Annotated in this window: 42 protein-coding genes, 4 tRNA genes and 1 other RNA gene (2 of these 47 cut by a window edge); 30 read left to right on the top strand and 17 right to left on the bottom strand. The window is 63.6% G+C overall.

From position 1 onward, the window contains the following. Positions 1 to 1296: the 3' portion of an acyltransferase family protein gene (locus tag AC5RVD_RS15360; RefSeq protein ID WP_494127397.1), read on the top strand. It extends 753 nt beyond the left edge of the window; the window shows 1296 of its 2049 coding nt (coding positions 754-2049); its start codon lies beyond the left edge, outside the window; it ends in the stop codon at positions 1294 to 1296. A gap of 38 nt (positions 1297 to 1334) precedes the next feature. Here the strand turns inward: AC5RVD_RS15360 and AC5RVD_RS15365 are convergent, their stop codons facing one another. Beyond that, the gene (locus tag AC5RVD_RS15365) at positions 1335 to 2102 is read right to left on the bottom strand and encodes a YaaA family protein (RefSeq protein WP_494127398.1); all 768 of its coding nucleotides are present in this window, start codon (positions 2100 to 2102) and stop codon (positions 1335 to 1337) included. A 127-nt stretch (positions 2103 to 2229) separates the two neighbouring features. Here AC5RVD_RS15365 and rnpB point away from each other — a divergent pair. The 4 genes from rnpB to AC5RVD_RS15385 all read left to right on the top strand — a co-directional run bounded on the left by rnpB (position 2230) and on the right by AC5RVD_RS15385 (position 6975). Further along, positions 2230 to 2622: RNase P RNA component class A (gene rnpB / locus AC5RVD_RS15370), an RNA gene on the top strand. A gap of 249 nt (positions 2623 to 2871) precedes the next feature. After that, a complete protein-coding gene (locus AC5RVD_RS15375; RefSeq protein ID WP_494127399.1) occupies positions 2872 to 4761 on the top strand; it encodes a L,D-transpeptidase family protein in 1890 nt (629 codons plus the stop codon). Between the two features lie 351 nt (positions 4762 to 5112). Then, the gene (locus AC5RVD_RS15380; RefSeq protein WP_494127437.1) at positions 5113 to 6573 is read left to right on the top strand and encodes a glyceraldehyde-3-phosphate dehydrogenase; all 1461 of its coding nucleotides are present in this window, start codon (positions 5113 to 5115) and stop codon (positions 6571 to 6573) included. Between the two features lie 201 nt (positions 6574 to 6774). Beyond that, the gene (locus AC5RVD_RS15385; RefSeq protein WP_494127400.1) at positions 6775 to 6975 is read left to right on the top strand and encodes a hypothetical protein; all 201 of its coding nucleotides are present in this window, start codon (positions 6775 to 6777) and stop codon (positions 6973 to 6975) included. A gap of 54 nt (positions 6976 to 7029) precedes the next feature. Here AC5RVD_RS15385 and def read toward each other — a convergent pair whose 3' ends face one another. The 3 genes from def to orn all read right to left on the bottom strand — a co-directional run bounded on the left by def (position 7030) and on the right by orn (position 8580). Beyond that, positions 7030 to 7602, bottom strand: a complete 573-nt coding sequence (gene def / locus AC5RVD_RS15390; RefSeq protein WP_494127401.1) for a peptide deformylase — start codon at positions 7600 to 7602, stop codon at positions 7030 to 7032. Positions 7603 to 7741: 139 nt separating this feature from the next. After that, positions 7742 to 7814 (bottom strand) — tRNA-His (locus AC5RVD_RS15395). Positions 7815 to 7965: 151 nt separating this feature from the next. Continuing rightward, positions 7966 to 8580 carry an oligoribonuclease gene (gene orn / locus AC5RVD_RS15400; RefSeq protein WP_494112046.1) on the bottom strand — a complete coding sequence of 205 codons (615 nt, stop codon included), beginning with the start codon at positions 8578 to 8580 and terminating at the stop codon, positions 7966 to 7968. A 211-nt stretch (positions 8581 to 8791) separates the two neighbouring features. Here orn and mptB point away from each other — a divergent pair, with 211 nt between their 5' ends. The 10 genes from mptB to AC5RVD_RS15450 all read left to right on the top strand — a co-directional run bounded on the left by mptB (position 8792) and on the right by AC5RVD_RS15450 (position 21416). Then, positions 8792 to 10324, top strand: coding sequence for a polyprenol phosphomannose-dependent alpha 1,6 mannosyltransferase MptB (mptB, locus tag AC5RVD_RS15405; RefSeq protein ID WP_494127402.1), 1533 nt, complete (start codon positions 8792 to 8794; stop codon positions 10322 to 10324). Between the two features lie 36 nt (positions 10325 to 10360). Continuing rightward, on the top strand, positions 10361 to 10789 hold the full coding sequence (locus AC5RVD_RS15410) for a DUF3224 domain-containing protein (protein ID WP_494127403.1): 429 nt from the start codon (positions 10361 to 10363) through the stop codon (positions 10787 to 10789). Positions 10790 to 10874: 85 nt separating this feature from the next. Further along, positions 10875 to 11723 carry an ABC transporter permease gene (locus tag AC5RVD_RS15415; protein ID WP_494127404.1) on the top strand — a complete coding sequence of 283 codons (849 nt, stop codon included), beginning with the start codon at positions 10875 to 10877 and terminating at the stop codon, positions 11721 to 11723. Continuing rightward, on the top strand, positions 11707 to 12498 hold the full coding sequence (locus AC5RVD_RS15420; protein WP_494127405.1) for an ABC transporter ATP-binding protein: 792 nt from the start codon (positions 11707 to 11709) through the stop codon (positions 12496 to 12498). Before AC5RVD_RS15415 ends, AC5RVD_RS15420 begins: the two co-directional genes overlap by 17 nt. Beyond that, positions 12498 to 13571 carry a glycosyltransferase family 2 protein gene (locus AC5RVD_RS15425; protein ID WP_494127406.1) on the top strand — a complete coding sequence of 358 codons (1074 nt, stop codon included), beginning with the start codon at positions 12498 to 12500 and terminating at the stop codon, positions 13569 to 13571. The genes AC5RVD_RS15420 and AC5RVD_RS15425 overlap by 1 nt, the downstream gene beginning before the upstream one ends. A gap of 125 nt (positions 13572 to 13696) precedes the next feature. Further along, positions 13697 to 14392 (top strand): CDP-alcohol phosphatidyltransferase family protein, encoded by a 696-nt coding sequence (locus AC5RVD_RS15430; protein ID WP_494127438.1) that lies wholly within the window; start codon positions 13697 to 13699, stop codon positions 14390 to 14392. Between the two features lie 17 nt (positions 14393 to 14409). After that, a complete protein-coding gene (locus AC5RVD_RS15435; protein ID WP_494127439.1) occupies positions 14410 to 15297 on the top strand; it encodes a glycosyltransferase family 2 protein in 888 nt (295 codons plus the stop codon). An 86-nt stretch (positions 15298 to 15383) separates the two neighbouring features. After that, the gene (locus AC5RVD_RS15440) at positions 15384 to 15845 is read left to right on the top strand and encodes an FAD synthase family protein (protein WP_494127407.1); all 462 of its coding nucleotides are present in this window, start codon (positions 15384 to 15386) and stop codon (positions 15843 to 15845) included. 46 nt (positions 15846 to 15891) lie between these two features. Further along, the gene (locus tag AC5RVD_RS15445) at positions 15892 to 18525 is read left to right on the top strand and encodes a CDP-glycerol glycerophosphotransferase family protein (RefSeq protein WP_494127408.1); all 2634 of its coding nucleotides are present in this window, start codon (positions 15892 to 15894) and stop codon (positions 18523 to 18525) included. Positions 18526 to 18701: 176 nt separating this feature from the next. After that, complete coding sequence (locus AC5RVD_RS15450) at positions 18702 to 21416, top strand: glycosyltransferase (RefSeq protein WP_494127409.1); 2715 nt, start codon at positions 18702 to 18704, stop codon at positions 21414 to 21416. A 182-nt stretch (positions 21417 to 21598) separates the two neighbouring features. Here AC5RVD_RS15450 and AC5RVD_RS15455 read toward each other — a convergent pair whose 3' ends face one another. Continuing rightward, positions 21599 to 23692 carry an acyltransferase family protein gene (locus AC5RVD_RS15455; protein ID WP_494127440.1) on the bottom strand — a complete coding sequence of 698 codons (2094 nt, stop codon included), beginning with the start codon at positions 23690 to 23692 and terminating at the stop codon, positions 21599 to 21601. A gap of 220 nt (positions 23693 to 23912) precedes the next feature. On the opposite strand from AC5RVD_RS15455, the gene AC5RVD_RS15460 reads away from it, so the two are divergent. Both AC5RVD_RS15460 and AC5RVD_RS15465 read left to right on the top strand, forming a co-directional pair. Continuing rightward, entirely contained in the window at positions 23913 to 25385 is a 1473-nt protein-coding gene (locus tag AC5RVD_RS15460) for a stealth family protein (RefSeq protein WP_494127410.1), read from the top strand. Then, complete coding sequence (locus AC5RVD_RS15465; RefSeq protein WP_494127411.1) at positions 25385 to 28828, top strand: CDP-glycerol glycerophosphotransferase family protein; 3444 nt, start codon at positions 25385 to 25387, stop codon at positions 28826 to 28828. The genes AC5RVD_RS15460 and AC5RVD_RS15465 overlap by 1 nt, the downstream gene beginning before the upstream one ends. On the opposite strand, the gene AC5RVD_RS15470 is transcribed toward AC5RVD_RS15465, so the two are convergent. The 4 genes from AC5RVD_RS15470 to AC5RVD_RS15485 all read right to left on the bottom strand — a co-directional run bounded on the left by AC5RVD_RS15470 (position 28825) and on the right by AC5RVD_RS15485 (position 34923). Beyond that, a complete protein-coding gene (locus AC5RVD_RS15470) occupies positions 28825 to 30030 on the bottom strand; it encodes a CDP-glycerol glycerophosphotransferase family protein (RefSeq protein WP_494127412.1) in 1206 nt (401 codons plus the stop codon). The genes AC5RVD_RS15465 and AC5RVD_RS15470 overlap by 4 nt on opposite strands. Before the next feature lie 42 nt (positions 30031 to 30072). Beyond that, positions 30073 to 32880 carry a GH25 family lysozyme gene (locus AC5RVD_RS15475; RefSeq protein ID WP_494127413.1) on the bottom strand — a complete coding sequence of 936 codons (2808 nt, stop codon included), beginning with the start codon at positions 32878 to 32880 and terminating at the stop codon, positions 30073 to 30075. Between the two features lie 803 nt (positions 32881 to 33683). Continuing rightward, a tRNA-Arg gene (locus AC5RVD_RS15480) sits at positions 33684 to 33756 on the bottom strand. Between the two features lie 312 nt (positions 33757 to 34068). Beyond that, the gene (locus tag AC5RVD_RS15485; RefSeq protein WP_494127414.1) at positions 34069 to 34923 is read right to left on the bottom strand and encodes a hypothetical protein; all 855 of its coding nucleotides are present in this window, start codon (positions 34921 to 34923) and stop codon (positions 34069 to 34071) included. A gap of 305 nt (positions 34924 to 35228) precedes the next feature. On the opposite strand from AC5RVD_RS15485, the gene AC5RVD_RS15490 reads away from it, so the two are divergent. Together AC5RVD_RS15490 and ettA are read left to right on the top strand one after the other, a co-directional pair. Then, positions 35229 to 35783, top strand: a complete 555-nt coding sequence (locus tag AC5RVD_RS15490) for a single-stranded DNA-binding protein (protein WP_494127415.1) — start codon at positions 35229 to 35231, stop codon at positions 35781 to 35783. Positions 35784 to 35874: 91 nt separating this feature from the next. Further along, positions 35875 to 37557: an energy-dependent translational throttle protein EttA gene (gene ettA / locus AC5RVD_RS15495; RefSeq protein ID WP_493999891.1), complete on the top strand. Its 1683-nt coding sequence runs from the start codon at positions 35875 to 35877 to the stop codon at positions 37555 to 37557. A gap of 90 nt (positions 37558 to 37647) precedes the next feature. Here ettA and AC5RVD_RS15500 read toward each other — a convergent pair whose 3' ends face one another. Beyond that, positions 37648 to 38532 (bottom strand): acyl-CoA thioesterase, encoded by an 885-nt coding sequence (locus AC5RVD_RS15500; protein WP_494127416.1) that lies wholly within the window; start codon positions 38530 to 38532, stop codon positions 37648 to 37650. Between the two features lie 155 nt (positions 38533 to 38687). Between AC5RVD_RS15500 and AC5RVD_RS15505 the strand changes: the two genes are divergently transcribed. Further along, positions 38688 to 39218, top strand: a complete 531-nt coding sequence (locus tag AC5RVD_RS15505) for an acyl-CoA thioesterase (protein ID WP_494127417.1) — start codon at positions 38688 to 38690, stop codon at positions 39216 to 39218. Next, complete coding sequence (locus AC5RVD_RS15510; protein ID WP_494127418.1) at positions 39218 to 39892, top strand: DUF8185 domain-containing protein; 675 nt, start codon at positions 39218 to 39220, stop codon at positions 39890 to 39892. Before AC5RVD_RS15505 ends, AC5RVD_RS15510 begins: the two co-directional genes overlap by 1 nt. A 27-nt stretch (positions 39893 to 39919) precedes the next feature. On the opposite strand, the gene AC5RVD_RS15515 is transcribed toward AC5RVD_RS15510, so the two are convergent. The 7 genes from AC5RVD_RS15515 to glsA form a co-directional block, all read right to left on the bottom strand. After that, positions 39920 to 40447, bottom strand: a complete 528-nt coding sequence (locus AC5RVD_RS15515; protein WP_494127419.1) for a globin — start codon at positions 40445 to 40447, stop codon at positions 39920 to 39922. Positions 40448 to 40487: 40 nt separating this feature from the next. Then, entirely contained in the window at positions 40488 to 40961 is a 474-nt protein-coding gene (locus tag AC5RVD_RS15520) for an OsmC family protein (RefSeq protein WP_494127420.1), read from the bottom strand. Positions 40962 to 41046: 85 nt separating this feature from the next. Then, positions 41047 to 43161 carry a DUF6541 family protein gene (locus AC5RVD_RS15525; RefSeq protein WP_494127421.1) on the bottom strand — a complete coding sequence of 705 codons (2115 nt, stop codon included), beginning with the start codon at positions 43159 to 43161 and terminating at the stop codon, positions 41047 to 41049. 225 nt (positions 43162 to 43386) lie between these two features. Continuing rightward, complete coding sequence (pepN, locus tag AC5RVD_RS15530; RefSeq protein WP_494127441.1) at positions 43387 to 45939, bottom strand: aminopeptidase N; 2553 nt, start codon at positions 45937 to 45939, stop codon at positions 43387 to 43389. 267 nt (positions 45940 to 46206) lie between these two features. Beyond that, on the bottom strand, positions 46207 to 47829 hold the full coding sequence (locus AC5RVD_RS15535) for a glycosyltransferase (protein ID WP_494127422.1): 1623 nt from the start codon (positions 47827 to 47829) through the stop codon (positions 46207 to 46209). A gap of 183 nt (positions 47830 to 48012) precedes the next feature. Continuing rightward, entirely contained in the window at positions 48013 to 48408 is a 396-nt protein-coding gene (locus AC5RVD_RS15540; RefSeq protein WP_494127423.1) for a cyclic nucleotide-binding domain-containing protein, read from the bottom strand. 7 nt (positions 48409 to 48415) lie between these two features. After that, positions 48416 to 49798: a glutaminase A gene (gene glsA / locus AC5RVD_RS15545; protein WP_494127424.1), complete on the bottom strand. Its 1383-nt coding sequence runs from the start codon at positions 49796 to 49798 to the stop codon at positions 48416 to 48418. A gap of 152 nt (positions 49799 to 49950) precedes the next feature. Here glsA and AC5RVD_RS15550 point away from each other — a divergent pair, with 152 nt between their 5' ends. The 9 genes from AC5RVD_RS15550 to clpX (AC5RVD_RS15590) form a co-directional block, all read left to right on the top strand. Then, positions 49951 to 50424, top strand: a complete 474-nt coding sequence (locus tag AC5RVD_RS15550; RefSeq protein WP_494113655.1) for a ribose-5-phosphate isomerase — start codon at positions 49951 to 49953, stop codon at positions 50422 to 50424. Between the two features lie 14 nt (positions 50425 to 50438). After that, entirely contained in the window at positions 50439 to 51338 is a 900-nt protein-coding gene (locus tag AC5RVD_RS15555; protein ID WP_494113656.1) for an Fpg/Nei family DNA glycosylase, read from the top strand. Positions 51339 to 51653: 315 nt separating this feature from the next. Next, positions 51654 to 51724 (top strand) — tRNA-Gly (locus AC5RVD_RS15560). 138 nt (positions 51725 to 51862) lie between these two features. Beyond that, a tRNA-Pro gene (locus tag AC5RVD_RS15565) sits at positions 51863 to 51935 on the top strand. Positions 51936 to 51989: 54 nt separating this feature from the next. Further along, a complete protein-coding gene (tig, locus tag AC5RVD_RS15570; protein WP_494127425.1) occupies positions 51990 to 53444 on the top strand; it encodes a trigger factor in 1455 nt (484 codons plus the stop codon). A gap of 494 nt (positions 53445 to 53938) precedes the next feature. Next, on the top strand, positions 53939 to 54553 hold the full coding sequence (locus AC5RVD_RS15575) for an ATP-dependent Clp protease proteolytic subunit (RefSeq protein WP_493987525.1): 615 nt from the start codon (positions 53939 to 53941) through the stop codon (positions 54551 to 54553). 40 nt (positions 54554 to 54593) lie between these two features. Continuing rightward, a complete protein-coding gene (locus AC5RVD_RS15580) occupies positions 54594 to 55265 on the top strand; it encodes an ATP-dependent Clp protease proteolytic subunit (protein WP_493977440.1) in 672 nt (223 codons plus the stop codon). 200 nt (positions 55266 to 55465) lie between these two features. Further along, positions 55466 to 56758, top strand: coding sequence for an ATP-dependent Clp protease ATP-binding subunit ClpX (clpX, locus tag AC5RVD_RS15585; RefSeq protein WP_493977441.1), 1293 nt, complete (start codon positions 55466 to 55468; stop codon positions 56756 to 56758). A gap of 58 nt (positions 56759 to 56816) precedes the next feature. Continuing rightward, positions 56817 to 57671, top strand: partial view of an ATP-dependent Clp protease ATP-binding subunit ClpX gene (gene clpX, locus AC5RVD_RS15590; RefSeq protein WP_494127426.1) — the 5' portion only. Its footprint extends 438 nt past the window's final position; the window shows 855 of its 1293 coding nt (coding positions 1-855); the start codon lies at positions 56817 to 56819; its stop codon lies beyond the right edge, outside the window.

A 57671-nucleotide genomic window follows, 5' to 3' on the forward strand; every position in this document is an offset into this window, starting at 1 on the left:
ATCGCCGCCTTCGGTTACAGTTCTGCGACAGCCTTTCCGGGCATGGCTGCAGCCCTCCCCGTGCTCGGCTCCGCCCTGGTGATCCTTGCTAACGCTACTTCGGCGTCATCTCCGCTGATCGTTCTTCGGCACAAGCCGGTCCAGTGGCTGGGCGACGTCTCGTACTCAGTCTATTTGTGGCACTGGCCGCTGCTTGTCCTGCTGCCATATCTCAGCGGCGGGACGTTGGGGTGGATTGATTACATTCTCCTCTGCATGGCTGTCCTGCTGCTGGCGCACCTGACTAAGGTCCTGATCGAAGACCGATTTAGGAGGAGAAACAATAACTGGGATTTGAAGCGCACCTATCGGTTTGCCGTGGCGGGGATGCTGCTTTGTGCCGTGCTTGGAGCGGCCCAAGTCGGGGAGAGCCGATACAGAGAAGCACAAGCCCAGGAAAATTTCGCCCAACTGGCCAACGATTCGAAGTGCCTCGGTGCGGCACAACTCCTCAAGGAAGAGTGTTCAGCTGGCATCGAACTCATCATGGATCCGTCCGTGGCCAAAGCCGACAAACCAGCCGCCTACGAAGATGGATGCTGGAATTCCCCGCCGTTTGATACCCGGAAGTCCTGTACTTATGGTGACGGTTCGGTTCACGTGGCCTTGGTAGGTAACTCACATGCGGGGCATTGGTTGCCAGCTCTCCAGATCTTGGCTGAGGAACACGACTGGACTATAACGACGTACTTGACTAGTGCCTGCAACCAGACTGACGCGCTGGTCGTTTTTGATACCGACGAGAAGACACAAGGGTGTAAACAGTTCGGTAAGTGGGCGCAAGAGCAGACAATCGGGGACGCCTATGACTTAGTCATCAAGTCCGAGTTGTCCGTGCCCGTGCAAGCAGACGGAAAGAGCGAGTTTGAAGCGGCCGTGCACGGTTATTCGAGTTACCTGCAGCGTTGGGCGGCGACGGGTACCAATGTAGTTGTAATCCGTGACACTCCGTATCCTAAGCCTCACATCCCCTCGATTCCGGACTGTGTGGCGGAGAACGAGGACGCCTTATCGGCATGCATGGGGACGAAGGAAGAATGGCTCAAGCCCGATCCGCTGTTCGAAGCGGCAGATCGAGTGAATCGACCGACTATCAGTTCCGTGGACTATACGAATGGGTTATGTGGTCCCGAGTTCTGCAGTGGCGTGAATGGTGGCCTGATCACCTACTTCGACGGATCCCATTTGACGACCACCTTCAGCAAGACTCTTGCCCCCTACCTTGAAAAGGACCTACTGGCTGCCATCGAGGGGTGACCGGAGTTCGGCCGAGGTAGTGGCTAGGGATCAGATCGCTATGAGGCGGCCAGGACGATATTCAGCGCGTGGGCTTTACGTATCGTGCCTTCGACAAGTTCCGCCTGCCAAAGTTCCTGCGCAGCCTTCAACAATGCGTCCGGTGTCTCGGGCGCTATGCCGCGCCTCGTCACCAAGTGGCGGGCGAGTTCGCCACGTGTGTGCTTGGCGAAGTGCGAGACCACGGTGCGCTTTCCGTTCCGCTCCTGGAAAACGTTGACCACTACGGTCCGGGCAGGGTCAGGAGTCCAAGCGGCAGCGTAGGTGCTCGAGCGGCAGTCCACCAGCAGGTGGCCCTCCGCACGGGTGTCCAGCGCCTGGGGGAGCCGCTGCTTCCAATAGGAGGCAAGCTTCCCTATTTCCGGCAGGCCCACGGACATGGACAGCCGGTAGGCCGGAATGCTGTCTGCAAACCCGATCGCGCCCCACAGCGCTGAGATGACGACGACGGCGGCGTCCGCCCTCCGTTTCTGTGCCGCGGTCATGGATTGGTAGCCGAGGGCGTCGTAGAGCACACCGGAGTAGACGGTGTGCGCCGGAGCGGAGGGTTCGTCGTGCAGCCGTGTGTTGCGTTCCACCTCCGCAGCCAGCGAGGCTCCGACGCCCAGATGGGTGACAGCTTCCGGGCTCCGGCTGACGTGGGCCAGGGCCGCCAGCACCTCCTCGCGGGCCGGGTTCAGCTCCGGAAACTGCAGTTCCTGCAGCTCGAATGGGTGTCCCTTGGCGGCAGCAGTCTTCCCTTCGGAAGGCGGAAGAAGAATCAGCACCGTAAGAGCCTACCGTTGCACGGCTCTGCCGAACGAAAGGCGGTCCGCCGCCGTCGTCAGTGAAGGAAAGCGGCAGAAGTGGGAGATTACGGGTGACGGGGGAGCAGGCCGTATCCTGAAGGCGGGACGGGTTGGCTGGGCGATCGCGTCGGGCTGGTTCGCGAGGACGAGTCTGCCGAGGAAAGTCCGGGCTCCACAGGGCAGGGTGGTGGGTAACGCCCACTCGGGGAAACCCGCAGGCAAGTGCCACAGAAAACAGACCGCCAGGACTGCTTCGGCAGGACCTGGTAAGGGTGAAACGGCGGTGTAAGAGACCACCAGCGCCCCGGGCGACCGGGACGGCTAGGTAAACCCCACCCGGAGCAAGGCCAGACAGGGCACGGTCGAGGGCTGCTCGCCCGAGTGTCCGGGTAGGCCGCTTGAGGGTACCGGCAACGGTGCTCCTAGATGGATGATCGCCACCCGGCGGCGGGCAACTGCCGCAGGGTGACAGAACCCGGCTTACAAGCCAACCCGTCCCACCCCTGGTAGGCGCTGGGGCGAAGTGCTTCAAGCTCGTTCTCAGCCCGCTCTCCCCAGCTGTTGGCCGGCTTCCAGAGGCGAGTGGCTCTCGCAGCCCGGAATATCACTTCGCCGGCGTTTTCCTTACATATAGCGGGCCGAAGACGACAGTGGTCGATACAGTCTCAGCTGGTTCCATCGCCAGCCTGCATCTCTCGCCGGGGGAACTATGAACCGCCCTTCGTTGTCGTTTACTTCGCTCCGCTCCATGTTGCGCGTTGGCCTGACAACAGCAGTCCTCACGACGCTGCTCGCCTCGACCCTGCCCGCCTTCGCTACCAGCGAGGCGGCACCGGTCAGTCCTTCTTCCCATGCGCCCGCACCCGCTGATCCAACACGGGACGGCATGCCGAACAATGGCGAAAGCCCCGTCCCGACCGAGGCCCCGGGCGGCGAAACGGGTCCAAAACCCCAGCCGACACCAACCAACGTTGTTTCTTCACCTTCGACTCCGGCGGACCCATCCGGCGGCGCGTCGGAAGAGCCAGCCGTTCCCGCAACCCCGACGCCTTCGGTGCCCACAGAACGGGAGAAAGCACCAGGGGAGCGTTCAAAAGCACTCGTGCAGCAGAGCGCCCCCGAGGAAGCTCCCGAGACAGATAAGCCGCTGGGAGAGCCACCGCATGTAGCAGCAGGGCAGAAGGCAATCGCCGCGAAGGCCACTGCCTTGAAGCTCAGCCCGGTCAATGACTTCCGCTGCACGCTCAAGGACAACGGCTGCGTCCGTACGTACACGGACGGCGGCGGGAAGGCGCGGATTGGTATCTACTGGTCTTCAGCAACGGGCGCTCAGGCCGTGGACCTTAGGCACGCCATCTACGAGACTTACCGGGCTGCCCAGTACCAAAACGGCAAGTTCGGCTATCCCACCACAGACATGAAGGTCCTCTCCGATAAGAGCGCCTCGCAGCAATTCCAGGGCGGCATCATCAGCTATACGCCCCCGCACATTATCGCCGGCAAGAAGGCCATTGAAGCCAAGGCAAAACTACTCAAGCTGGTTGCGGTCAATAATCCCAACTGCCGACTGGTGGGCAACGGGTGCGTCCGTACCTACAAGCCGTCCTCCAAAAGCACCAAGCGCATCGGCATCGTTTGGACGGCGAAAACCGGTGCACGCACCATGAACCTTCAGCACCCGATCTACAACAAGTTCCGGATCGCAGGCTACCAAAACGGAACCATGGGCTACCCGACGTCCGACCTGAAGTGCGGCCTCAAGTCAAAGGGATGTATCCAGGTCTTCCAAAAGGGAACGATCGCGTACTCGCCCTCAACGGGCGCCAGGATCCTGACCGCACAGATGAATTACAGCTGGAAGGCCCGCGGCAGCCAGAATGGCACGTTGGGCTACCCCTTGCAGGACGCCGTGAAACGTAGCGGCAAGACCACGCAGGTTTTCCAGGGTGGCTCCCTGGTGGCGGCTCGGGTGGGCGCCGTCATGTACCCGAAGAATGAGTGCTGGGCGATCGGCGCGAACAAGACCCGCTACGCGCATAGCTGGGCCAACCGCATCTCCTTCACCATCGCGGAGAAGTACGGAACCTCTAAGGCCAGTTTCATCAACTGCGTGCGTGTTGGCTCCGTCTACAAGCAGGAATGGAAAACGGGCAACGCGACTGTAGGACTCAAGGGCTTCAAGCGGCCGGGAGTGGCATCCGGCCACACCCAGTACCGTTGGTCCCCGCAGGGCAGTTTCACTGTCCACGAAGCGTTCGGTGAGGGTAACCCCGGCACGGACCTTAAGTACAAGAAGCTGAACAAACGGTCCAGGTGGTCCGGGACGCTCGGCTCCTCCTACAACAAGTACTACGAAGCCGGTTCTGTGGGTTACGAACGGTGGCCGGACGAGAACATGTGGTTTTACATGCGTCTTCCCACCGGTGACTACCGCCAAGGTGCGGTGATCGACTACAACCGCGGGCCAGGGCAAACAATTAAGCAGGGCGCGGGGTTCGCCATTTTCCTGCACGCCAATCCCGTTCCGACGGCGGGTTGCATCGCACTGGACCTCAAGAACGTGGTCCGCTACCTCAAGACTGCGGACCCTGGGGACAGGATCATCATGGGGGTCCGGAAGGACATCTTCAAAGCCTGATCCTTTGACTGCCGACGGCGGTGCGTACCTGGGGAGCACCGCCGTCGGTGCGAGGCAGGGGTATCCGTCCGGCCAGCATCTCTTCTGTGAGGCAGTTCACCCGTAACGGTGCATCCGTGCTCCGCGTAGTCTCTAGAATGGATAACGGATAGGCGTTGACCCGCCGCCGATCGACAGTCGGCGACGAGAACGGGCAGATCCACAAAGCTTCCCGCCGGCACTTGGCGGTGGCGTGCCGGGTGGCCGGACAGACTGTCGCGGCCAACCGGCGTCGTCGTGAAAATCCACGGCGGTGACAACCGGGCTCGACGGAGAACCCGGCTGATGTAGGAAGGTAATTCTGTGAACCAGATGTCAGAGTCGGCCCTGGATACGTGGACCAACCGCGAGGCACTTGCCGAAGCGATGATCCCGATGATCGGGCGCTTGTACCGCGAAAACAACGTAGTCACCTCCATCCACGGGCGCAGCCTGATCAACCAGTCCGTGGTGGGCATCCTGAAGGCGCACCGCTTCGCCCGGCAGATTGACGACGCCGAACTGCCGCTGGAAGAGACCTTCCCCGTGCTGCAGGCGATGAGCGAGCTGGACCTCGGCGCAGGTTCCGTGGATTTGGCCCGGCTGCTGGTGAAGTTCAAGAACGAAGGTTCCGGCGCCGAGCTGAAGGACTTCGTGCGCTCCGAGCTGGCGGATATCGTGGGCAAGCGCGGCGCAGACGAGCGCACCAGCACCGACGTTGTGCTCTACGGCTTCGGCCGTATTGGCCGCCTGCTGGCCCGGATCCTGGTGGGCCACTCCGGCGGCGGCCACGGCCTGCGCCTGCGCGCCGTCGTGGTCCGCAAGGGCAGTGACGACGACCTGGTCAAGCGCGCCAGCCTGCTGCGCCGCGACTCCGTGCACGGCCCCTTCGAGGGCACGATCTCCGTGGATGAAAAAAACAACACCATCCAGGCCAACGGCACCCTGATCCAGTTCATCTACTCCAACGACCCGGCATCCGTCGATTACACCCAGTACGGCATCAAGGACGCCATCGTGGTGGACAACACGGGCAAGTGGCGCGACGAGGCCGGACTGTCCCAGCACCTGCAGTGCCCCGGCGTCTCCCGCGTGCTCCTCACCGCACCGGGCAAGGGCAGCCTGAAGAACATCGTGCACGGCGTGAACCACGCAGACATCACCGACGAGGACAAGATCGTCTCCGCCGCCTCCTGCACCACCAACGCCATCACCCCTGTGCTCAAGGCGCTGAACGACAAGTTCGGCATTGCCCACGGCCACGTTGAGACGGTGCACTCCTACACCAATGACCAGAACCTGATCGACAACTTCCACAAGGGTTCCCGCCGCGGCCGCTCCGCCGCGCTGAACATGGTGCTGACCGAGACCGGCGCGGCCAAGGCCGTGGCCAAGGCCCTGCCGGAGCTGGAAGGCAAGCTCACCGGCAACGCCATCCGCGTCCCCACCCCGGACGTTTCCATGGCCATCCTGAACCTGAACCTGGAACAGGACGCCACCAAGGAAAGCCTGAACGAGTACCTGCGCGGCATGTCGCTGAACTCGGACCTGCGCAAGCAGATCGACTACATCGACTCTCCCGAGGTCGTCTCCACCGATTTCGTCGGCTCCCGCCGGGCGGGGATCGTGGACGGCCTGGCCACCATCGCCAGCGGCAAGAACGCCGTGCTCTACGTCTGGTACGACAACGAATTCGGCTACAGCTGCCAGGTGGTCCGCGTGCTCGAGGAGATCGCCGGCGTCAACCCGAAGATCTTCCCGGCCGTGCTGGAACCGGTGGCCGAGACGGTCTGATCGCCCTTAGACGGCAATAACGACGGCGAAGCCGGCGGCATGCGAATGCCGCCGGCTTCTGCCGTTAAGCGGCCGGTGACATCGGTAGACTCTTGCTTAATAACCGGTTTCGTCGCGATGCAGGCGGCCCTGCAGGTTGAAGCGGTCCACGGAACCACTGACGCTATGGCTTTGCGGCGGCGCCGTTCCTACAATGGCCGCATGGTAGAGATGACGCGCTGGGAACGGGCGCAGGTCAATCACAAGGAGGCCCAGCGGCTGCTGGACGCGGCGCAGGACGCCTACGCCCGCGGCAATGTGACGGAAAAGCGCGTGGCCGAACTCAAACGGCTGCGGGACATCGCGCTGGAAGATCTGCACCGCTGCGAAAAGGACCATAGGTCCAGCCTCACTGACAGCTGACCGGTAACTTGCTTCCCTTTAGAGGGAGCTCCGGACTTCGAGCGCGGCGGACGGCTAGTGGCCGAACGGATCGGGATCGACCCCGGGCAGCCAGATGTTGCCGGGGACGCCCCAGCCTTCCCTCTTGATGTTCTTCCGAGCCCGCTTGCCCCACCGTTCATTCAGCCGGTCAATGTACAGCTTGCCGTCCAAATGGTCGTACTCGTGCTGCATTACCCGGGCGAACCAGCCGGTCGCCTCGAAATCCACCGGGCTACCGTCCGCGTCGAACCCTCGGACGCGGGCCCACTCGGCCCGCTTCAGGGGGTAGCTGTGTCCTGGCACTGACAGGCAGCCCTCGTCTTCCTCGTCGGGGTCGGGTTCCGCGCCCGAGACCTTGCCGAGTACCAGGGTCGGATTGACCAGTACTCCCCGCGGCGGGACGTCGTCGTCGTTGGCGAATTCATAGGTGAAGATCCGCAGTCCCACCCCGATCTGCGGAGCCGCCAGCCCTACGCCGTGGGCCTCGTCCATCGTCTCGAACATGTCATCGATGATCGCGCGGAGCTCGTCGTCGAAGCTCTCGACCTCGAGTGCACGGCGGTGCAGCACCGGCTCGCCGGTGATAGTGACGGGGCGGACGGTCATTTCTCTCCTCACTCAGGATGATTCGCCTGGGCATGCGCTGATTAACCATCAGCGCGGGGCGCCGCCGTTGCGGCCGGACATGCGAAGAGCCGCCCCGGCTTCGGGACGGCTCTGCTGCCGGCTGCTGCCGGACCTTCGGGGTGAGTAACGGGGATTGAACCCGCGACCTCCTGGACCACAACCAGGCGCTCTGCCAGCTGAGCTATACCCACCAAGTGCCCTCTTGTTCCTCCCGACAGACCCCGCTCCAGCGGTTTCTGTCGGTCTCCAACCAGTAAGGCAACGCAGACTAGTTTACATGCTTTTCATCTGGCTTTTGCCACTTTAGGTCATTCCCGCAGTGAAAGTGGCGCAGCTAACATTCTAATCCGCGGAAGTGGCGCCGATGCTTGCGGCGATCTTCTTGGCGGTGGCTGAATCCGGGCCGGGGGAGGGGACGAAGACGGCCTGCCGGTAGTAACGCAGTTCATTGATTGAGTCCTTGATGTCGCCCAGTGCCCGGTGTCCCCCGCTCTTGGCCGGCGCTTGAAAATAGGCACGTGTAAACCAGCGGCGCGAGAGCTCCTTGATCGTGGAAACGTCGATGATCCGGTAGTGCAGGTGATCAATGACGCGGGGCATGTCGCGGGCCAGGAAGGTGCGGTCCGTGCCAACGGAATTGCCTGCCAACTGCGCCTTGCGGGGTTCGGGAACCCATGCCGTGATGTATTCCATCACTTTGTCTTCGGCCTCGGCCATCGTCATGCCGTGCGGGAGCTCATCCAGCAGTTTGGACGTGGTGTGCATGGTGCGGACGAAGTCGTTCATTTGGGCGAGGGCCTCCGCAGTGGGCTTGATGACGACGTCGACTCCCTCCCCAAGGATGTTGAGTTCCGAGTCGGTCACCAGGACGGCAACCTCGATGAGCGCGTCGGCTTCGAGGTCCAGCCCCGTCATTTCGCAGTCGATCCAGACAATATGTTCGTTAGAGATTGGCACTCGACAAATGTATCGCGTCAGGGTGCTGGCGCGCGGGACAGGCAGCAGGGAATGCCGAGGCCCCCGGTGCTAACATGCTGAGAGCACCTCAAGCAGGCGTGCCTCCCACGCTGCCTTCGACTGACCGTTCCGAGGCCTGCAGACCACCCCCGCGGCACGCGCCGCACCGGACCAGGTGTACTGGCCCCGGAGTGATTGGACCGCCGAGAAGATGACTGCCCCAAGACCCGCGACTGAACCTTCCAGCTCACGCAGCGGAAGCGTCGTCAAGGAACGGTCTACCCGGAGCATCCTCGAGGGCGCCATCGGTTCGTTCATGATGTTCCTCGGGTCGCTGGGGGTCGGGTGGCTGGCCTCGGTGTCCGAACTGCGGCGCTGGCCCCTGCTGATCTTCCTGCGGGTGGAACTGGTCGGTGTGATCCTCTCGGTGGTCCTGCTTGCCCTCGGGGGCATGATCCTGGTGCGGGCCTGGCTGCGGCTCGGACAGCAGTTCACGGTCTGGGGCGAGTCCGCGCGGCGGGCAACGCTGACCGCCATCGTTGCCTGGGGCACCCCTCTGGCACTGTGTATCCCGCTGTTCAGCCGCGACGTCTACGCCTACATCGCTCAAGGCAAAGTCATGGTCAACAACCTTAATCCCTACGTGGATGGGTACGACCAGTTGCAGAATTATCTGCAGACCGGCGCCGACGACCTCTGGGCACGCAGCCCAACGCCTTATGGGCCGATCTTCCTCTGGATGGAGGAGTTCATCGTCTGGCTCACCGGCGGTCACCCGGAATACTCCATCATCATGTTCCGGATCCTCGCGATCGGCGGTGCCGCGCTGTGCGTCTACTATGGACCGAAACTTGCGGAACTGCACGGCATCAACCCCAACCGGGCGTTGTGGCTGGCCTGCGCGAATCCGTTGTTCCTGACCACCTTCATCGCCAGCATCCACAACGATGCCCTGATGCTGGGGCTCGCCCTTGCCGGCCTCTACTACGCGGCGAACCGACGGGTATTGCTGGGCATCTTGCTGGTGACACTCTCCATTGGCATCAAGCCGATCACCCTGATCTTCCTGCCATTCGTCGGCCTGTTGTGGGCGGGCAAGGGAGCCAGTTGGCCGCGCAAATTCGGCTACTGGGCCCTGACGGCCGGAATTTCCTTCGGGCTGCTGGCAATTCTGGGAGCGATAAACGGGCTGGGATTCGGCTGGGTGGGGGCCTTGAGCCAGCAAGGAGCCGGCCTGATGATCTGGTATGCCCCGGTCGGGCTGCTGGGGATCTTCCTGGGGCTGGTCTCCGGCGGATTGGGGTTCGACGGCGCGATGGTGCAGTCCGCCGTCTACACGGGTGGCAGGGTAGTGGCCGTGCTAATTGTTCTCTACACCATGTTCCGCGGCAGCTACGACCGGATTGTCCGTCGGCTCGCGCTGGCGCTTGCCGCCGTGGTGTTGCTCGGCCCGATGATCCAGCCTTGGTACATCGTTTGGCTGCTACCGCTGTTTGCGGCCACAGGGATCCGGAATGACTGGCAGGTACAGACTGTCTACGCGGTGACGTCCTTCCTGATGATCTACGCGATCACAGACCAGCTGGACATCTTCCCCTACATCGAATTCGACCTCGACATGGCGCGGCTTCTCGCCTGCATCGTGGCCGTCGCCTTCGCGCTGTACCTGGTGTTTCTGGATCCGAAAACCCGCAAACTCTTCCGCAAGAAATACGCCGACTCACACGACCAGCGACTCTTCTGACGCGCTCGGCAACCGATCTAGGAGAAACAGGGCATCATGACCGACGCCGAACACATCATCGCCGCCGACTTCGACGTCACCGATTGGGTGCCGGAACCCTATGAAGTCGAGGGCACGAGCTCGGACCTGAGCCGGGTCCGCGTGACCAAAGTATTTGACGGATTGATCACAGGCACCAGCCGGGCAGAACTGCTGATGGCCGGTAACAGCACCGGTGCCGGATACGTTGCATCCGAAGTGTTCACCGGCTCTGTTGATGGGCGCGAAGGCACGATGGTGATCCAGCACTGGGGCCTCGCCGAGGGCGAAATCGCTGCCAGCGACGGGCACATCATCCCCGGCTCGGGCACGGGTGCGCTGGAGGGAATTGGGGGGAAAGCCCTCTACGTGCAGGACGCCGCTGGCCAGCACAGCCTTGAACTGCGCGTGTCCTTCCGGGAGGGCGAATCCACGGTTCGGGGCTGAATCATCTAAACTCGGTAGGTGCACCGCCGGCGCCTCCGGGACGGCGACGCCGCCGTCCACCTGTAAGTAAGGGAAACTACCTGGCATGAGCCTTGCCGAATATGCGAGCGAAAACCGCCTCCACCGAGTCGGTGCCCGGCCACCACTTTTCCGCTACCTCTCGGAAGCATGGGCCCGACGTGACTTTGCCATCGCCATGGCGAGGGGCAAGATCGAGGCTTCCAACCAGCGCAACAGGCTTGGCATGCTCTGGGTGTTCATTAAACCCACGCTGAACGCGCTGATGTACGGGGCAATCTTCGGCATCCTTCAAGGTGCTAACAGGCCGGAAAACTTCCCGATGTATGTAGTGATCGGCGTTTTCCTCTTCGAGTTCTTTGCCACTTCGATGAACAACGGCGCAAAGTCGATCACAGGAAACGGCGCCCTGGTGCAGTCTCTGGCCTTCCCACGCATAACGTTGCCCGTCTCCACCGTGATCCAGAATCTGATGACACTCGTGCCGATGCTCGCGGTGATGTTCGTCTACATCCTGATCTTGGGTGCGCCGATCAGTGTGGAGTGGCTGCTGATTATCCCGTTGGTTGCTATCTTCACTGTATTCAACCTGGGCGTAGCACTCATCGGCGCCAGACTTACGGTCCACGTCAGAGACCTGACCCAATTACTCCCTCTCGTCACCCGGATCCTCTTTTACACCTCCGGCGTACTGTTTGCCATCGATCGCATTCTGGCCGCGGCACCGTGGGCGGTGCGACTGTTCGACTTCCATCCGCTGCATGAAATCCTCTCCATCGCCCGAGGGATTCTGATGCCTGGAATGGACTACGATCCGATGTACTGGCTCTACTTTTCCGTCTGGTCCGTTGCGGTCTTCCTTGCCGGAGTCTTGTTCTTTTGGGTAGCTGAGGAGCGGTATGGCCGAGTCGACTAAGACTGGAGAAGCGTTGATTGGCACAGATGCGGCCGGAGCCGCCCGCAAGCCCGTCGTCGTCGTCGATGATCTGCATGTGAAGTACTACGTCCATGCCGGGGGAAAGCCCGTGAAGGGCACCGGGCGGTCGCTGCTGCAGCGGGGAGCCGGCAGGCTCCGTACAGTCCACGCCTTGAAGGGAATCTCCTTCACCGCGTACGAAAATGAATCCATCGGGGTCATTGGCTCGAACGGATCCGGCAAGTCCACGCTGATGCGGACGCTCGTCGGGCTGACCCCTCCAGCGCAGGGTGCCGTCTACGCCTCCTCTCGTCCAAACATGCTGGGAGTGGGCGCGGCCTTGATGCCGGACCTCTCCGGGGAAAAGAACATCCAATTGGGCGGGCTCGCGCTTGGGTTCTCCAAGCAGGAGATCACAGGGCTTCGGGACGACATCGTCGAGTTTGCCGAGTTGGAAGAGTTCATCGACCTTCCCATGCGGACTTATTCGTCAGGAATGCAGGCGCGGCTGAAATTCGCCATCGCTGCATCGAAGCAACACGAGATCCTCATCGTTGATGAAGCCCTTGCGGTCGGCGACCAACGGTTCCGGCAGAGGAGCGAGGCCCGCATCCGTGAAATACGCGAGAACGCCGGCACCGTCTTCCTTGTCTCGCACTCGATGAAATCGATATTGGATACCTGCAGCAGGGTCATCTGGATCGACAAGGGCGTTCTGGAAATGGACGGCGACCCGCGAGAAGTCGTGGACGCCTACAAGGAGTCCAGGAAATAGTGACTTCTGCACCCGTCTTGCCTCCGTTGGAGGAGTGCCCTGGCGTGTCCTACATCATGCCCGTCCTCAATGAGGCGGCGCACATTGAGGATGCGGTCCGCAGCATTCTGAACCAGGAATACGCAGGGCCTAAGGAAGTGGTTTTAGCGCTGGGGCCTTCAACGGATGGCACGAACCGGATCGTGGCGGACCTGCAGGCGCGGGAACCGCGGTTACGCAGCGTCACCAGCCCCACCGGCCGCACCCCGGCCGGACTGAATCTTGCCCTTCAAGCCTCGAGTCATCCGGTCGTCGTCAGGGTGGATGCCCATACGGAACTTGAGCCCTACTACACGAAGCGCGGGGTGGCAACGTTACGGCGGACCGGTGCAGCTGATGTCGGTGGGCTCATGGACGCCCGAGGCAACACTCCCTTTCAGCGAGCAGTCGCAGCCGCCTATGTTTCGCCCTGGGGGCTCGGTGGTGCTGCGTATCACAGCGGCGCACCGGAGGGCCCGGCAGAATCTGCCTATCTGGGCGTCTTCCGACGCGAGGTCTTTGATGAAGTCGGATTATTTGAGGAATCGTTGTGGCGGGGCCAGGACTGGGACATGTGCCTGCGCCTGCGCCAAGCCGGCTACACGGTCTGGTTCGACCCGGGGCTGAAGGTCGTCTATTGGCCGCGCGCGCACTGGGGAAAGCTGGTACGGCAGTTCTACGCCGCGGGGATCTGGCGGGCAGAGCTGGCTAACCGGCACAAGGAAGGAAAGTCGGCGAGGCACTTCCTGCCGCCAGTACTGGTTGCCGCGTTGAGCGTCGGCGTTGCTTCCGCCAGCATGCTCGCCACTGGCACCGCCAAGACGTGGCCAGCAAGCCTGCGGGTTCTGGCCGGGGGAGCGGCCTCCGTCCCCGCGCTTTACACGGCGGGCGTCACATACGCAGCAGCCAACATGCCAGGCGACCTTGGCAGGCCCGAACGCATACGACTGCTGGCGGTGCTGCCAGGAATCCATATCAGTTGGGGGCTGGGGTATCTCCGCGGACGGCTGTTCGGAGCAGTAGGCACAGTAGACACCAGCCGGAGGACATCGTGACCGCCGTTCAGCGACCGGCACGCCCTACTCTGGAGCAGCTCCGCTCCGTAGCCCAGCCGCCAGAGGTCCGAAGCAGAAAAAACGCTGAGCACTGGACAGCCGAGCTCTATCTCCGGCATATCTCCATTTACCTCACAAGCGTCTTGGTCCGCACACCGATCTCCGCGAACGGCGTAACAGGCCTCATGATTCTGTCGGGGTGGGCGATTTCCGCATCCCTGCTGATTCCCGGAATCTGGGGACCTCTGCTGGCGGTCTTCTTCTCGCAGCTGCAGTTGTACTTCGACTGCAGCGACGGGGAAGTAGCGCGCTGGCGCGGAACACAGAGTCCCAAAGGAGTCTTCCTGGACAAGATCGGCCACTACACCACAGAGGGCCTGATCCCCGTCGCGCTCGGGTTGCGCTGCCTGGGAGACTTCGGCCTGCCGGGCCGCGATCCGGGGCAGGCCTACCTCCATCTGTTCCTGGGTGCGCTGCTGGCGTTCCTGATCGTGCTGAATAAGTCCCAGAACGAAATGGTTCATGCTTCTCGGGCACTGGCCGGAATGGGCAAACTGCCCGATACGGCAGAGGCTAAAGCCGTACCTGCCGCGTCCTTCGTCGGCAGGCTCCGTCGGCTTGCCCGATTCCTGCCCTTCCACCGAGTGCTGCATTCGGTGGAGATGAGTCTATTGGTCCTGGCCGCGGCCATCGTGTCGTTGGTCGTCGGGGAGCAGGTGTTGGGGGAACGCGGGTTGTTGTACGTTTTGGTGCCCGCAGTCTTGTTCGTGAACATCGGTCATTTCGTCGCCATCATGGCCTCGCCAAGGTTGCAAAAGTGAGTGACGTGCGACAAGACATGACTCGGCATGAGCCCGGCTTTGGTGTGGTGATCTTGACGCAGGGTACGCGCCCGGCCGAGCTGCAGCGAGGTTTTGAATCGTTGCAGCGGCAGCAGGGTGTAAGCCTAGACGTGGTGGTGGTCGGCAACGGCTGGAAGCCAGACCACGTTCCGCCAAGCTTCAAGACCCTGCACATCGAGGAAAATATTGGAATTCCCGCTGGACGTAATGCAGGTGTCCCGCTCGTGGAAGGGGAGTACCTTTTTTTCCTCGACGACGATGCCTGGCTGCTCGACGACGACTTCCTTGCCCGTTGCGTTCAGCTGTTCCGTGAGCAGCCCCAAATCGGCATGATTCAACCGCGGATAGAGGATCCGGAGAATTCTCAGGCGCCACAACGTTGGATCCCCAGACTACGCAAGGGGAGCCCGTCCCAGTCAAGCAATGTTTTCTCAGTCGTCGAAATGGCGATCGCCATGCGCCGGGATGTCTTCGACAGGACGCCGGGCTGGCCCTCTACTTTCTGGTACGCACACGAGGGCATCGAATTCGCTTGGCGCGTATGGGACACCGGCTTCCGCACCTGGTACGCGGGGGACCTTCGCGCGGGACATCCAGTCATCGATCCTCGGCGCCACAAGGAGTTCTACCGACTCAATGCCCGCAATCGCGTGTGGCTGGCAAGACGAAATCTTCCTTGGCCTGTCAGCTGGGCCTACGTGGCGTCCTGGACTATCATTCAGACGATCCGCTCGGGACGACGTCCCTCTGAATTCCGGCCGTGGTTAGCTGGTTGGTGCTCAGGCTGGAGACAGAATCCGTGGGGACCGCAGGAGCGGCCCCGGAAACTCAAATGGCGGACCATTCTCCGCATGGGAGCGGCAGGTCGGTGGCCAGTCATGTAGCCCTGTGTTCAGCTGAGGCTAAGCCGACAACTGACTACACTTGCATGCGGAAGCAAGCGATGTAATAGGAGATTTCGAGGTATTTTATGGCAAAAACCGTTCTCACATATGGAACGTTCGACCTGTTCCATATCGGTCATCTGAACATCCTGAAGCGGTTGAAGAGCCTTGGCGACTGTTTGATCGTGGGGGTCTCGACCGACGAGTTCAACGCCGTCAAGGGCAAGAAGCCTATAGTGCCGTTCGAGCAGCGTATAGAGATTGTTAGGTCGATCCGTTACGTCGATAAAGCTATTCCTGAAAACAGCTGGAAACAGAAGCGCTCGGACATCGAAGAGTATGGTGTCGATGTCTTCGGGATCGGCGAAGACTGGAGAGGTAAGTTCGACGACCTCGGAGACAAGGTCGAAGTAGTGTACTTGCCGCGAACATCCGGCATCTCCACGACCGAAATGAAACGAGTTCTCAGCGCGTTTGACGAAAGGCACGTAGAAGAATTGAAACGCACTTTGGACAGCATCAGCCAGATAGTGAAAGAGTTGAGTTAGTCCTTTGAATCTAATCAGTCAATCGAGAGACAAACTGCAACTCGGAGTGAAATTGCGCAATTCTTCGACAATCCAGAGAATCACACGAAAGGTCAAGAAAGCCGCGGCCTCGGAGCTCTATGCTAGGGCGCGCAAGCAGCCTTTGCGCAAAGGCACCGTCCTTTACGAGTCCTTCTCTGGCAACGGAATGTTGTGCAATCCTCAGGCGATTTTCAGTCATCTACTGACCAATCCTGATTATGCGCATTTGAAGCACATCTGGGTACTGTCGTCGCTCGAGGAATATAGCCGCACCGTAGACAAATATAAGGACAACAAACGCGTCAGCTTCGTGCGGTACGGATCTACCGACTATTACGAGGCGTTGTCGACGAGTGAGTATCTCATTAACAATGCCACGTTTCCCTGGCAGTTTTCCAAACGTCCCGGACAGAAGTACATCAATACCTGGCATGGCACGCCTTTGAAAAGGATGGGTTATGACATAGCCGGGGGTGGCCCAGACACGCGCAATATTATCCGTAACTTTGTCCAAGCCGACTATCTTGTATCGGCCAACAAGTTCATGACGGAACAGATGTACCTCGATGGCTACCGGCTTAGGAACCTATATCAAGGTGCAATTGTTGAGACTGGATATCCGCGGATAGACCTGCATTCTCAAGTCGATCGCGTGGAGTTTTTCGACGAACTAGCTCAGCATGGAATCCGGGACGATGGTCGGAAGATCATACTATACGCTCCCACCTGGAAAGGCGGCTCCTTTTACGAACCGTCTAATGATGCTGCTGCACTGCACCGGACCGTCAACGAGTTAGAGAAGCTTATTGACCCTACCCGCTACCGAATACTGCTGAAGATACATCAGGTGGTTTATGGGGCGGCTGCACAGAACGCAGATCTACGAGGCTACCTCGTGCCGAATGAGCTGCCTACAAACAGCATGTTGAGTTTCACGGACATTCTTATTACAGATTATTCCAGCATTTTTTTCGATTTTTTGGCTACGGGGAGGCCGGTACTTTTCCATATTCCTGACCTTGAGCGGTATTCCGGTGATAGAGGTCTGTACCTCCAGCCCGAGGAGCTTCCTGGCCCGGTCTCCACTACGACCTTCGAGTTGGCTCAAGCTATCGATGAAACGGAACGACGTGTCGCCGGCCAAATCATTGACCCCGCGACCGAGGATCGTTATATGGCTGCACGAGAGCGATATGCGGCGAAGGAAGACGGACATTCAACTGGGAGACTAGTTGATGTCGTTTTCAATGGTAGGCACGATGTGGAAGGCGTGTTTACAGACCACCGAGATGAACGCGAACGGATATTGGTTTACCTCGGGGGTCTGGCATCAAATGGGATCACGACTTCTGCGCTGAATCTTTTAGATAACATTGATTACACCCGCTTCGACGTTTCGGCCTTGTACTCGTACAGTCGCAACGCAGACAAGATGGGTAACGCTGAACAGATAAATACTAACGTCAGGCTTTTCCCGCGTCAGGGACACCCGAACGTCGGGATTAGCGATCGCAAGAAGTACCGCAGATTGCTGAAGGAGGGGATTGCGCCCGACCTCGACTTTCTGCACTCGGACCAGCCAATCTGGGATGAGGAATGGTATCGATGCTTCGGCGACTCTGAATTTGACTACATTGTCGACTTCAGTGGTTATGCCCCCTTCTGGTCTTATTTGTTATTGCGTGGCAAGGCGAAGCATCGTTCCATCTGGCTTCATAACGATCTGAAGTCTGACTCTCAACGCGAGGTGAACGGCAAGAAGAACCTAAGGGAGCATCTTGAAGCTGTTTTTACGGGCTACAAGCACTATGACAGTTTAGTTTCAGTGTCCGATGAACTCAGCAGACTCAATCGACAGCACCTGTCGCAGTATGCTGACGAAGGAAAATTTGTTTCTGCCCCCAACACGGTTAACAGCGCAAAAATCATGGCCTTGACCTCACCGTCTTACGAGCGGCTTACCGGGACAGCTAAATCTCTTGACACTCCCGCCTTCTCTGATCTTCCCAGCGCAGTACGCGCCTTGCGCGACCTGTATGCCACGGAGGACATCGCCTCCGAAGCGAATCGCCAGTCGTGGCTGGAAGGATTCTTTCCGATAGACAAGACGACGACGACGTTCGTATGTGTCGGCCGCCTTTCACCCGAGAAAAACCATGCGAGACTCATCGAGGCATTTAGCCTGGTACATCTGGCAGACAAAAACACGCGGCTACTTATCGTCGGCAACGGGCCTCTCCTCCAAGACCTGGAATCGGTCGCGGCGCGGCATGGTGTCTCTGATTCGGTGGTTTTCGCGGGGCAACAATCCAATCCCTATGCGCTCATGAAAGCGTCTGATTGTTTTGTTCTTTCTAGCGACTATGAGGGCCAGCCGATGGTCATCTTGGAAGCCAAGATACTAGGGCTGCCCATTATCACTACCGCCTTCGGTTCTGTAGCCAGTGCTGTGCCGCCGGGAACGGGGCTCGTTGTTGAACGGTCAGCCGAGGCGCTGGCGCGCGGCATGCGCGACTTTCTGGATGGGAAGGTTCCTTCATCCGAATTCGACGTGACAGCATACAACCGCTCAGCACTGGAGCAATTTTACGCCGCTATAGGTGCTCGGGTTGGCAATAACGACTTTGACCAACTCGCGGCGGCCTTGCAGCAGTCCTAACTAGGTATGCTGTCCGACGACACCCATGTTGTGAGCAGATTTCCCTGCGTTCGATGTACCAAGTCCAAATGGAGGCAGCGCTCTTGAACCCGAAGCCAAAGTCAAATTTTGCAGCCCAGTTATTGGGTCGCGTTGTCCCTAAATCGAGTCACGGTGCTAAGGAACGGCAACAACACATGGTTATCAAGTCTGCCGACGTCGCGGTATCGGTCATCGTTCCTGTCTTCAACGCTGATAGGTATATAAGCGAGACGATCGACTCGGTTCTTAGCCAGGCCCTTCCTCTTGGTGCCCTAGAGCTCATCATCATCAATGATGGTTCGACCGACTCCACGGCTGCGATCATCGACGCTGCAGCGGAGGCAGACGAGCGAGTGCATGTAGTCCATCAGGAGAATTCTGGAGGCCCTAGCGCTCCAAGAAATACTGGACTGGATAGAGCGAGGGGGCGCTACGTATTCTTCCTCGACAGCGACGACGTGTTGGCCCCCAACAGTCTGGAGGCAATGACAAATGTAGCGGAACGTGAGGGATCGGATGTGGTTTTGGGGCGTTTCGGAAGCCTGAATGGTAGACACGTGCCGGATCATATGTTCCGCAAAACTGTGCTGGACGCTGACGTGATAGAGACGAATGCATGGGACAGCTTGGGCCCGATCAAGCTTTTCCGGAGGTCGCTGATCGAGTCCCTCGGGTTGCGTTTTGCTGCAGACCAATGGATTGGAGAGGACCAGCCATTTACTGCTGCAATGTATCTCAACGCGTCCAAGGTGTCGGTGTTAGCAGACCGAACCTACTGCTACATCCGTAAGAGGGACGATGGGCAGAATATTACAACGCGAAAACAAACGTTGGCTGACAAGGCTAAGACGACCACTCGACTAGCGGCGGTCGTTGCACGATACACGGAACCTGGGCAGCGGCGGGACCGGTTGATCCGGCGTGTATTCACCTCCACGTTGCCGGCTGCCTTGGGGCACCTTTGGGTCTCTGCAACTGACGAGGAACGCCGCGAGTTCTCAACTACTGTGTGCGAAGGGTTGAGGCCGTTCTATACGGCACGGGTAGAAGGGTATTGCACTGTCATTGGTCGGATGAAGAACGACCTATTGTTCAGAGGGGAGACTGGGGCGCTCACAGCCCTCGCCGAGTACGAGGCGGCGAATCGCGGCATATCGTGTTCGATCGAAATGGGCCAAGTATTCATTAGGATTCCTGATGAAGTCGCTCGCCTAGTTCCTGAACGCCTGCGTTGCGATGTGGGTGTACCTGGTACAACCCACAAACTTACCGAACTGCGAACACAGGATTCTAGCTTCGTTATATGCGGATATGCAGGCTTTAGCGGCGTGGACGTCCCGCCGACGCATGTGCGGGCTTTCGTAGTCGAACGTGGATCATCTGAAGAACACGAACTTCCTGTCCGTCATTTGTCCTCTCGGCGAGTTGGGGCGACGCATGTTCGTGAATTCTTTATTGAGACGAACCTTCTTGATGTATTCTCTGCTACGGATTCTCCGGATGGCGCCTGGGGATTGTTCGTCGATATTGCCCGGGACGGAGTCTCCCAGCGTATACGTTTCGGTAAGTACAACACGGGCCTTGTAGACGAACGTCTAGGTGTCCGTGCTTCAAACTCCAATGGTACTCAACGCAATATCATCGCCTACTTTAATGCCGGGCACCGAAATTTGACTTTTGATATCGGCGGTTCTGTCCACAAGAGTGCCGCGGTTATAGACGTGCTTGGCGTTGCTCAAGACACTGGGGAAAGGACGGTCCGGTTACGTGTCGTAACACGGATATGTCCAGCTCCCGCAACTGCGCCGGAGTTTATAGACTCTTCTGCCCACGTACTCGGCTCGCGCCAGGTCGGCGATGGAGTCTATGAGGTTGATTACCCACTAGGCGACAAAACCGTTCCGGTAGCCATCCGGGCAAAAGTGTCCGAAGTAACTCACGACCTGCACCTTCCGACACCGACCTGGCTAGAGGCTGGGCCGTATGAATTCTCGAGAGACAGCGAAGGAAGGCTCGTCGCACGCCCAAATGCCGCAGCCATATCTACCGATCCGGCAGACAACGGAAACCACGGTCAGGCCTTGAACGTCTATTGGTGGGACGGGAAGCCGAATTTCGGAGACGTGATTGGACCATGGTTGGTCGAGATGATGACAGGCAAATCCGTGGTTAACACAAAGGGCAAGCGTGAGATCGGGAATACGCTCGTGACCGTAGGTTCTCTGCTCAATCACTTGGACCGGGGCGGAATGGAGATCTGGGGCACCGGACTGATTGCTCCGATGGGTGAGGAATCGGTGAAGCGTCTCGCCCAACGACGTCCCAAACAAATACATGCAGTGCGTGGAAAAAAGACACGGGACGAGTTGGTGTCCAAACTCGGTTGGGATGTTCCCGAAGTATACGGTGATCCTGCACTATTGCTGCCACGGTTCTACAAGCCTGCTGCCCGGCAGAACGGTAAGAAGCGTATTGCGGTGTGCGCCCACTATGCGCACAGGGCGCACTTCCCGCCGTCTGACTCCGCAGTGGTTGATTACCTTGATGTTGCCAGCCATCCAGCCGAAGTGATCGACAGCATCGCGAGCTCATCAACGTGTATATCAACATCGCTTCATGGAATAATCATCGCTCAGGCATACGGTGTCCCATGGGTGTGGCTTAGAATCGAGGATAAGCCGTTGGTCGGCGACGAGTTCAAATTTGAAGATTTCTTCTCAGTCATCGATCGGGATCAAGTATCGAAGCTCTCTGTAAGCATCGAAGAACTCCAGAGTTTGAACTGGCCGAAGATCGCACGTACGGCCAAGTTACCGCGCAACCTGAGTACTTTCGATGATCTACTAGACGCATTCCCTCAGTCTTGGTAGCACCGGATTAATTCAACTGGGATGGTCGCACGCAGGTCTGTGCTGGTCGGTACTTGCGCTTCTATCGCGTCGGAGGCCGAAGGTGCGTCGGATGGCGTCCGCAGGCGGGTAGAGGAAGAAACGTAAGAGCCCCTGTGACATCATGGTGCACGGAATCTGTTCCTGACCTACGCCGCTGGTGGTTACTTACTTGCAAGGGCATTGAGAATCGGGCGTTCTAGATAGGGGGCAAGGGTTAGCGCGTACGTAGCCGTGATGTGGGAGGCATCAAAGTAGGTGACCACCGACCCCACCACTGCAGGGCACGAACCGTCAGAGCAGAAGTAGCCGTCTAGATTAACGGTGCTGATCCTGGAGTGGTTCAGGTCATGGGCTGCCGAGGTAAGGGGGTCCATCCAATGCCACTCGGCGGGCGTGCCCGAGCATTTCTGAGGATTGCCTGGGTTTTCGGCGAGGCAGTCAGGAATCGAATCGACGGTTTTGCCGGGGTAAGGCGGATCCTTGATCACGAGGACGCTGGCGCCGCTCTCCGCCCAACGGGACAAGAAGTTTCGGTAGCCGTCAACAGCAGGTTCTTCGGTATTGGCCCACGATTTTCCCTGAACCGGGATGGACTGACGTTCGGACGTGACGATCAGATCAAACGCATCGCCGGATGTTTCATCCAGCACCCACTCTCCGTAGGCGGAGCAATTGGCCGTCTTCTCCTGGGTATCGAATTGTAGAGGGACCGACGTCGGGTTGCACCTTGAGACCAGATAGGTGGAGATCGTCCAATCGTTCCGCTCGGCCAACACTTGCAGCGCCGGCAGCCATTGACCGGCGTGTGAGTTTCCGACGAGCGCCACCTTGGTGGGCCCATCCCCGTAAATGCAAACGGGACGGCCAGTGAACGGTTGGTTCGACCAGCAGCCGTCAGCGTAGGCATCAGCCCTGTCGTCTTTGGCGAGTGATGGCTCGGGTACTACTGGTGCATGAGGGTCCGGGACGCACTCGTCAAAGCCTCGGGCGATGGCAGCGGCACCAAAGCACGGATCGCCGGTATTAAGCGTGACAGCGAGTTGTTGTTCTGCTTGCGTAGTGCGTTGCTGGACTTCGACTAGTTGCGCGCCGCCCACCGCCGTGAGCAGCACAATGCCAGCAGCCGCGAATCCGTACGTGGGCGCTAGCCTGTTTTGGCTGGATGGGAATCTAAAGCGGTCCTCTATGAACGTTTTACTTAGGCCTGCCAACACTAGTGTCGCTGCCAAGATTATCGCCTTGTCCAGCCAGCCAAGTTCTCCTCCGCTGACGTACGGCAGCAAGACGATCAAGGGCCAGTGCCAAAGATATACCGAGTAGGAAACATCACCCAGCCACTGGACCGGCCGGTTCCTCATCAGCGCGGTGGGGGAGAGCCTCCCCTCAGCGCCTGCAAAGATTACCAACGCGGTGCCCGCGACCGGCAGCAGCGCGGTGTATCCCGGGAACGGCGTGGACCCCGTGTACAGCACACCGGCAGAGAGGATTGCTGCAACCCCGATCCACGCGAGAGTTGAACGAGCAGGGCTTTGCAGGTTTGCCGCAGACTTTGGTGCTACTAGAGCCACGAGACCGCCCAAGCCCAGTTCCCACATGCGGGTCGGCGTGACGAAATACGCGCTGCCCGGTTCAGAAGCGGTGGCGGTGACGGAATAAGCCAGAGAGAGGACGACGACGAGGGATACCGCGGCCAGGAGAAGTAACCGTGCATTCATTGCGCGTTTCGACGCAGACCAGAAGACGACGAGCACGAGGACCGGCCAGAGGAGGTAAAACTGCTCCTCTAGCGACAAGGACCAAAAATGTTGTGTGGGGGTGGGGGCGTTCTCTGCAGCTAGATAGTCGATCGAACTTCCGGCCAGCATCCAGTTCTGCACGTACAGTGTCGACGAGACTATCTCTTTCGCAATTGCGCCCCATTGCGTGGGCGGGGCCACCAACCTCGACACGGCGGCGGTGGCCGCAAGGACGACGAACGCTGCCGGTAAGAGCCGGCGAATCCTGCGCCCCCAAAAACCGGTCAACCCGTGCCAGTCGGTTGGAGGCTGTCTGACCAAATGGGAAGTGATCAGGAAACCGGAGATCACGAAGAAGACATCCACGCCGACGAATCCGCCCGTTAAACGTTCAGGCCAGAGGTGATAGGCAACTACCAGAGCCACGGCTATTGCACGAAGCCCCTGGACGTCGCTGCGAAGTGACTCCGCATGTTTTAGATGCGGAGCGCCGACGCCAGTCTCAGCTGCTAACGTGATGTCAAACTCCTGTGAAACAAGAGACGCCGAGGCGTACTCTCAACATCAAGTTGCTATCTTCTCGCACCGGTTCGTTTAACCCGAAATGTACCCACCCGAATCAAGAGCGCATTGCTAAGCTGGCGCAAGTCGGGTAGCGAGCAGCGAAGTGCCAGTTGCGAGATGATCAGTCGAGGACGTTCGGGGAAGGCAAGTCATGCGCCTTGGACTTAAAGGCCGTGTGGCCGAAGTTGTTCCGCAGCGTGTGATGCAAGCTGCTTTTCATGCGTTTGCAGGGAGGGCTCCACACCAGCTGCTTCGTTCGCTCACACCTGCACTCTGTCGAGATGATTTGTGCGCCTCGCTTCCCTTATCTGCACGATGCGGCGTCCGCTCCCTCGATCGCTACTCGGCGAGGGATGTGCGTGATGCAACAAGCAGAGTGGTGCTTCAGGCATTGCTAGCAGCGAACATCGATTACCGGGTGTTGCCATCCAACGGCGGCGCGGCAAAGATGGTGGAAATAGCAACCCACCATTGGTCCTCCGCTCTTGCCGCCATTGCGGCGGCGGTCGTCGGCCGCCCCTTTTTGATCAAATCGAACGGGAAATCCATTCCCGTGTCCGGAGACTGTAGTCCCGTGCCATCAATCGTGTTCGAAGCGGTAGGGCATGGAAATAGGGTGTTGGGCGACCACCGTTTGGGCGTCGGGTTGCTGCCTGGTAAGTCTGGCCGCCCTGATATGCCCGAGCTAACTTCGGTTAGTTTTCCCATAGACGTGGTCTACACGTGGGTGGACGGTAAGGACCCGGCGTGGCAGCGCAGCATGGTTCAAGCCATGGCCGCTAGCAGACAGTCGCACAGGAACGTTACTGCCGTTAACGAAGCGCGCTTTTTCTCCCGCAGTGAACTTCGTTATTCACTGAGATCGCTGGATTATTTTGCACCTTGGGTCAACCATGTGTACGTGGTCACGGCGGGGCAGAGGCCACAATGGCTGTCAACGTCTAACGGACGAATCACCGTTGTGGACCACCGAGATGTTTTTACGGATCCCGATGCCTTACCTACGTTCAACTCGCACGCTATCGAGACTCAACTGCACCATATCAGCGGTTTGTGTGAACACTTTCTCTACATGAACGACGACGTATTCTTTGGGCGTCCCGTGGCTCCAGAAATGTTTTTCCATGCGAACGGTCTAACCCAGTTCTTCATGTCGGAGCATACGGTGGAATTCAACCCGCCGTCTCCCGAGGAATTGCCCGTTGATAGCGCGGTAAAAAACAACCGTGCGCTGCTGGAAGCGTATTTTGGGCGAACGATCGAACGGAAGTTTCGCCATGTTGCCCACTCTCAACGCGTGAGCACCTTGTCAAGCTTGGAGGCGGAGTATCCCGAGGAGATGTTGCGTACACAGCGGAGCAAGTTTAGAGACTGGACGGATGTCTCCGTGCCGTCGTCTTTGTCCCACTACTTCGGATTTGCGATTGGTGCGGCTGTTCCAGGAGAAATTTCCTACCGATACTGCGACGTTAATGACCCATCTGCTCAAGCCAAGTTACTGCGCTTGCTGTGGCTAAAAGACGCCGACGTGTTCTGCCTTAATGAAGTCGATAGAACTGGGGCGAACAGCCTAAAGGTGGATTCATTGATTAGTAGCTTCCTTGACGCCTACTTCCCCGTCCCCAGTACCTTTGAAAGCGAAAAGTGATGACACGAGCTTCCGGCGGCCTGCGGGGTGCAGCGTCCGCTGCCCGCAGGGTTGCCTACAGAGGCGGTGGGACGGCGAGGGAGGACTTTCATTCGCTGCGCCTGGAGCAGCGGGGCCCGGTTTTGCGTGCCGGGTTCAGTGTTTCCACCAAACTTCGGCCTGCCTCCCTGTGGAGCAAGAATGCGGGCGGCAACTGGACCAAACTTGCCGACGTAACGGAGGCCCCCGCCGCAGCACGAAGGGAAAGCCGCAGCTACGCCGTCCAGCTTGACTTGGCGGACCTGGCGCGGCCGGCCGCGTCTCTCCCGGAGGGCGAGGACGGTGAAACCCTGGGTCTCTTCGTCCAGTTTCGGGCGGCGGCCAAGGACCTGCCGAGGTTCAGCACCAACATCCTCGACGAGGATCGGGGGTTCCCTGTCCTGACGGAGGCCAGCGGGAAACGGTACGCCGACATTCAATCCGCGATGACCGACGGTTCGTTGGCGCGAGACAAGACCATGACGGCGTGGGCGTCATTCGGACGTTTCGCCGACACAGAAGTTGGTTCACTCCGAAGGGTCGTGGTCCAGGGGAGCACCTTTGAACCCTACATCAACCGGCTCGGACTGCTGTCACTGGCGGCAAACCGGCCGTTGAAGCCGTATAACGCCGTCTACGTCCATCGGTTGGCCGTGCACAGGGGAAGGGTGGACCTGCGGGCAACGCTGGTCACCCGCCATGGCGAGGCTGAAGCAGTGGAGTTGATGCTGCTTGGGCGTGAGAGTGGAGCCCGCTACACTTCAACGGCCGTATTCGTGTTGGATGCCGAGGCGACCCGGCGCAAATACGGGCTCCGTCGATACAAGGTGCATGCCCTCTTGGACTTGCGCGCCGTCCCCAACGAAGAATTAGCGCGCGACGAGATTCTGGATGCCTGGCTCCAAATCCGTGCGGTAGGTGCAACCGAACCGCAGCGCACCCGCGTGGGACGTACCCGATACGTTACGCGTAAACTTAGCCGTCCCGGATGGCAAAAGCGGGGAGACAAAACGCTGGCCATCACGCCCTACTACACCTTCAAAGCCAAAAACACGTCTTTCCACGTCGAACTCATGGATACCGATGCCTTCGAATTCTTGCGGGAGCAGACCCGGAAAAGCCGGCTGCTGGAGGCCCAGACCGACCGCAAGCCAGTCTGGCTTGTGGGGGAGCGTCCCTACAAGGCCCAAGACACCGGACTGCATTTCTTCCGCTACATGCGGCGGGAGCACCCTGAAATCGACGCCTACTACGTGATCGACCCTGCGTCGCCGGACCTCCGCAACCTGGACGGGCTGGACCACGTGGTGAATTACCGCTCCAAGGAACATTTCGAGCTGGCTCTGCGGGCCGAACGGTTCATTGGCTCGCACCATCCCGACTTCCTGTACCCCACGTGGCTCCCGCAGTTTCGCATGGCAGTGGGAGGCGTCAAGGTGTTCCTGCAGCACGGCGTGATGGGTACCAAATGGATGGTCCCGAACTACGGCAAAAAAGCTCCCGGATTCGACACCGACCTGTTCATGGTCAGTTCAGAACGGGAAAAGGAATACATTGTCAGCGACTTTGGCTATCCGCCCAAGGACGTGCTGGTTACCGGCCTGTCGCGGTTTGACGCGCTCTTCGCCGGCGACGTGTCGGTGCGGCCGAACCAGATCCTGATTATTCCGACGTGGCGGGACTGGCTTCAGAACCCGGATCAGTTCGAAGAGTCCGAGTACTTCCAGGAGTGGAACGCGCTGCTCCACGACGAACGACTGCGTGCCCTGGTTGATAAGCACGACGCCGAGGTGATCTTCTGTCTGCATCCGAACATGCAGCAGTTCCGGCACCACTTCTCGGGGGCACCGGCGCGTGTTATCTCGCAGGGCGAGGTGGACGTGCAGTACCTGCTCAAGGAAAGCGCTGTCCTGCTGACCGACTACTCGAGCGTGGGCTTCGACTTCAGTTTCCTTGAGAAACCGGTGCACTACTTCCAGTTTGACCGCGGGCGGTTCCTGGGACCGCAAGGATCCCACCTGGACTTGGATGAGGAATTGCCGGGCGAAATTGCTTTTGCCCGGTCCGCCGTGCTGGATCAGCTGGAGTCCACGCTGCTGCGCGGCTGCACCCCTAGGGCAGCGAGTGTCGCCCGATCCCGCCGTTTCCTGGCCTTCCGGGACACCAATAACTGCCAGCGGATCTTCGAAGCGGTAGCGGAAGCCCGCCCCGCTGAACCCCGGTGGAAAAAAGCCATAGACCCGGAGCTGTTGGAACGGTTGTTTGGCAGGTTCCGACGCAGCCGCTTCTATTTCCCAAGCATGCGGCGGATGTTCGCCTTGGTTTCGAAGACGCCTATGGACACGGACCTGATGGTGTTCGAGTCCGGGCTGGGAAAACAGTATGCCGACAGTCCGCGCTATATCTACGAAGAGCTGCTGCGGCGGGGGGACAGCCGCCGCAAGGTCTGGGTCTACCAAGGGAAGCTACCGGCGTCCGACCCCAATACCACAGTGGTGAAGCGCTTGTCCCCCGGATATTACTGGTATCTGGCCAAGGCGAAATACTGGGTTAATAACCAGAATTTCCCGCACTACCTTCGGCGTCGCAAGGACGGGGTCTTTATCCAGACGTGGCATGGAACGCCACTCAAGAGGATGGTTCACGACTTGGACACCGTCCATGGCCGGGATCCCGGCTATATCTCCCGCGTGGACGCAGCCATCCGGCAGTGGACCACGCTGCTTTCACCCAGCTCCTTTGCTACGGAAGCGTTCAGGAGTGCCTTCCGCTACACGGGCGAGGTTGTGGAGCTGGGGTACCCCCGCAACGACATCCTCGTGCGACCGGACGCCGAGCTGCGTTCCGCCGCCGTCCGGCGGAAACTGGGCATCCCTGAGAGCAAGCGTGTGGTCCTTTACGCTCCGACCTTCCGGGACGACCAGTCGACCGGCACGGGACGGTTCCGGTTCGAATTGCCGTTCGACGTGGAAGCCTTCAAAGACCGCTTCGGTGACGACACCGTGCTGCTGCTGCGCATGCATGTGCTGGTCAGCGACGCCGTGAAGATTCCGGACGAGGCACGCGCCTGCGTCTATGACGTCTCCAAGTTTCCCGAAATCCAGGAACTCTACCTGGCCAGCGACGTCTTGATTACCGACTATTCTTCGGTCTTCTTCGACTACGCCATCCTGCAGCGGCCCATCATCTTCTATGCCTACGACCTGGAAAATTACCGCGACATTCTGCGCGGTTTCTACCTGGACTACAACACCCAACTGCCCGGGCCTGTGACACAGACCGAGGACGAACTGTTCGACGCGATAGATGAGAGCCGTTCGAGTGACCCTGCGCGCGAGCTAAGGCTCAAGAATTTTGTGGCCAAGTACGCACCGCGCGACGACGGCAACGCCGCCGGACGCGTGGTGGACCGCTTGCTGTCTTAGGCCTCCGGCTGTTCCGAGAGGATCTTACCCACCGCGCTGACGAACCGCGCAGTGCTCGCGCCCGGCGCAGTGTCGCCGAAGTAGTGGGCGATTAGCTGCAGTTGGTCGGGGTCGATTCCGCCTGCTGCGGCCTCGGCCAACAGCGCAGGCGTCCGTGCCGCCTCGGACTGGTCAATGAGCCTGGTCTTGGCGGCCACGCCTTGTGCATCGATGTGGGCACCGGGGTCCGCAGGCTTCGTCATGAGCAGGGGTTTCCGGCCCGGAAGCCAATCCAAGGCCATGGCAGAGATATCGCAGATGCACAGGTCCGCTTCCGCCATGGCGGCTGAAAAGTCGGCAGCCGTGTCCACCCGGTGGCCCGCTGGCTCCGCCTTTTCCGCAGAGACGATCATCTTTTCAATTTCGTGCAGGGCGGCACGGTGGGCGGCGAGCCTGCTGCCGGTCCGCGGATGCGGCCGGAAGACCAAGCGGTAGCGGGCATCAGCCAGGATGGAGCCGACAATCTCCCGTCCATGGCTGGCCAGCGAGCCGTACGCCATGGCCGGGCGGTCCCCTTCCCAGGTGGGTGCGTACAGTACGGTGAGGCGTCCGCCGTCGTTCTTAGTTTGCGGCGCAGAAGCGGCGAAGTCCAGTTGCGGCCGTCCCACTTCCACCAGGTGGGACTCATCAAACCGTTGAAGGGCGGTGAGGATGCGTTCCCGGGAGGCAGGGCCCGCGATGAAGGCGAAGTCATAGGCCTTCAGCTGGTTGGAGACCATGGACACTTTGTCGCTCTCCCCGTGGCTCAGGTGCACATGCACTTGGGCCGGCAGGCGGAGAACCGTGAAGTTATCCCGGTTGTTATTGACGTAGAACACCATCCGGACGCCGGCGCGTTCGATGAAAGCCTCCACCTCCGCGATGCCCTTGGTGAGGAACACCGGCAGGGGGGAATCAGGGAGCAGTTTCGCCGCCGTGGCTGGCCGGTGCACCAGAACCGCGACCCGGTGGCGCTCTGCCAGCTTCGCCATGGGAGCCAGCCATTGCCTGACCTGATAGGCGCTGTCCGGGTCGTCAGCGAAGTACAGGACGCAGTCGTACCGGTTGCCGGCGTCCCTGTTGGCGCCGGCCAGCCGGGTTCGCACGCGGCGTTCCGTCAGCACGCTGTTGGCCTCGGTGAGGATCCGGGCGGCGAGAGGCTGAAGGCGGGACGCGATGGGCAACAGTGAATCCTGACGTCGGAGGGGTGGACCTACTTGAACAGCTTAGAGCTTCCCCACGTTGCGCCGTTTGGCCAAACCGTCGTTCGTCATGCCGTTGCCCCGGTACAGCCACATGGCGCCCGCGCCGGTCGTGGCCAGGAGATCCACCTTCTTGTCGGAGGTGGTGTCGCCGGGTCCGAGGATTTGGTTGTACTGTTGCCATCCACCGCTGGCAATCTGCCGCTCGGCGTTGAACCAGGCTGCCGAGGCGTTCTTGGCCGTGCGTCCCTGTCGTAGCCAAAGGGTGCCGTCGGCTTTGGTGGCCACCACGTCGACAGTGCCATTGCCGTCATAGTCGCCGACGCCGACAATCTGCGAGTAGTTCCAGCCCGTGGCGATACGTGTGCGCGAGCCGTGCTGGCCGTTGCCCGGGCCGGCGTACAGCCAAGCCGAGCCGTCAGGGCGGACGCCGAGCAGGTCGTTCTTGCCGTCGCGGTTGACGTCGCCCGTGCCTACCAGTGCCTCGAACTGGTTCCACCCGCGGGTGCCGATCTTCACCCGGCGCTTATAGCCTTCGCTGGATCTGCTGACGGTGCCAGTACCGGCGTAGAACCAGAGGGTTCCGTTGGTCTGCCGGGCCACGAGATCGTTCTTGCCGTCCCGGTTATAGTCGCCGACGCCGACTATGGAGCTGTAGATGTGCCAGCCATGCCCGATCCGTTCGGGCGTGCCAAAGGTTCCCTTGCCGGTACCGCGCACCAGCCACAGGGTGCCGTCCGCCTTACGGCCGATCAAATCACTGTGGCCGTCGCCGGTGAAGTCGCCCGGAGTGACTACGGTGTCGAACTGCTTCCAGGTGCTGCTGACCAGCGTCCTGGCGTTGTAGCCCTTGGAGTCGACCATCTGGGTGCCTTTGTAGAAGCCCAGCGAGCCATCGGGGCTGATGGTTAGGAGATCGTTTTTCTTGTCCCGGTCGTTATCCCACACTCCGAGGATGTCTGCGAAGGACCTCCAGCCCCAACCGATCTTGCGGGCAGCGGCGAAGGTGCGGGCGCCGGTCTTGCCAGTTCCTGCCTGCAACCACAGCGTTCCGTCTGCCTTGGACGCCAGAACGTCCACTCGGCCGTCGCCGGTAAAGTCACGAGTGGCGACGAGTTTCGTATAGCTGCCCCAGCCGCTGGCGATCTGGCTGCGGTTTCCGGGTTTACCGTTGCCGGGGGCCGCGTAGAGCCAGACCGTGCCGTCGGACCGCCGGGCCAGGAGGTCGTTGGTGCCGTCGCGGTTGAGGTCGCCGGGGCCGATGATGTGGGTGAAGCCGTTCCAGCCGCTGCTGCCGATGCGCACGCGTGCCTGGAAGTCGCCGTTACCCTTGCCCTTGTACAGCCACAGCGACCCGTCGGTCTGCCGGGCTAGCAGGTCGTTCAACTTGTCTCCGTTATAGTCCCCGGTCCCGATTAGGAGGTTGTAGATTTGCCAGCCGTCGCCGATTCGGGACGGCGACTTGTAGCCGCCCGAACCGTTGCCGGGGTAGAACCAGAGTGAGCCGTCCGTCCGTCGGGAAAGCAGGTCGCCGTTTCCGTCCCGGTTCAAGTCGCCCGGTGCGGCGTAGCGCTGGGTGCGATCCCACGTGATGGTCCGGTTGCGGGCGAAGTTTTGCAGTTCGGTGTAGGAACCCCGCCACACATTCGAGTCGCCCGAGTAGGGGCCCGTCGAGCTGTACTGCCAAATGTCGTAGGAAGTCCAGCCGGCCGGCAGCCAGGGGGTGCCGGTGGTGTAGTGCGCGACGTGTAGCGGGTGGTTCTTGAAGGCCGTGCTGTTGCCGGTGCACTTGTTCCACCAGTCCGCGGTGGTGTAGATGGCGGGGAGGCGGCCGGTGCGGGCCTTGATGGTGTTCGAGAAGTCCTTGATCCAGTTGACCATCGCCGTCGGGGACATGCCGTAGCAGGTGTTGCCCAGTTCCGGGTAGGGGTTGTATTCGATGTCCAGCAGGGGCGGCAGGGTCTTTCCATCGGCGGACCAGCCGCCGCCGTTGTTCACCATGTAGTCCGCCTGCGCCTTGCCCGACGAGACGTTGGGGATGGCGAAGTGGTATGCGCCGCGAATCATGCCGACGTTGTAGGAACCGGTGTACTGCGACGGGAACAACGGGTTTTTGTACCTCAAGGCCTCGGTTGACTTTACGTAGGCGAACCGCGCCCCGTAGTTCCACTCGGTTTTCCAGTTGACGTTGGGCTGGTGACTGCTGACGTCCATGCCCTGGACCCCGCTGGGCTTCCATCTGGTGCGGCTGAACGAGGGGAGCGCCGCGGGTGCCGCAACGCTGGTGCGTTCGATGTCGAGGACTTCCAGCTGAGCGTCGAGTTCTGCCAGCACTTCCGGCTGTTCCAGTTCCCGCTCACGTTCCCGGCGCTGCTGGAGACCTTGGCCCATGTCGGCGCCGTGTTCGCCCTGCAGGGTCTTCAGGAGCTCAAGGAGTTGTTCCTGGCTGAGCTCCTCGACCGGCACCTCGACGGATTCCGGTTCGTCTTCCGTCAGGGTCGTGTCGCCGGCTTCGGGGGAGGGCTGGGGCGTGGCTTCTTCCGGGGCGACGGCGGGGGAGGAAGGTGGTGTGCCCTCAGCCGGTTGTTCGAGGCCCGGCGTAAGTCGGGTTTCTTCGTCGATCTGCGGCTCATTGCCGGCCGAGTCGCCGGGCGCCAGATCGGAGGGCGAAGGTGACGCCGTTCCCAGGCCGGTGGCCGCGGGGGCCTGCAGCAGGGCGCCGTCGGGTGTCGACGCCTGCGAGTCCGGTGCTGGTTGCTGCAGGTCCTGTGCGGATGCACCGGGGGCCATCAGGAGGCCCAGCGCCATTACGACGGCGGTTGCGCTGGCCAAACGAGCAGTGGCTCGCTGGTTTCGTTTGGGAGAGGCTGCGGGGCTGCGGAAGCTGGGCATGAAATGCTCCGGACAATAGGGCACGAACGGGCCGGGTCAAGAGAGCCGCAACCTCCGGTCAGCAAAGGCGAAGCGTCGGCTCAAGGTAGGTTAAACGTTATCAGCCGCATGGGCAAAACGTTGAGCGAGAGGCTGCGTTTCCATGAAAGTCGACAACTGTTAGCCCGCTGTTACTGTGCGCTGCTGCCTCTCATGCGGCGCGCCGCAAGGCGGGCGGGAGCCGGGGCGCCGGGACTCGGCGGCGGGCGGCGGGTTAGTCTTGGGGCTTTCGGCCGGCTGGTTGGGCAGGTTTTCCCGGAATTTCGAGGTGATAACCGGTGCCCTGCTCACCGGCTAGCAGGCGTTCGAAGGCGAATTTGTACAGCTTGCCCATCAACGCGAAGGTTTGTGGCCCGGGGCCGACTTATCCCTAGCGCCGCTGCTTCCTGCCCGGGTTTTGCAGACAGAAAGCATTGAGCTCCGCGGCCGAAGCAGCGCTGGGCGGTGGGAGTGCGAAGCCGGGCTGGTGGTCCAGGATCCTTGCGATGCGGCCGTGCTCGTCCAGTCCGAGCGGCAGGTCGCAGCCGGTCCGGGCCGAGGTCCTCGATGGCCGCGGGGATTTCACTGGCGTGGAACCGGACGTAGTGCTCCTAAACATCGTTGCGGAAGTAGGCAGAGGCCAGACCGAAAGCCCCCGGGAACCGTGCATCGCGGTGCTGTTGTCCCCATCTTCGTTGCGCGGGCCGAGCCGGCATATCTTGTTGCGCCCCGGACAGGAATCGAACCTGCGACCAAGAGATTAGAAGGCTCCTGCTCTATCCGCTGAGCTACCGAGGCTGGTGGCCGGCTACTGTTCACCCACTTGTCCACTCCAATTTCGGAGTCTCCAAATGTGTCCAGTGAGTGCCCACTCTCGTGGACGTCAATGCGGCCGGTGCTTAGTCTAGCAATTCGTTCAAGGCCGGGCGCGATGGCGGCCGCGGCCGTGCGTCCGTCGTCGCCCAGGGCTACGGCGCAGTGCCCCAGTAGAGAAGGACGTACCGATCTGACCCCGTTCGGTCCTGCCGCCCATAGCCCAGGCTGCGCCGTCGGGCGGGCACAGACTCCCGTAGCCGCGCATCCGGCACCCAGCCCCCGGAAAGGACCTTGCTACTGGTCGGTTCCGGCGTCGGCCCCACCGTCGGCCGCGTTGCCCTGCCCATCTAAACCTTGCTCCGGGATCTCTTCCGGTGCTGGTGTCTGGCTCGGCTCCGGTGCCTGGCTCGGTTCCGGGGCAGGCTCGGTGGTCTGGCTCGGTTCCGGCGCTGGGGCCGGGTCCTGTTCGGTGCCGTTCGATTCGCCATTTCCCGGCTCTTCAGTTTCGGTTGAGCTGTTTCCGCCGACCGCAGGATCGTCCGTGGTCGGAGCGTCGTCGGCCGCACCGTCTTCGGTCTTGGCGGGGTCCTCGTCCTTTTTGGCCGGCGCGTCCGTTTGATCCGCGGCCTCCTGGTTGCCGCCCAGGGTGCCAAGGGTCGTCGTGTGGGGGCTCGAGGCACGGTCGATACCCGTCGTAGACGAGACCAGGCTGGAGATGGGCTGGCTGGTGCCGATTTCCACCGCGGTAATGCCGACCATCGCGATGGCGAAGGCCGCGGCGCTAGCCAGTCCGACCTTGACCCATGTCATCGGGGCGATGGGCTTTCTGGCAGGTTTAGTGGGCGGTTCGATCGCTTCGGACGGGGCGCTGGCGGCCACCTTCTCGACCTCCCGCAGGGCCCCCACACGAGCCTTGGGGATTTTCTTCAGGGCCACAGTGGCGGCCGAACTCAGCGTCCGGGCATAGAGCGCGGCGCCCACGGTGGCGACGACGGAACCGAGTGCGGCGCCGATCAGCGTTCCGGCGACGCCGAGAAAGGACCCCACTACTGCGGAGGTCACCGCGGCCAGCGCCGAGGCGATAGTTTGGGCGCCACTCAGTCCGAGAAAGGGCTTGGGCTTGTCGTCGGCAGCGGAATCGTCAGGCATATTGGTACCTAGTTCGGTCGGAGATTATTACGGATAGGTAACGATACCTGCACGCGGACGGTTCCCGGCACGGCCCGTGCTTGCTTGAGACGCTGCTCACAGACAGGGGCGGGGAGGGGCGTTCCCGGTGTGCCGGGCACGATGCGTCTGCTGCTGTGTCCACGTGGTCCCACCCGTTCTCCACAAGGACACCGTCCGGCGCCGCGGTCCACATGCCGCGCGGACCGCTTCACCGCAGGTGCCGCAGCGGCGAGGCTCGATGGTGTCGGCAGGGCGCCGGCGCTTACAGCGGACGGGAGAAGAGCATGAGCGACTACATTACGGTGCGCGGGACGGTCGGAACCGACGTGCAGCAGCGGCGCACGCACGGCGGTGATGCGGTGGCGGAGTTCCGGCTGGCGTGCTCGGGGGACTGGTTGAACCGGGAGACCGGCGAGTGGGTCAAAGGGCAGACCAACTGGTACACCGTTCAGGCCTTCCGGGGGTTGGCGGAGAACCTGTGGCGCAGCCTGGCCAAGGGCGATCCGGTGGTGGTCAGCGGCAAGCTGAAGCTTCGGCAGTGGTCAACCGAGGACGGGCGGCGCGGCACTGCTCCGGAGATCGACGCCGACACCGTCGGCCACGACCTGCGCCGCGGCTCTGCCTCGTTCACCAAAATCGCTGCGCCGGCAGCGATGCGCGAGGTCGCGGACGCCGGGCAGGGCGGCGCCGACTACCGTGCGATGGCCCTCGCCGGTGCCGGCGTCGAGGACGGGAATCGGGCCGACGGAGAGTTCGGCCTCGAGCCAGGCCTGGGCGGCAGCGGCGGCAACGCCGACGGGGACCGGCAGGAGGAGGCGCAGCTGCCCCGGGCGAGTTGATCGGCTGGTGGAGCCTTGCGGGCTGCCGGGACACGGGGATGCGGTGCGGCAGAATATGTGATCATGCCGCGCAGCGACTAGCCTTGAGGGCATGGCGGAATTCATTTACACGATGTCCAAGGCCCGCAAGGCCGTTGGCGACAAAGTCATTCTGGACGACGTAAGCATGTCGTTCTTCCCCGGCGCCAAGATCGGCGTCGTCGGCCCCAACGGTGCGGGCAAATCCACGATCCTGAAAATCATGGCCGGCCTGGACACCCCGTCCAACGGCGAAGCCAGGCTCAGCCCCGGCTACACGGTCGGCATCCTGCTGCAGGAGCCTCCGCTGAACGAGGAGAAGACGGTCCTGGGCAACGTCCAGGAAGGCGTCGGCGAAATCTACGGCAAGATCCAGCGCTTCAACGAAATCTCGGAAGAGATGGCCAGCCCGGATGCCGACTATGACGCGTTGCTCGAGGAAATGGGCAAGCTGCAGGAGGCCATCGACGCCGCCGACGCCTGGGACATCGACTCCCAGCTCGAGCAGGCCATGGACGCGCTGCGCTGCCCGCCCGGCGACGCCGACGTCACAGTGCTCTCCGGCGGTGAGCGGCGCCGCGTGGCGCTGTGCAAGCTGCTCCTGCAGAAGCCCGACCTGCTGCTGCTCGACGAGCCCACCAACCACCTCGACGCCGAAAGCGTGCTCTGGCTCGAACAGCACCTGAAGTCCTACCCCGGCGCGGTCCTCGCCGTGACCCACGACCGGTACTTCCTCGACCATGTGGCCGAATGGATCGCCGAAGTGGACCGCGGGCACCTCTACCCCTACGAGGGCAACTACTCCACCTACCTGGAGAAGAAGCGCGCCCGGCTCGAAATTCAGGGCAAGAAGGACGCCAAGCAGGCCAAGCGCCTGACCGAGGAACTGGACTGGGTCCGCTCCAACGCCAAGGGGCGCCAGACCAAGTCCAAGGCCCGCCTGGCCCGCTACGAGGAAATGGCTGCCGAGGCCGAGCGCACCCGGAAGCTGGACTTTGAAGAAATTCAGATCCCGCCGGGACCGCGGCTCGGCCAGCTGGTCATCGAGGCCAAGGACCTGTTCAAGGGCTTCGGCGACCGCGAGCTGATCAAGGACCTGTCCTTCTCGCTGCCGCGCAACGGCATCGTTGGCGTGATCGGCCCCAACGGCGTCGGTAAGACGACCCTGTTCAAGACCATCGTCGGACTAGAACCGCTGGACGGCGGGGAGCTGAAGATCGGCGATTCCGTCAAGATCTCGTACGTGGACCAGTCCCGCGGCGGCATCGATCCGAACAAGACCCTCTGGGAGGTCGTCTCCGACGGGCTCGACCACATCCAGGTCGGCCAGGTCGAAATGCCGTCCCGTGCCTACGTCTCCGCGTTCGGCTTCAAGGGCCCGGACCAGCAGAAGAAGGCCGGCGTGCTTTCCGGCGGTGAGCGCAACCGGCTGAACCTGGCGCTGACCCTGAAACAGGGCGGCAACCTGCTGCTGCTCGACGAACCGACCAACGACCTGGACGTCGAAACGCTCTCCAGCCTGGAAAACGCGCTGCTGGAATTCCCCGGCTGCGCCGTGGTGGTCTCGCACGACCGCTGGTTCCTGGACCGGGTGGCCACGCACATCCTGGCCTACGAAGGCACCGAGGAAGAGCCGGCGAACTGGTACTGGTTCGAGGGCAACTTCGACTCCTACGAGCAGAACAAGGTCGAGCGGCTCGGCCCGGACGCGGCCAAGCCGCACCGGGTGACGCACCGCCGCCTGACCCGCGACTAGCAGAGATGAATGGAACGGCCGGGCCCCACAGGGAGCCCGGCCGTTCCATTTGGTCAGCTATCTGGCGCAGGGGAGGCCAGCCACTCCGGCCTACGGAATGCGGATCATGCCTTCCTGGGCGACGGTCGCGACGAGTTCGCCGGCCCGGTTGAAGATTTTCCCGACGGCGAGGCCGCGGGCACCGGAGGCACTGGGGGAGGACTGCACGTAGAGCAGCCAGTCGTCGACCCGTACCGGGCGGTGCCACCACATGGCGTGGTCCAGGCTGGCGACGCTCATGCCCGGAGTAACCCAGCTGACGCCGTGCTGGCGCAGGATGGGTTCCAAGAGCGTGTAGTCGCTGCCGAAGGCCAGCGCGGCCCGGTGCAGGCCCTGGTCGTCGGGCAGCGGCCCTTTGGTCTTCATCCAGACGGCGTTGACCGCCTGCCGTTCGCCCTTGGCCTGCACGTAGAGGGCGTCCTGGACATGGCGGACGTCGAACGGGCGGTGGTAGGCCATGTGCCGGGCTACCGGGTGGTCCACCTTGCCGAGCAGATCCGCGGTGCTCGGCAAGGTTTCCGGGTCCGGGATTCCGTCGGGGAAGTCCTCCTGATGTTCGAGCCCCTCGGCCGGGGCCTGGAACGAGGCGATCATGGACAGGATCGGCACGCCGTTCTGATAGGCATGGGTGCGGCGGGCGGAGAACGAACGGCCGTCGCGCAGTCGTTCGACGCCGAAGGTAATCGGCAGGTCCGCGTCGCCGGCGCGCAGGAAGTACCCGTGCATGGAGTGGATGGGCCGGTCCGGTTCCACGGTCCGCACGGCCGCGATGACGGATTGTGCCAGCACCTGGCCGCCGAAGACCCGGCCGCGCGGCTGCTTTTCGGAAACGCCGACGAAAATCTCCTCGTCCGTGTTCGCGCCGTCGGCATCGGAGAGGTCCAACAGCTCCAGCAACACCGCCGTCGGATCGGCGTGTTCCTCAATGGCGGTCATGTAGTCTCCTTGCCGGTTACCCGCGGGTACGAACACCTCCGACAGTAGTTGGCACCGCTCAACCGCTCAACTCCGAGGCGTCCCGCGTGCGGGAGCACACCAGTGAGTCAGCACGCAGGTTAGTTGCGGCTCCCGCGCTTTGAGAGGATGGCATCATGCCTACCGTTCCGCACGATGCCCCAAGGTTCCCGATCCAGCTGAGGTTCAGCGACATTGATTCCTACGGACACGTGAACAATGTGACCTACCTGGGCTATCTGGAGACGGCCCGGGTGCTGCTGCACCAGCTGCGGCCGGAGCTGCCGGCTACCGCCGGCCACAAGCCGGGTACGACGCTGCGTGAACTCGGTGGCGCCGGAAACCAGACGCTGGTGGGACGGCAGGAAATCGAGTACCGGGTACCGCTGGACTACCGGACCGAACCGGTGCACATAGGCGTCTGGGTGACGAGGATCGGCACTTCGAGCTTCGACCTGGGCTACGCCGTCGTTGACGCCGTCACAGGGGAGACCGCCACCGTGCATGCGCTGGGCGCGTCGACCATGGTGCTGGTTGCTGCCGAGACGGGACGGCCGGTGCCGCTGCCGGACGCGTACCGCGCCGCCTTGCAGCTGTGGGCCGGGCCGCCGGTTCCGTTCCGCAACAGTGCACATGCTGCCGGCACGGATCAGGAGGGCGCACAGTGATGTCCACCGGAACGCCCGTCCTGCAGTTGGCCGATGCCCAGGTTGCGGCGGACTTGAAGACGTTCGTCAGCCGGTCCCGTGCCGCCGGCGACGGCGCCATCCACCTGCAGGCGTTCGGCAGCGTGCTGGCGGCCTACGTGTGCATGATGCGCCCGCGGATTCTGGGCGAGGCGACGCCGACGATCCTGGGGCTGCGGGTCATGCCGCTGTCGGCGCCGGCCGCCGTCGAGGAGACCGTCACGCTGGCCTCGGTCGGAGACCGGCTGGCCAGGATGGGGAACGAGGAAACGGGCCTGGCCCTCCCGCCCACGACTGTGACGGAATCCTGGACGGGTGTGCTGCCGCCGCGTTCCGGGTGGGAACACATCGGCAGCCTGCAGTCCCAGGTGTTGGAGGAGGCTGCCCGGGAGGGCATCCGGGAGATATCCGAGGCCCTGCCGGACAACCCCGGACAGCTCATCGTCAACAACGCGCGCAGCACCGTCTGGAGCCGGCCGCTGTCGGCGGCCGGCGGGCTGCCCGAATCGGCGGAGTTCCCGGCCGGCGCGGCGTTTGCCGCCCTCACGCTGGGCTTCCTCGACGAGAACCCGGCCGCCGTGTACCGGAACGGCCGCTGGCTGCGGCTCAGCACCGGCCGCGGCCACGTGCTGGTGCGCAGCGGCGCCTCGCTGTAACGGAGCGGGCGGCGCCGCAGGAGCAGGTCAGGCGCTGTTAACCATGGAGTGGGCGGCGCGCTCGAAGTAGTCCCAGAGCGTCTGTTCGTGCAGCGGCGGCAGTTCGAGGGCATCGACGGCCCGGCGCATGTGCTTGAGCCAGCGGTCGCGTGCGTCGAAGTCCACCTTGAACGGCTGGTGCCGCATCCGCAGCCGCGGGTGGCCGCGCTGTTCGCTGTAGGTGCCGGGGCCGCCCCAGTACTGTTCCAGGAACATCCGCATCCGGACCTTGGCGGGCCCGAGGTCCTCCTCGGGGTACATATGACGCAGCACGTCGTCCTCCGCGATCCCGTCGTAGAAGACGTCCACCAATTTCACGAACGTTTCGTGCCCGCCGACGGCGTCGTAGAAGTTGTCCGTGTACGCGGGCTGCTTGAACGCGTTCGCGGCGGCCGGCGCCGGGGTCAGCGTGGCCAGCGGCTGGCCGAAACGGGACGAAAGGGCCGCGCCTTGGGCTGGCTGGGCCGAACCGGGGTGCGCGGCGGGCTGTTCGGGGGTCTGGGGTATTTCGCTCATCGATGGTCTCTGTTCGCTGATGCTGTCGGGAACCATTGTCTCAGCCCGCGACGACCCGGGGTTCGTGGTTGACGGGGAAGTTCACGCTGCGCGCAATGAAGCAAACCTTGTTGGCATCCGTATGGAGCCGCTGGGCGAGTTCGGCCTGGCCCGGATCGGCGATGGACACCCGGGGCCGCAGCGTCACGGACGTGAATTCGCCGCTGCCGTCACGGTTCAGGCGCAAGGTGCCCTCGGCGTCGTCGTCATAGGCCGTCACCACGATCCCGTTCTTCACCGCGACGTGCAGGTAGGAGAGCATGTGGCACTGGGACAGGGCCGTGAGCAGCAGCTGTTCCGGGTTCCAGCGGTCCTTGTCGCCGTGGAAGGTGGGGTCGGCGGTGCCGGCGAGCTCCGGCAGCCCTGCCGCGCGCACCACGTGGTCCCGTCCGTAGCCGCGGTAGCTGGCGGTGCCCTCGCCGCGGTTGCCGGTCCAGTGGAGGGAAACTGCGTAGCGGTGCTCGGAAAGGTTCATGCCGCCATTAAACCCCGTGCTCCTGCCACCCGGCACAACACGACCCTGTCCGTTCTTATACAGGGGCCCACACCTCCCGGACCTCTCAGCGGCAGGCGGTGATTTCGTAGAGCGCCGCCGTGCCGTGGGAGGCGATGAGGCGGAAGCCGCGGGAGAAGTCAATGTCGTGGAAACCCGGCCATTGGTGTTTTTCGCTGTGCTGGTAGCCGCGGATCGGCTGGTCGTCGTACAGGTGGGTGGCACCGGTGCTGTGCAGCGCGTCGCAGACCTGCGGATCGGACACGATGTCGCGGAAATGATGCCGCAGGTAGTCCTTGTCCGCGCTGCCGGCGCTGCTGACGTTTTGGAAATAGACGGTCCGGTGGCCGGTGAGGGAGTAGATGTAGGGCAGGCCGTTGAAGGGATCGCCGATGACGATGGCGTCGTCGGGCAGCAGCGGGTCCAGGGAGCGGATGAACTCCTGCTCGTCGCCCAGCAGCGCGCGCCCGTCGTGCTGCTCGGTGATGCCGTAGCGGATCGAGGCCGCCTCAACCCGGACGTCGTGCCGGAAGCCGCCGGAGGCGACGAAGACGGCGGCCATCGCGGCGAACGCCAGCGCCGTGGCCACCGGACGGCGCGAACCGGCCTGCTTGCGGGTCTGGATAAGCCCGGCCAGCAGCGTGCAGAGCCGTTGCAGGGCCAGGGCGGCGAAGACCACGCCGAAAGTGTGGACCAGCGGCGCGAGCCGCGGCGGGTCGGTGTACCAGAAGCCGCTGAGCCAGCGGAAGGGGCGGTCTTCCGGGCCGGCCGCGAGGATGAAGAGCACGATGGCGGCTGCCATGCCCGCAACGGCCGGTCGGGCGCGGCGGATGAAGCAGGCCACCACCGTTCCGGCCGCCATGAGGAGCCCGACGACGACGGCGTAGCTCTCCGGGGTGGCGTCGGCGCTGTCCGGCTGGCGCGGCAGGTCGAAGAACAGCCACGCCAGGGCGTCAACCCAGCCCGCGGTGGAGCCGCGTGGATACGATACGACGGCGGCCACGAGGTTTGAGGTGGCCAGGACGAACGCGGCGGCAGCCGCGGCGGCCGCCAGCAGGCCGACCGCCGCGTAGAAAAGCCCGCGGCGGCTTCGCCAGAGCCGGGCCAGGCGGAGTACGACGAAGCGCGCCAGGTAGATTCCTCCGAGCACGAGCAGGCTGCCGAAGGCGGAAGGGTGGATCCACGTCGCGCCCACAACGACCATCGCCAGTGCGGTGAGATCCGCCGTCGTCCTTCCGTGCCCGTTGCGGGACGGGGGAGCTTCGCCGGCCCCTGCCGCGGCCGGAGCGGCAGTACGGACAGCGGTTTCGGCGCCAGGGTTGGCCGCGCCCGGAGAAACGGGACGGACAGCGGTTGCGCTCCGGGCGCCGGCGGCAACGGCATGCGTCTTCGCCTCCGTGGGCAGCCGGTACTGCAGTTCGATGCCGAGTGCGAGGATTGCCGGCAGCAGCGCGGCCGCGAAGCCGTTGGGCCACTGCCCGGCACGGAACATCTGGACAACCGGGAAGGCCAGCATGGAGGAAGCTATCACCGGCGCGAGGACCCACACGAGCGGCCGGGCGGGGAACAGCGCCCGGGCCAGCAGGGCCAGGGAGGCCGGCCACATCAGGCAGCCGATCATCAGGCAGGCCAGGTTTCCCGCCGTCACTACGTCGCCCGGGACCAGCGACACCATCGCGTGCCAGCCGGCGGGATAGAACGACGGCGGTGCCCCGCCGAAGATCGGCCAGATGCTCCAGGGGCTGGCCTGGCCGTTGTCCTTGATCCATTGCAGGACGTTGACGTGGTAGGTCGGATCCCAGGCCTGCGAGACGCGGTGGATCGAGCCCATGGCCTCCAGCATCACTGAGCCCAGGATCAGCGCCGCGAGGGCGAGGGAGGCCGCCAGCAGCCAGGCGGTCGCGCGCGGCACGTCGAGCCGCGCCGCCGGGGGAGGAGCGATGACCCGCCCGAGGAGCCAGCACCCGCCGATGCCAAGCGCCGCCAGCAGGGCGGCCGAGAGCAGGTTCCAGCGCGCCCCGGTCGCCAGGCACACCATGGTGCCGGCCGCCGCCAGCGCCGTACCGGCGGCCGGGGCCAACACGAGGGCCCGGACGGCGGGCTGGCGCAGCGCCCGGAGGGCCAGGAAGCCGGGAAGGTAGAAGACAGCGAGCATGACAGCCAACTGCCCGGCAACTGCCATCAGGACTCCCTTGCGCCATCACCCGTTGTGGAATTGTAGATCCGCGCGAGTACAGGCGCAGCACCTCGCGGGGAATGCTCATGGAACCGTAGGGGAGGCAGATGTCGTGCCGGTGAACGGCGGGAGAACGCACCCTGGTGTCCGGGCACCTTGCGGAAACGGTGCTGCCCGCCGAAACGAGTGCTTCGGCGGGCAGCGGGTCGGTGTGAGACGACGCTCTTCGGGCTACCGGTCGGCGGCCTGGGCCTTCAGGGCACGGACGATGCCGTCCTTGTTTTCCAGCACCAGGCGGCGCAGGGCGGGGGAGCGGTCGGCCAAGGACTCCAACCAGGCGTCCGTGGCGTCCACGGTGGCCTGGGTGGACAGCTGCGACGGGTACAGGCCGACGACGATCTGCTGCGAGAGTTCGTGCGTGCGGGTGTTCCAGATGTCTTCGATGGCGTCGAAGTACTTCGCGGCGTAGGGCTCCAGCAGCGTGGTGTCATGCACGCGGGTGAAGCCGGCGATGACCGACTGCTGGGTGGCGTTGGGCAATTCGCCCTTGACGACGACGGACTCCCAGGCCGCCGCCTTCGCCTCGGCGGTGGGAATGGCGGCTCGCGCCAGGGCGGCCGCCCGCTGGCCGGTGGCGGTCTGGTCCCGCTCGAGTTCGGCGTCGATCTCGGCCTGGCCGAAGCGGCCGCCGGCCACCAGCGAGGTGAGCAGTTCCCACCGCAGGTCGGCGTCCACGGTCAGCCCCTCCAGCGTGCGCTCGCCGGAAAGCAGCGCGGCCACGGTGTCCAGTTGCCCGCCGGTCTGGGCGTGCACGGCGAAAGCCTTGGCGAACTGCAGTTGCGAGTCGGACCCCTCGGCCGCCTCTCCGGCCAGCTCCCAGAGCCGGTCGGCGGCAGCGACGGTCAGCCGCTTGCGGTCGTCCGGGTTCACGTAGAAGGTTAGCGTGGTGGCCAGCTGGCGCAGCAGCACCAGCACCACCGAGGAGTCCGTCTCGTAGGCGATGTTGTTCAGCACCAGCTCCGCGTATTCGCGGGCCGGGGTCTCGCCGTCGCGGGTGGCGTCCCAGGCCGAGCCGAGCACCAGGGTGCGCGGCAGCGACGCGGTGAAGTCCTTCAGGTGGCTCTTGGAGGTGGCCAGGGACACCTCGTCCAGCCGGATCTTGGCGTAGGCCAGGTCGTCGTCGTTAAGCAGCACCAGCGCGGGACGGGCCAGCCCGGCCAGCTGCGGCACCTCGGTGCGCTCGCCGTCAACATCGAGTTCCTCGCGGTGCGTGCGCACCAGCTTGCCGGCGTCGTCGAGGTTGTAGAAGCCGACGGCGAGCCGGTGCGGGCGGATGGTCGGGTAGCCTTCCGGCGCGGCCTGCAGGATGGCGAACGAGGTGATGGCGCCGTCGTCGTCGGTGGAAATCTCCGCGCGCAGGGTGTTCACCCCGGCGGTCTCCAGCCACTTGGCGGACCAGTCCTTCAGGTCGCGGCCGCTGGAGGCCTCGAGCTCGCCCAGCAGGTCGGCCAGCTCCGTGTTGGCCCAGGCGTGCTTGCCGAAGTACTCGCGGACGCCGGCCATGAACTCCTCCTGGCCCACCCAGGCCACCAGCTGGCGCAGCACGGAGGCGCCCTTGGCGTAGGTGATGCCGTCGAAGTTGACCTGCACGTCCTCCAGGTCCTTGATCTCCGCGGTGATCGGGTGGGTGGAGGGCAGCTGGTCCTGCCGGTAGGCCCAGGACTTCTCCATCGACGCGAAGGTGGTCCAGGCGCCCTTGTATTCGGTGGCCTCGGCGGCGGCCAGCGTGGACATGAATTCGGCGAAGGACTCGTTCAGCCACAGGTCGTTCCACCAGCGCATGGTCACCAGGTCGCCGAACCACATGTGCGCCAGTTCGTGCAGCACTGTGATGGCCCGGCGCTCCACCATGGCATTCGTGGGGCGGGAGCGGAACACGTAGTTCTCCAGGAACGTGACCGCGCCGGCGTTCTCCATGGCGCCGGCGTTGAACTCCGGCACAAACAGCTGGTCGTACTTGGCGAAGGGGTACGGGGTGCCGAACTGCTTCTCGTAGAACTCGAAGCCCTGCCGGGTGAGGGTGAAGATGTTCTCCGCGTCCATGTACTGCATCAGCGACTTGCGCGCGAACACGCCCAGCGGGATGGTGCGGCCGTCGGAGCTGGTCAGCTCGCTGCGCACGGACTGGTACGGGCCGGCGATCAGCGCCGTGATGTAGGAGGAGATCCGCGGGGTGGGCTCGAACACCCAGGTGGCGGCCGCACCGCCGTCGTCCGTTGGTCCCACGTGCCGGGGCGCCGGGGTGGGGGAGTTGGAGATGACGTCCCAGTGCGACGGCGCGGTGACGGTGAAGCGGAAGGCCGCCTTCAGGTCCGGCTGCTCGAAGACGGCGAACATGCGGCGCGAATCCGGGACCTCGAACTGGCTGTAGAGGTAGACCTCGTTGTCCACCGGGTCCACGAACCGGTGCAGGCCCTCGCCGGTGTTCATGTAGAGCGCGTCGGCGTCGATCTCCAGCACGTTGTGCTCCGCCAGATCCGGCAGCTGGATACGCACGCCGTCGGAGACCTCGGCAGGATCCAGTGCCTTGCCGTTGAGCGTGACCGAGCGGACGGTGTCCGTGACGGCGTCGATGAACGTGGAGCCGCCGGGCGTGGCGGTGAAGGTGACCACGGTGCGCGAGCCGAAGACCTTGTCGCCGCGGGTGAGGTCCAGCGTGACGTCGTACGACTCCACGCGGAGCAGTTCGGCGCGGGCGCGCGCTTCGTCACGGGTGAGATTCAAACCTGGCAAGTTCGCCTCCAGAAGTACTTAGGTGTCCCGGCTGGGCGGGACCGGACGGTGTGCGTGGCGGGACGCGATATGAAACAACCCTTGCACAATGTGGCCATTGTCTCACCGCAGCGGGGTGCCGCGCAGCAGTTGCGCCAAGAAAGGCGAATAGTTGCGGGCGGAGGCGGCCGGCGACGCATGCCCGCGGGCCGACCCATGGCCGGCGCCCGGCGCCCGGCGTCCATGGCGCGGAGCCGGGGCCAAGCGCCGCGGGCGGCCTCAGCCGCCGGCGAGGACCTTGGTCCAGGCGGAGACATAGCCGGGTTCGTCGAAGCGGTGCAGGGTTTCGCGGCTGGAACGGGAGAACCGCGAGCGCAGTTCCGGGTCGCGCATCAGCGCCAGGATGCCGTCGGCCAGCGCCTGCCGCTCGCCGAAGGGCACCAGGAAGCCGTTCTCGCCGTGCCGGATCACATCGCGGGGGCCGTAGTTTGCGTCGTAGGCGGCGACCGGCACGCCGAAGGACATGCTCTCCAGCAGGATCAGCGGGAAGCCCTCGGACGCAGACGTCAGCACCGTGGCGCAAGCGGTGGCGTAGATGTCCGCCGGGCTGTTGGTGAAAGACGGGAAGCTGACCGCGGCGCCGACGCCCAGTTCGTCGATGAGCGCCTTGACCGCTCCTTCCTCCTCGTCGCCGTAACCGAAGCCGAAGACCTCCAACCGCGCCCGGGGGTTGGAGGCGTGCACCAGGGCGAAGACCCGGATCGCCTCGTCGGCCCGTTTCTTCGGGTGCAGCCGGGCCACCATCACCAGCCGGTTCGGATCGGTGGCGTGCTCCGGCGCCGGCTGCCCTGGCGCCGGCTGCCCTGGCGCTTCCGCCCGCGCCGGCTGCCCGGGCTGTCCCGCCGGCGCCGGCTGCTCCGGCGGCGCCAGTTGGCCGATGGTGTGGAGCCGGTCGGCGTGGCCGAATTCGGCGGCGATGTCTTCGCGCTGCGCATCGGTGTGCAGCACCACCCCGTCCCAGCCGCCCAGGTTGTCCAACAGCCGGCGCCAATTGCGGCTGACACCGGATCCCGCGACGTACGGCGGCTCCAGGTGGTTGCTGTGCACGGCGGCGATGCGCCGTAGGTTCGGATGCCTGACGCTGCCGACCACATCGTCCAGGTTCCGGCCGGGCAGGTTATTCAGGTTCTCGCGGAATTCCGAGGTCAGTACCGGCGCGTCTTCTCCGGCCAGCAAGTGTTCGAAGGCGTGCCGGTAGAGCTCGCCCGGGTCCGCAAAGGTGAGGGCATCGCCGTCGTCGCGGGCCACGCCGTCGAACAGGTAGCTGCGCCCCCACTTGGGTGAGCCGGGATGGTGCGTGATGGTCAGGAAGCAGCGGCCGTCGCGGCCGATCAGGCGCTGGGCGGTGGGCGTCTTGGACGACTCCTGGAAATGCTGGACCAGCACCAGACGGCCCTGTTCGTCCATCTCCTCCCGGCGAAGCCGCGCGCGGTTCGGGGCCAGCCGTTCGACGGCGGCCACCGTGCCTTCGGGGTGGAACCGCACGTAGCAGTCCTGGATCCCGTCGCGGAAGTACCCGAAGGCCAGCCCAGAGTTGCCCACCGGCACGATGTCGTAGTCGTCCTCGGGCGGAGGCTGGACCGGTTGGCGGGTTTCCGTCCCGGGGCTCGGATCCAGCCCGTACAGGACGCTGCGGACCTTGACCTCCGGATGCAGATGGCCGTCCGCCTTGAGGCCGGCCACATCGCTGGCGAGCCGGTGCTGCAGGCCCAGCACTTCGATCCAGACCTGTTCGGCCGCCCCGTTCCCGGCCAGCGTGTTGGCCCGGGTGCGCACCGCCTTGACCAGGCCGCCGCGCTTGAGCGCCAGGGTGTTGACGGGAAAGTGGACGGTGAGCGGCACGATGGCATCCTGTCGTCAGGGATGCCGCTATTGTTGCGGCCAGCCGGGCGCTAGTAAAGGGGCGGACGACGGCGGGATGGCCGCCGGTAGCCTCTCTGTCGGCCGCGCCGCCCGTCAGTTCGTGCGCGCCGCCGGTCAGTCCTGCGCGCGCCGCCGGTCAGCCTCTATCGGCCGCGCCGCCGGTTAGCCCTGGGCGGCCGCCACGGCGAGGTCGTGTTGCTCCGCCGCAGTTTCCAGCAGCCGTTCGGCCAAGAGCAGGGCCGTGCCCGGGGCGTCTTGCCGCAGCCGCCCATAGCCCTCCGGCGTGAGTACCTCCACGAGGACCTTCCCCTCGGCCTGCACATGGGTCCGGGGCGGAGTTCCGCCGAGGCCCCCAAAGCTGGTTCCGGCCGAGAAATACCGGGCGGCATGATTGTCCCCGGGATCGGTGGCGGCCGTGCGTGCCTGCCCCTCCATGACCAGGATCAGGCCCGCGCCCGGCTCGCCCGCGGAAACGATGGCCGCGCCGTCGTCGTACGTTCGCCGCTCCAGATACCCCGCGAGCGTCTCGCGCTCGCCGGCGGGCAGGGAGCCGACCACCGGGTGATCATGCAACTGCAGCCGCCCGCCGGCCGCCGGCTGTCCTCCGTACCGGTCGATGAGGCGGTTTTCGCACCACTGGGCGGCAGCGTCCAGGGGACGGGAACGCCGTCGGCCTGTCGCCCGTGCCGGCCTCTTCCGCGGACAGCAACCGGGCCGGGTCCACGAAGATCAGCAGGCAGGGATCCGACGTTTCCTGCAGCCGCAGGAACATGGTCTTGGTGCGGCTGCCGAGCTCGTCCAGCCGGCTGATGTCGATCACCAGGACCTCATGCGTCGCGGCCAGGTCCGCGGCCATCCGGATGACTGTCTCCGCTTCCGGGAAAAGCATGTCGCCGTGGACCTCGAGGAACCGCACCGTGTGCCCGTGTTCGGCCAACACGGCCAGCTCCGGCGCGGGGCGAACCCGCGGCGACGGTTTCCCGGCCAGGTGGTAGTCGGAGCGGATAGTGGACCGGGCGCTGCGGGCGGCATGGATGAAGTGCAGCCCCAGCTCCGCCGAGAGTTGTCGGCACGCCTTGGTGCCGCGGACGCTGTTGCCGTGCTGGTCGAGCCGCGGCGAAAAGACAGCGAGCCCCAGCTGGCCAGGCAGCACCGCCAGGATGCCGCCGCTGACCCCGCTCTTGGCCGGCAACCCGATGCCCGCCACCCAGTCGCCGGCGTCGTTGTACATGCCGCAGGTCGTCATCACGCTGAGCACGTGCTCGGCAATCCGGGGCGTCAGGACCTCCTCGCGCGTGATCGGGTTGACCCCTCGGTTGGCCAAGGTGGCCGCCATGATGCCCAGGTCGCGGCAGGTGACGCTGAGGGCGTTCTGCCGGAAGTACAGGTCGAGGGCGGCCTCGGTGTCGTGTTCGATCACGCCCTGGCTCTTCAGCAGGTAGGCGATGGCCCGGTTGCGGTCACCCGTACGGAGCGCGGACTCGTACACCTTCCGGTCCATCCCGAGGTCGCGTCCGGCGTAGGCCGAATAGCTGGTCCGGAGCCGCTCGAAGGCTTCGTCACCGTAGCGGTCAACCACCAGGGCAGAGGCGGCGATGGCGCCGGCGTTGATCAACGCGTTGCGCGGCCGGCCGGTATCCGCTTCCAGGCTGATCTCGTTGTAGGCATCCCCGGACGGCTCCACGTCGATCTTCTCCCGCACGTCCTCGAAGCCGTGCTCGGCCAGCGCCAGGGCGTAGGTGAAGGGCTTGGAGATCGACTGGATGGAGAATTCGGACCGCGAATCGCCGGCCTCGTAGGTGCGTCCGTCGGCCATGGTCATGCTCAGCGCGAGCAGATCCGGATCCTCGACCCCCAGCTCTTCCGGACCGCCGGCCAGGGACCCGTCGGTGTTGCCGGCAAGACCGGCAAGGATGGACTCAAGGTAGTCACTGATCACTGGCTCCATAGGGGCACACTATCGACGGCGGACGCGGCCCGATAGGGGAGCGGCACGCCGGGCTGCGGTGAATGGCCGGGGCGAAGACGCGTCGCCGGCCCTGCTCCAGTAGGCTGGAAGCCGCCATTCTTCCTCCCCGCACGCCACAGAAGGACCCGTACATGCGCGTTCACATTGCCACCGACCACGCCGGCCTGGATCTGAGCCACCACCTGATCGACCACCTGGCCGGCCAGGGCCACGACGTCGTCGACCACGGCCCCACCGCGTACGACCCGGAAGACGATTACCCCTCGTTCTGCATCCGCGCCGCGCTCGCCGTCGTCGAAGACCAGTCCGCCGGCGTGGAGGCGCTGGGCATCGTGCTCGGCGGCTCGGGCAACGGCGAGCAGATCGCGGCGAACAAGGTCAAGGGCATCCGGGCCGCGCTGGCCTGGAACCTGGACACCGCCAAGCTGGCCCGCGAACACAACGACGCCAACGTCGTCGCCGTCGGCGGCCGCCAGCACAGCGTGGAGGAAGCCACGGCCATCATCGAGGCGTTCCTGGCCGAGCCGTTCTCCCGCGCCGAGCGCCACGTCCGCCGGATCGGCAAGATCGCGTCCTACGAGACCACCGGCGACGTCCCCGCCTGATCCGGGAACCGGTCATGCCCGAAGGCCATTCAGTCCACCGCCTGGCACGCCAGTTCCAGGACGTTTTCGCCGGCGAGCGGCTGGCCGTCTCCAGCCCGCAGGGCCGGTTCGCCGCCGGTGCCGCCCGGCTCGACGGGGCGAGGCTGCTGGCCGCGCGCGCGCACGGCAAGCAGCTCTTCCTGGACTTCGACAACGGCCTCCTCCTGCGCGTCCATCTGGGCCTCTACGGGGCGTGGAGCTTCGGCGGGGATGAGACCTTCCGCGGCGCCTCCAGCATCGGGGCGCCGCGCCGGGTGGGGGAGCAGGAATCGTACGACGACGGTGCTCCGGTCACGTACGCCGGGCCGCCGGAGCCGGTGGGCCAGGTGCGCGTCCGGCTGGTGTCCAACCACGGCTGGGCCGACCTGCGCGGCCCCACCGCCTGCGAGGTGCTCACGCCCGAGGAGGCGTCCGCCGTCGTCGGCAGGCTGGGGCCGGACCCGCTGCAGGATGTGGCGGACCGGGGTGCCGAGTTCGTCCGCCGGCTGACCTCGAAGCGCACCGCGGTCGGACAGCTGCTGATGGACCAGAACGTGGTGGCCGGGGTCGGCAACGTCTACCGGGCGGAGACCCTGTTCCGCCGCGGCCTGAACCCGTGGCTGCCCGGCCAACAGGTCCCGCCGGCGGAGGCGGGGCTGCTGTGGGCGGACATCGTGGAGGTCATGCGCGACGGGGTCCGCGACGGCAAGATCATCACCACCCGCCCCGAACACCGGGATGCCGGCGCCGGCCGGTCGCTGCCGGTCTGGCCGGACAACGCGCACTACGTGTACAAGCGGCAGGGGATGCCGTGCCGGCTGTGCGGCACACCGGTCGCCGTGACGGAGATGGCCGCCCGCAACCTGTACTGGTGCCCGGCCTGCCAGCGGGCCTGAAGCGTTCGTGCCGCAGCGGTGCTGCAGGCCTGGTTCGTCGTGCCGCAGCCTGCCTGCCTACGCCGCCGCCGCGTTGCTGCAGGCCTGGTTCGTCCTGCCGCAGCCTGCCTGCCTGCGCCGCCGGCGCGTCCACGCAGCCCACCCGGATTTTCGGCGAGGGCAGGGTTTATCTGCGAGGGCAGGGTCTATAGCCCCTGCTCTCGGCGATTAACCCTGCCATGGAGGAGTCGGGGTAGGGGCGCATGGTCGCTGCGTCGCGGCGCCCGCCCGATTTGTCGAACGGGCCCGCCCTCGTGCTAAAGTTTCATCGTCCTCGGGGATGTAGCTCAATGGTAGAGCCTCAGTCTTCCAAACTGATTACGCGGGTTCGATTCCCGTCATCCCCTCGCGTCAGGGAGGCGGCCCAGCACGGGCCGCCTTTTCTGTTCGCAGCCGATGCAGTCATGCGACGTGTGTCAGCGGCGTCCGGTTGCACGGTGATTGTGCAGCAGGCCGCGAATGCCCGTAGACTTGCGTGTGCACTACGGGGCGTAGCGTAGTGGCTAGCGCGCCTGCTTTGGGAGCAGGAGATCGCAGGTTCGAGTCCTGTCGCCCCGACTCTGTATTCTTGGTGCAGATTTAACCCCAATAGCTATCAGGAGTTCTAACGCTGTGAAGAGCGCTGTCGAAAACCTCACCCCTACCCGGGTCAAGCTCAATGTTGAGGTCCCCTTTGAGGAACTCAAGCCCAGCATCGACGCGGCGTACAAGACCATCGCGAGCCAGATCCAGGTTCCCGGCTTCCGCAAGGGCAAGGTTCCGGCGAAGCTGATCGACCAGCGCGTGGGCCGCGGCTACGTGATCGAGACGGCTATTAACGAGGGGCTGAACGGCTTCTACCAGGGCGCCGTCGAAGAGACCGGCATCCGCCCGCTGAGCCGCCCCGAGGTTGAAATCACCGAGGTTCCCGACCCGGCCGCCACCGAGGGCCAGCTCGCCTTCCACGTTGAGGTCGACGTCCGCCCCGAAATCGAGCTGCCCGAGTACTCCGGCCTCGAAGTCACCGTTGAAGCTACCGAGGCTTCCGAGGAAGACATTCAGAAGGCGCTGGACGACCTGCGCGGCCGCTTCGGCACCCTGAAGACCGTTGACCGTCCGGCCGTTGCCGACGACTTCATCACCATGGACCTGTCCGCCACGGTGGACGGCGAAGAGGTCGACTCGGCCGCGGACCTGTCCTACCAGGTCGGCGCCGGCACCATGCTTGAGGGCCTGGACGAGGCCGTGACCGCGCTGAGCGCCGGCGAGGACGCCACGTTCGAGACCAAGCTGGCCGGCGGCGAGCACGCCGGCAAGGACGCCACGGTCACCGTGAAGGTCAAGGCCGTCAAGGAGCGCGAGCTTCCAGAGGCCGACGACGACTTCGCCCAGCTGGCCAGCGAGTTCGACACCATTGCCGAGCTGAAGGAAGACCTGGCCAAGCAGGCCGCCGACGCCAAGGTCATGGAGCAGGGCGTCGAGGCCCGCGACAAAGTGCTGGACAAGCTGATGGAACTGGTCGAGGTTCCGGTTCCGGACTCCGTCGTCGAAGAGCAGATGGAACAGCACTTCCGCCCGGAGAACAGCCACGGTGAAGACCACGACACCGAGGAGCACCGCGCCGAGGTCCGCGAGAACACCGAGAAGGCCTTCCGCAACGAAATCGTGCTGGACGCCGTGGCCGACAAGGAAGAGCTGGGCGTCAGCCAGGCCGAGCTCATCGACTACATCGTGTCCTCCGCCGGACAGTACGGCATGGATCCGAACCAGTTTGCGCAGTTGCTGGACCAGTCCGGCCAGGTCGGCATGATGGTGGGCGAGGTCCGCCGCCGCAAGGCCCTGGCCAAGGTGCTGGAGCTGGCCAAGGTCACCGACACCAACGGTGCCGAGGTGGACCTGAGCGACTTCGTCCGCCCGGCCGGCGAAGAAGAGCCGAACGTCGAAGACATGATCCAGGCCGCCGAGGCCGAAGCCGCCAACGCGGAATCCGCCGAGGAAGCTCCGGCCGCCGACGAGGCAGCCGAGGAAGCCCCGGCCGCCGACGAGGCAGCCGAGGAAGCCCCGGCCGCCGACGCCGAGAAGAAGTAGGCGGCAGCAGGTACTGCTGCCGCACGGACGGACCGCCGGATCCCCTTCACGGGGGACCGGCGGTCCGCCGCTTTAACTCCCACGGACGACGTAACTCCCACGGGACGACTTAACTCCTACGGACGACGCCGGTGCCCGGCTCCGGTGCGCGGGTTTCCCTCCATAGTCGGCGGTGACGGTGCCGGAGGAACCGGGCCCGCTTTCACAACAGGAGCGGGGGCGGCCGTGCCGGTGGAACCGGGCCCTCGCCCGGGCATGGTGTGCCCGCCGAAGGGGGCTCCGCCGTCGTTATTTCTGCTGGAGGCAGAGCGCTTTCCCGCGCCATCACAGGCCTGATGCGCCGTCAGCGAACAGCGCGCCGTGCGGGAGGAATCGGGCAGCGGAACACGTTACTGTCCAAGTAGGTAAACGACCTTAGGGCCACCGGCGACGGTAGTGCCCGGGGAAGAAGCGAGAGGTATTTCAGCATGTCGAATGAATCCGCCACTCCGAGAATGGCTTCGGTCGATGCGGCCAGCCGCGAAGACTACATCTACAACCGCCTGCTCAAAGAGCGCATTATCTGGCTGGGCTCCGAGGTCCGCGACGAGAACGCCAACGCCATCTGCTCGCAGCTGCTGCTGCTCTCCGCGGAGGACCCGGAGAAGGACATCTACCTCTACATTAACTCGCCCGGCGGGTCGGTGACCGCCGGCATGGCCATCTACGACACCATGAAGTTCATCCCGAACGACGTGGTGACCGTGGCCACCGGCCTGGCCGCCTCCATGGGCCAGTTCCTGCTCTCCTCGGGCACGAAGGGCAAGCGCTACGCCACCCCGCACGCACGCATCCTGATGCACCAGCCCTCGGGCGGCATCGGCGGCACGGCGTCCGACATCAAGATCCAGGCCGAGCTGATCCTGCACATGAAGCAGGTCATGGCCGAGCTGACCGCGGAGCAGACCGGCCAGTCGGTGGAGCAGATCCTGATCGACAACGACCGCGACAAGTGGTTCACGGCCGAGGAAGGCCTGGCCTACGGCTTCTTCGACAAGATTTCGGCCCACGCCGGCGGCGTTTCCGGCGGCGGCGGGACCCAAAGCGGCTCCGCCTCCCAGGATTCCTGAGCCCACGCGCCACCGACCCGAATACAAGCAGGAGAATCTCATGGACTACAACTTCGGTGCCGCTGCCGGCGGTTTCGCCGCCAACATGCCGCAGAACCGCTATGTGCTGCCCCAGTTCGAGGAGCGCACGCCCTACGGCTTCAAGCGCCAGGACCCCTACACCAAGCTGTTCGAGGACCGAATCATCTTCCTGGGCGTCCAGGTCGACGATGCTTCCGCCGACGACGTCATGGCCCAGCTGCTGGTGCTTGAGTCGACGGACCCGGACCGCGACATCACGATCTACATCAACTCGCCCGGCGGGTCGTTCACCGCGATGACGGCGATCTACGACACCATGCAGTACATCCGCCCGGAGATCCAGACCGTGTGCCTGGGCCAGGCGGCCAGCGCCGCGGCGGTGCTGCTGGCAGCGGGCACGCCGGGCAAGCGGCTGGCCCTGCCGAACGCCCGCGTGCTGATCCACCAGCCGGCGCTGGGCGGCGGCGAGCACGGCCAGGCTTCCGACCTGCAGATCCAGGCCGACGAGGTCATGCGGATGCGCAAGTGGCTGGAGGACGCGCTGGCCATGCATTCGGGCAAGGACGCCGCGCAGGTCAACAAGGACATCGAGCGGGACAAGATCCTCACGGCCGCGGGCGCCCTGGAATACGGGCTGATCGACCAGGTGCTCGATTCGCGCAAGATCCACAAGCCGGCGATCACCAAGTAAGTATCGTAAAATAGTGTCAATGCCTGCACTGCCCGTGGCGCGTCATATCGCACCACGGGCAGTGTTGTTACTGAAACTGTCGGCGCAGTGAATTAGAGTTGTTGTCAGCTGGCCTCGGCAGCGCAGCGCCTGCCCGGCAATAGTCGGGCGGCGCGGCCGCCGCGGCAAGATGCCGACGTAGACCAAGTAAGGGGACGGATATGGCTCGCATAGGTGAGAGCGCTGACCTGCTCAAGTGCTCTTTCTGCGGCAAGAGCCAGAAACAGGTCCGCAAGCTGATCGCCGGCCCCGGCGTGTACATCTGCGACGAATGCATCGAGCTCTGCAACGAGATCATCGAGGAGGAGCTGGCCGAGGTCTCGGACCTGGGCAGCTTCGAACTGCCCAAGCCGCGGGAGATCTTCGACTTCCTGCAGGAATACGTGATCGGCCAGGAGCCCGCGAAGCGCGCGCTGGCAGTGGCGGTCTACAACCACTACAAGCGAATCCAGTCCGGGCATGCGCCCAAGGGAACGGCCAACCTCTCCGATGCCAGCCCGCTGGAGGACGTGGAGGTCTCCAAGTCCAACATCCTGCTGATCGGCCCCACCGGCTGCGGCAAGACCTATCTGGCCCAGACGCTGGCCCGCCGGCTGAACGTCCCGTTCGCCGTCGCGGACGCCACGGCGCTGACCGAGGCCGGCTACGTGGGCGAAGACGTGGAGAACATCCTGCTCAAGCTCATCCAGGCCGCCGATTACGACGTGAAAAAAGCCGAGCAGGGCATCATCTACATCGACGAGATCGACAAGATCTCACGCAAGAGCGAGAACCCTTCCATCACCCGCGACGTCTCCGGTGAAGGCGTCCAGCAGGCGCTGCTGAAGATCCTCGAGGGCACGGTCGCGTCCGTGCCGCCGCAGGGCGGCCGGAAGCATCCGCACCAGGAATTCATCCAGATCGACACCACGAACGTGCTGTTCATCGTCGCCGGCGCCTTCGCCGGGCTGGAGGAGATCATCGGTTCGCGGGCCGGCCGCAAGGGCATCGGCTTCGGCGCCCCGCTCAAGGACGCGGCGGGGGAGAAGGACAGCTACGGCGAGGTCATGCCCGAAGACCTGCTGAAGTTCGGCCTGATCCCGGAATTCATCGGCCGCCTGCCGGTGATCACCACGGTGTCCAACCTGGACCGGCCGGCACTGATCAAGATCCTGACCGAACCGAAGAACGCCCTGCTGCGCCAGTACCAGAAGATGTTCCAGTTGGACGGCGTGGAGCTGAGCTTCGAGCAGGAGGCGCTGGAGGCCGTGGCGGACCTCGCGCTGGAACGGGGCACCGGGGCCCGCGGGCTGCGCGCGATCATCGAAGAAACGCTGCAGCCGGTTATGTTCGACCTGCCTAGCCGCGAAGACATCGCCTCCGTCGTGATCACCGCGGACGTGGTGCTGAACAAGGCGGAACCGGCGCTGATCTCCCACGACGTGGTCGCCAAGCGCCGGAACAAGTCGGCCTGACACTGCACTGCTCCGGACCACCGGACGATCGATCGAGGACCAGACAAGGGGACACACTATGGCCCGGACCGCCGGAAGCGCAGAGCTGCTCACCTGCTCGTTTTGCGGAAAGAGCCAAAAGCAGGTGAAGAAGCTCATCGCCGGCGGCGGCGTGTACATTTGCGACGAATGCGTCGGGCTGTGCAACGAACTGCTGGAGGAAGAATTCGGCGCCGGTGCTGCCTCCGAACTGCTGGAGCTGCCCAAACCCCGTGAGATCTTCGGCTTCCTGCAGGAGTACGTGATCGGCCAGGAACCGGCCAAGCGTGCCCTGGCGGTGGCGGTGTACAACCACTACAAGCGCATCCGCTCCGGCCACGCTGCCCCGGGCAACGCCGGCCTGACTGCCGCCGGCGGGCTCCAGGACGTGGAAATCGCCAAATCCAATGTCCTGCTCATCGGCCCCACCGGTTGCGGCAAGACCTACTTGGCCCAGACGCTGGCCCGCCAGCTGAATGTGCCGTTCGCGGTGGCGGACGCCACGTCGCTGACCGAAGCCGGCTATGTGGGCGAGGATGTGGAGAACATCCTGCTCAAGCTGATCCAGGCAGCCGGGAACGACATCAAAAAGGCCGAGCAGGGCATCATCTACATCGACGAGATCGACAAGGTGACCCGCAAGGGCGACGGCCCCTCGATCACCCGCGACGTCTCCGGTGAGGGCGTGCAGCAGGCCCTGCTGAAGATCCTGGAAGGGACCGTGGCTTCGGTGCCGCCGCAGGGCGGACGGAAGAACCCGCAGCAGGAGTTCCTCCAGATCGACACCACCAACATCCTCTTCATCGTCGCCGGCGCCTTCGCCGGTCTGGAAGAAATCATCGGCTCCCGGGCCGGACGCAAGGGCATCGGCTTCGGCGCCCCGCTCAAGGACGTC

Source organism: Arthrobacter sp. THG-b23 (assembly GCF_059091265.1).

Coding starts and splice junctions, on each gene's coding strand:
- AC5RVD_RS15580 (WP_493977440.1), top strand. CDS start 54,594: ATGGACTACAACTTCGGTGCCGCTGCCGGCGGTTTCGCCGCCAACATG.
- AC5RVD_RS15490 (WP_494127415.1), top strand. CDS start 35,229: ATGAGCGACTACATTACGGTGCGCGGGACGGTCGGAACCGACGTGCAG.
- AC5RVD_RS15525 (WP_494127421.1), bottom strand. CDS start 43,161: ATGGCAGTTGCCGGGCAGTTGGCTGTCATGCTCGCTGTCTTCTACCTT.
- AC5RVD_RS15520 (WP_494127420.1), bottom strand. CDS start 40,961: ATGAACCTTTCCGAGCACCGCTACGCAGTTTCCCTCCACTGGACCGGC.
- AC5RVD_RS15440 (WP_494127407.1), top strand. CDS start 15,384: ATGGCAAAAACCGTTCTCACATATGGAACGTTCGACCTGTTCCATATC.
- AC5RVD_RS15485 (WP_494127414.1), bottom strand. CDS start 34,923: ATGCCTGACGATTCCGCTGCCGACGACAAGCCCAAGCCCTTTCTCGGA.
- AC5RVD_RS15420 (WP_494127405.1), top strand. CDS start 11,707: ATGGCCGAGTCGACTAAGACTGGAGAAGCGTTGATTGGCACAGATGCG.
- AC5RVD_RS15515 (WP_494127419.1), bottom strand. CDS start 40,447: ATGAGCGAAATACCCCAGACCCCCGAACAGCCCGCCGCGCACCCCGGT.
- AC5RVD_RS15500 (WP_494127416.1), bottom strand. CDS start 38,532: ATGACCGCCATTGAGGAACACGCCGATCCGACGGCGGTGTTGCTGGAG.
- AC5RVD_RS15575 (WP_493987525.1), top strand. CDS start 53,939: ATGGCTTCGGTCGATGCGGCCAGCCGCGAAGACTACATCTACAACCGC.
- def (WP_494127401.1), bottom strand. CDS start 7,602: ATGACCGTCCGCCCCGTCACTATCACCGGCGAGCCGGTGCTGCACCGC.
- AC5RVD_RS15380 (WP_494127437.1), top strand. CDS start 5,113: ATGTCAGAGTCGGCCCTGGATACGTGGACCAACCGCGAGGCACTTGCC.
- mptB (WP_494127402.1), top strand. CDS start 8,792: ATGACTGCCCCAAGACCCGCGACTGAACCTTCCAGCTCACGCAGCGGA.
- ettA (WP_493999891.1), top strand. CDS start 35,875: ATGGCGGAATTCATTTACACGATGTCCAAGGCCCGCAAGGCCGTTGGC.
- AC5RVD_RS15450 (WP_494127409.1), top strand. CDS start 18,702: ATGGTTATCAAGTCTGCCGACGTCGCGGTATCGGTCATCGTTCCTGTC.
- AC5RVD_RS15505 (WP_494127417.1), top strand. CDS start 38,688: ATGCCTACCGTTCCGCACGATGCCCCAAGGTTCCCGATCCAGCTGAGG.
- AC5RVD_RS15510 (WP_494127418.1), top strand. CDS start 39,218: ATGTCCACCGGAACGCCCGTCCTGCAGTTGGCCGATGCCCAGGTTGCG.
- AC5RVD_RS15435 (WP_494127439.1), top strand. CDS start 14,410: ATGACTCGGCATGAGCCCGGCTTTGGTGTGGTGATCTTGACGCAGGGT.
- AC5RVD_RS15555 (WP_494113656.1), top strand. CDS start 50,439: ATGCCCGAAGGCCATTCAGTCCACCGCCTGGCACGCCAGTTCCAGGAC.
- AC5RVD_RS15375 (WP_494127399.1), top strand. CDS start 2,872: ATGTTGCGCGTTGGCCTGACAACAGCAGTCCTCACGACGCTGCTCGCC.
- AC5RVD_RS15550 (WP_494113655.1), top strand. CDS start 49,951: ATGCGCGTTCACATTGCCACCGACCACGCCGGCCTGGATCTGAGCCAC.
- AC5RVD_RS15465 (WP_494127411.1), top strand. CDS start 25,385: ATGACACGAGCTTCCGGCGGCCTGCGGGGTGCAGCGTCCGCTGCCCGC.
- AC5RVD_RS15410 (WP_494127403.1), top strand. CDS start 10,361: ATGACCGACGCCGAACACATCATCGCCGCCGACTTCGACGTCACCGAT.
- glsA (WP_494127424.1), bottom strand. CDS start 49,798: ATGGAGCCAGTGATCAGTGACTACCTTGAGTCCATCCTTGCCGGTCTT.
- clpX (WP_493977441.1), top strand. CDS start 55,466: ATGGCTCGCATAGGTGAGAGCGCTGACCTGCTCAAGTGCTCTTTCTGC.
- AC5RVD_RS15415 (WP_494127404.1), top strand. CDS start 10,875: ATGAGCCTTGCCGAATATGCGAGCGAAAACCGCCTCCACCGAGTCGGT.
- AC5RVD_RS15385 (WP_494127400.1), top strand. CDS start 6,775: ATGGTAGAGATGACGCGCTGGGAACGGGCGCAGGTCAATCACAAGGAG.